This window comes from Ancylobacter amanitiformis (assembly GCF_030814815.1).
In the GTDB taxonomy this organism is placed as follows: domain Bacteria; phylum Pseudomonadota; class Alphaproteobacteria; order Rhizobiales; family Xanthobacteraceae; genus Ancylobacter; species Ancylobacter amanitiformis.
The window spans coordinates 1-57549 of record NZ_JAUSVR010000007.1 but is presented as its reverse complement, the minus strand read 5'-3'; the positions used below and the strand labels follow the sequence as shown (position 1 = coordinate 57549).

The window sequence follows — 57549 nt, the reverse complement described above, 5'->3', positions numbered from 1 at the left end:
GGCCGGGCGAGTTCCTCTCGCTGGTCGGTGCATCCGGCTGCGGCAAGTCCACCCTGCTGCGCATCATTGCGGGGCTGGAGACGCCCGATCGCGGCTCGGTGGCGATCGGCGGGCGGGACGTGACCGAGGCCGATCCGAGTGACCGCAACATCGCCATGGTGTTCCAGAGCTATGCGCTCTACCCGCATATGAGCGTGCGCCAGAACATCGCGACGCCGCTGCGGATGCGCCGCCTGCCGCTGGCGGCGCGACTGCCGGTGATCGGCCGGCTGGTGCCGGGGCTGGGGGCGACCCGGCGGGAGATCGCCAGCGCCGTGGAAGACGCCGCCGAGGCGCTGCAGATCCGCCCGTTGCTGGACCGCAAGCCGGCTCAGCTTTCCGGCGGCCAGCGCCAGCGTGTCGCACTGGCCCGCGCACTGGTGCGCGCGCCCGCCGCCTTCCTGATGGACGAGCCGCTGTCGAATCTCGACGCCAAGCTGCGCGCCCATATGCGCGAGGAACTGGCGGGCCTGCACCGCCGGCTCGGTGCCACCTTCGTCTACGTCACCCACGACCAGATCGAGGCGATGACGATGTCCGACCGGGTGGCGCTGATGGAGGCCGGGCGCATCCTCCAGCTGGGCACGCCGGCCGAACTGTATGAGCGGCCCGCCTCGCTGAGCGTGGCACGCTTCATCGGCACGCCCGCGATGAATCTCCTCCCCGTGGAAATCGATGGCGCCGGCCGCATTTCCGGCCTCGGGCGTGATCTCGGCCTGGAGGCGCCGCAGGGCAAGCGCGGGCCGGCGACGCTCGGGCTGCGGCCGGAGGATCTGCGCTTCGTCGCCAATGGCTCGCCTGCCCGCATCCTGCGCACCGAGCATCATGGCGCCGATCGCTATGTGACGCTCGAAATCCTCGATCGATCCGCGCCCACCCTCACCCTGCGCCAGCGCGCCGACGAGGAGCCGATTCCCGGCGCGGACGGCACGGTGGCGCTGGGCTTCCATGCCGGGCGCGCGCATCTGTTCGGTGCCGACGGCGCGCGGCTCGTGCTGCGCGCGCGGCGGCAGGTGGCGGCATGAGCGTGCTCGACCTCGCTCTCCCCTCCGCCGGCGTGCCCGCCACGCGCCGCCCACGGGCCGAACGGCGGATGATGCGCCGGGGGCTCATGTTCGCCGCACCGGCGGCGCTGCTGCTGCTGGCCACCTATATCGTGCCGCTCCTCGTGCTGGGCGGCTTCAGCCTGACCGACTACAAGCTCGGCGCCGTCTCCACCCGTTTCATCGGGCTGGATAATTTCGTCCAGGCGTTCCACGACCCGGTATTCCGGCGGGCCCTTGCGAACACGGTGCTCTATGCGGTGATCGTCATTCCCTGCGGCGTCGGCCTCGCTCTCGGCGTGGCGCTGCTGGTGCATGGGCGCCGGCGCAGCCGTCCGTTCTGGGAGATCGCGTATTTCCTGCCCGTCACGGCGACGCTGGTCGCCATGGCCACCGTCTGGCAGTTTCTGCTGCACCCCTCGCTCGGGCCGGTGAACGCGGCGATACGGGCGCTGGGCTACGCGCCGGTGTCCTTCCTGGCGACACCCTCGCTGATGATCCCGACCCTGGCGGTGATCGGCATCTGGCAGGTGCTCGGCTTCAACATGGTGCTGTTCCTCGCGGGCCTGACCGGCATCCCGAAGGACCTGCACGAGGCCGCCCGGCTCGACGGCGCGAAGAACCCGATCGACCGCTTCCTGACCGTGACATGGCCGATGCTGGGACCGACGACGATGTTCGTGGTGGTCACCACCTCCATCACCGCCTTCAAGGTGTTCGAAACCGTGGCCGTGCTCACCAAGGGCGGCTCGGGCTCGGAGACGCTGCTCTATGCGCTCTATCTCGAAGGCTTCGAGTACTCGGAAACCGGCTACGCCGCGGCGCTGACCCTGCTGTTCCTCGCGCTCATTCTCATCCTGTCGATCTGGCAGACGCTCCATCTCGACCGCAAGGTGCATTACTGATGGTCGCCGCGCTCCGCCGTCTGCTGCCCCACTTGCTACCGCACTTGCTGCCTCATGCCGCGCTGGCGCTCGGCGCGGGGGTAATGCTGCTGCCCTTCTACTGGATGGTGCTCACCTCGATCCGCCCGCCGGCGGAGATCTTCAACGTCTCGCTGTGGCCGATCCCGGAGAGCTTCGCCGGCCTCGCCAACTATGCCCGCGCCGCCTCTCAGGCGCCGATGGCGCGGTTCATGCTGAACGGCGTCATCGTCTGCGCCGGCATTCTCGTGGTGCAGGTGCTGACCGCCGTGCCGGCCGCCTATGCGCTCGCCAAGCTGAAATTCCCGGGTCGCCGCCTGCTGCTGACGCTGGTGATCGCCGCGCTGTGCGTGCCGATCCAGGCGCTGGCGCTGCCGCTCTTCGTCGGCCTCGCGAAGGCGCAGCTGCTGAACACCTATTTCGCGCAGATGGCGCCGTTCTTCCTCTCCGTCTTCGCAATCTTCCTGTTCCGCCAGTCCTTCCGCTCCTATCCCGACGAGGTGATCGAGGCGGCGCGGCTCGACGGCTTTACCGAGATGGAAATCTGCTGGGGGCTGGTGATGCGCGGCTCGCTGCCCGCGCTCGCGGCCTTCTCGGTATTCTCCATCGTGGCGCACTGGAACGATCTCTACTGGCCGATGATCGTGGTGTCCGACACCGCCCTCGCCCCGCCGCCGCTCGGCATGCTGCTGTTTTCCGATGCCGAATCCGGCGCCGATTACGGAGCGCTGATGGCCGGCGCCGCCATCGTCACCGCGCCGATGGTGCTGTGCTTCCTCATCGCCCGCCGCCACTTCATCGCCGGCATCACCATGACCGGCGTCAAGTAGCGCGCCGGCACGATGCCCGCCCCTCTCACCCCGTCAGCCCCCCTTGCGATAACGGAGACCCCATGTCGCTTTCGCACCGCCTCGCGGCCGGCGCCCTCGCGCTCAGCCTCGCCGCACCGGGCCTCGCCGTGCCGGCCTCGGCCGAGGACATCACCCTCAACGTGCTCTACAACCTGCCGGGCTTCACCCGCTTCCACCAGCCCCTCGCCGAGGAGTTCCAGAAGCGCAACCCGGACATCAAGATCAGCTTCCTTGCCCCGGCGCCGGGCTATAATGACGGCCACCAGCAGGTACTGCGCGCGGCGGTCACCGGCCAGGCGCCGGATGTGTTCTTCTCCGGCTACAACCTGCTCGGCGAATTGGTACATACGCTGAAGCCGCGGGACCAGATCCTCAGCCTCGAGCCGCTGATCGCGGCCGATGGCGGCGCGGCCTTCATGGACGCCAATTTCGCGCCGCAGATGGCGGCGCTGGGCAAGGTGGACGGCGTGCAGTACGGCCTGCCGGTCAACGCCTCGTCGCCGATCATGTTCATCAATGCCGACCTCGTTCGCAAGGCGGGCGGCGACCCCGACCACATGCCGACCACCTTCCCCGAGCTGATCGCGCTCGCCCGGAAGATCCACGCGCAGGATCCCAAGGTCGCCGGCATGGCCTATGACATTGGCGGCTGGCCGGATGACTGGCTGTGGCAGGCACTCGTGTTCGAGCAGGGCGGCGAACTCGTCGACACCGCCACCAGGAAGGTCGCCTTCGACAACGAGATCGGCCTCACGGCGCTGAAATATACCCGCCAGTTCGTCACCGAGGGCGGGCAGCAGGTGCTGGACTGGGACCAGTCGCGCCAGCAGTTCGGCGCCGGCCTCACCGGCTTCATCTTCTCCACCCCGGCGCATGTGCAGACCATCGAAGGACTGGTCGGCACCCGCTTCGAGCTGAAGACCTCGACCTTCCCGCTCGACAACAAGGAAAAGGGCGGCGTGCCCACCGGCGGCAACGCGGCGGTCATTCTCACCCAGGACAAGGCCAAGCAGGAAGCCGCCTGGAAATACCTGAAATGGGTGACGGGCCCCGAGGCGCAGAACATCATCGTGCGCATCACCGGCTACCTGCCCACCAACAAGCGCGCCACCGGCCCGGATTATCTGGCGCCCTACTATGCGGAGCACCCGAACGTCGCCACCGCCGCCCGCCAGGCCGACAAGTCGCGGCCGTGGGCCGGCTATCCCGGCGGCGATTCCGTGCGCATCTGGCGCACCCAGCGCGACATTATCGGCACCGTGATGCGCGGCGAGATCACCCCCGAGGAAGGGCTGAAGCAGATCGTCGACAAGACCAACGCCCTGATGAAGTGATCAGAGCTTCCGATCAAAGAAGAAGCGGAGCGGGGGCCGACGCCCCCGCTTTCCCCTTGCGCAGCCGAGTGCGGAGCCTGCCATGAAAATCATCCAGATCACCGATACCCATCTGGTTCCCCCCGGCGGGCGGCTCCACGGCCTCGATCCCGCGGACCATCTGCGCCGGGCCGTCGCCGATATCGGTTCGCGCCATGCCGATGCCGATCTCCTCGTCATCACCGGCGACCTGTGCAATGACGGCGACCCGGAAGCCTATGCGCTGCTGCGCGCGATCCTCGCGCCCCTCGCCCTGCCGGTGCGGCTGATGCTCGGCAACCATGACCGGCGCCCGGCCTTCCAGGCCGCGTTCCCCGAGGCGCCGCGCGACGCGGCGGGCTATGTGCAGTCCTTCCTCGACACGCCGTTCGGCCGGCTGCTGTTCCTCGACACGCATGAGGCCGGCTTGATCGGCGGGCGCTATGGCGCGGACCGCCTCGCCTTTCTCGACAGGGCGCTGGCCGGGGCGGGCGAGCATCCCGTCACGCTGTTCATCCATCATCCGCCGGTGCCGGACGGGCTCGCGCATTTCCAGCATATCGGCCTGCACGATGCCGGGCCGCTGATGGCGCGGCTCGCCGCGCATCCGGCCGGCGTACGCCACATCGTGTTCGGCCATATCCACGTGCCGTTGGCCGGCACCTCGCCCGAGGGCTTCGCCTATAGTTCGGGGCAGGCCTGCGCGCACCGTTTCATCACCGATATCGACGAGCCCGCGCCATGGTGGACCGGCGGCAATCCCTGCTACCGCATTCTCATGCTGGACGAACTGGGCTTTCGCGCCTATTCGGCCGAGGTCGACCAGCCCCGGCTGGGCCGCGCGCCGGTCTGCGCCGGCCCTTAGGCGCATGCCGGTGGGAAATCGGCGCGGCTCACATGACAGCGCCGATCTGCCACGGCACGAACTCGTTGCGCCCATAGCCGAGCAGCTCGGATTTGGAGCGCCGGCCGGAGGCGATATCGAGCACCATCTGGAAGATCTCGCGGCCCTTCTCCTCGATCGACACGCCGTCCAGCACGTCGCCGCAATTAATGTCCATGTCCTCTTCCATCCGGGCGAACAGGTCGGAATTGGTGGCGAGCTTGATCGAGGGGGTGGGCTTGCAGCCATAGGCCGAGCCGCGCCCGGTGGTGAAGCACAGCACATTGGCCCCGCCCGCCACCTGCCCGGTCGCCGCGACCGGGTCATAGCCGGGCGTGTCCATGTAGACGAAGCCGTGACGGTCGATCCGCTCGGCATAGCGATAGACGCCGCGCAGCGTCGAGGTGCCGCCCTTGGCGACCGCGCCGAGCGACTTTTCCAGAATGGTCGTCAGCCCGCCCGCCTTGTTGCCGGGGGACGGGTTGTTGTTGAGCTCGCCGCCGGAGCGCGCGGCATAGTCGGTCCACCAGTCGATGAGATCGACGATCTTGCGCCCGACCGCCTCGCTCTCGGCGCGGCGGGTGAGCAGATGCTCGGCGCCGAAGATTTCCGGCGTCTCGGAGAGAATGGCGGTGCCGCCATGGCGCACCAGCAGATCCACCGCCGCCCCCAGCGCGGGATTGGCGGTGAGGCCGGAATAGCCGTCCGAGCCGCCACATTGCAGCGCCAGCACCAGTTCGGAGGCCGGCACGGTCTCGCGATGGACAGCATTGGCGGCGGGCAGCATCTCGCGGATCTTCGCGACGCCGGCCTCGATCGACTTGCGGGTGCCACCGGTCTCCTGGATCGTCAGGCTCTGGAAATGCGGCCCCTCGACGATGCCGTATTCCTTCTTCAGCCGCCCGATCTGGAACACCTCGCAGCCCAGCCCCACCAGCAGCACGGCGGCGAAGTTCGGGTGGCTGGCATAGCCCCACTGGGTGCGGGCGAGAATATCGAATTCCTCGCCCTTGGCGCCCATGCCGCAGCCCGTGCCGTGGGTGAAGGCGACCACGCCGTCAATATTGGGATAGGCGTCGAGCATGCCGGATCGCGTCACCGCGTCGGCGATGAACTCCGCCACCGTGGCCGAGCAGTTCACCGAGGACAGGATGCCGATATAGTTGCGGGTGCCGACGCGCCCGTCGGCGCGGCGGAAGCCCTCGAACGTGGCGGGCGCCTCGCCCGGCAGCAGGCCGCTCTCGGGCTTTGCCTCGGAGGCGAAGGCATAGTCACGGGCGAATTCCTGCATCCGCACATTGTGCTCGTGCACCCAGTCGCCGGCCGCGATGTCGACGCCGGCAAAGCCGATGATCTGGCCGAACTTGCGGATCGCCTCGCCCGAGCCGATCGGGGCGGCGGCGATCTTGTGGCCCTTCTGCACATGCCGGAGCGCCACAAGACCCTCGGCCAGCGCGGTCCCGGCGGGGAGGCTGTCAACCGCGATGAGCACGTTGTCGGCCTGGTTGAGGCGCAGCGTGCGCGGCGGGGTGGTCAAGCGAGCCGCACTCATCGGCGCGGTAGTGATCGGCGCGGTGGTCATCGGCGCGGTGGTCATGGATGCGAACCTGATCGGTGCCCGTTCCGGCGCAGCACGGAGCCTCGCCGAAAGCCGGTCCGCCCTGCGGCGGGAAACTGTCTTTTATATGTAAACGACCGGCTGCGGGCGACCGTGTCAACGTGATTTTTCGTGTTCCCCCGAGAGGCGCCGCGGCGTCAGCGCGGCTCGCTCTCGATCCAGCGGCGCTTGGATTCCTCAAGATGCGCGTGCATCCGCACCTGCGCCAGCGGCACGTCATGCGCTTCCAGCGCGGCGAGGATCGCCTCGTGCTCGGCCAGCGCATGGCGCCAGGTGGCCGGCGTGTCGAAATGCGCGCGGAACTTGGACGAGATGGGGCTGTGGCGCTCGTCGAACAATTCCCCGACAAGACGGACGATCACGCTGTTGCCGGTCTGCGCGGCGATGGCGAGGTGGAATTGCCGGTCATGTTCCAGCGGCTTGCGGCCTTCCTCGATATCCGCGCGCATGGCTTCCAGAGTCAGCCGCAGGCCGCGCAGCGTCGCGGTGGTGAAGCGCGCGCCGGCCAGGCCGATCACCGCCGCCTCCACCGTCGCCCGCGCCTCCATCAGTTCGACCGCGCTCTCCCCGGTCGCCGCCTGCGACAGTGCCCGCCGCTCGACCGTGGCGGTGACATAGATGCCCGAGCCCATGCGGATCTCGACCGTTCCGTCGATTTCCAGCGCGATCAGCGCCTCGCGCAGCGAGGGACGCGAGACGCCGAGCTGCTGGGCGAGTTCCCGCTCGGCCGGCAGGCGGCTGCCCAGGACGAAATCGCCGCTCTGGATCAGGCCGCGAATCTGGTCGGCGACCTGCTGGTAGAGCCTGCGCTCCGACGTGCGGTTGATGTTCATCATGCCACTCTGAATTTGGCCTTACCATAAACCGAAGCCGCATTTTGGCCAAGCCGATTTATCATATTGTTATCTAACGATCTTTTCCTGATAGCGAGAAAAACGCGATCGAAATGGAAAAATTGGCTTGACCACTTGGGGCGTCATGGCACCATAAGTCGGCAATGGCCACGGGCCAAAAGATCCGCGCCGGCGGACGTGACGTCGCTTCACGCGACATGGGAGGAAGTCATGCCGAACGGCGCCATTGCGGGCGGCCGGATCGACGCGTCGCAACCGGCGGCGATGGGCGAGACGCTGCTGTCGCTGGAGAATATCAGCAAGGAATTTCCCGGCGTCAAAGCGCTGCAGGGCGTGCATTTCGACCTGCGCCGCGGCGAGGTCCATGCTGTCTGTGGCGAGAACGGCGCCGGCAAGTCGACGCTGATGAAGATCATCAGCGGGGTCTATACCCCGACTTCCGGCCGCATCGTCTACAAGGGCACGGCGCGCAGCTTCGCCTCGCCGCTGGAGGCGGAGGCGCTCGGCATCGCCATCATCCATCAGGAACTCAATCTCATCCCCCACCTCTCGGTGGCGGAGAACATCTATCTGGCGCGCGAGCCGCGCCGCGGTTTCCTGGTCGATCGCAAGGCGCTGAAGGCCAACGCGCAGAAATGCCTCGACCGGCTCGGCGTCGCCATCGACCCCGACCGGCGGGTACGCGAGCTTTCAGTCGCGCAGTGCCAGATGGTGGAGATCGCCAAGGCGCTGTCGCTCAACGCCGAAGTCCTCATCATGGACGAGCCGACCTCCTCGCTCACCGAGCAGGAGACGCGCCTGCTGTTCAAGGTCATCCACGACCTCAAGGCGTCCGGCGTCGGCATCGTCTACATCTCTCACCGCCTCGACGAGATGGCCGAGATCGTCGACCGCGTCACCGTGCTGCGGGACGGGCGCTATGTGGCGACGGACGATTTCGCCGCGACCAATGTCGACGAGATCGTCTCGCGCATGGTCGGCCGCTCGCTGGAGGAGAAGTTCCCCGAGCGCACGTCGCGGCCGACGCGCGACGTCATCCTGGCGGCGCGCGGGCTGACCCGCCGCGGCGTGTTCCACGACATCGACTTCGAGCTTCGTCGCGGGGAGATCCTCGGCTTTGCCGGCCTGATGGGCGCGGGGCGCACGGAAGTGGCGCGTGCCATTTTCGGCGCCGATGCGCTGGACGCCGGCACCGTCACGCTGGAGGGGCGGCAGCTCAACATCCGCTCGCCGCGCGATGCCATCGCCGCCGGCCTCGCCTATCTCTCCGAGGACCGCAAGGCGCAGGGGCTGGCGGTGAAGATGCCGGTCGACGCCAACATGACGCTGGCCAACATGGACGAGGTGTCGAACCGCTTCGGCCTGATCGACTTCGCCAAGCACGCCAAGGCCGCCCGGCACTATATCGACCTGCTCAGCATCAAGACGCCCTCGGCCAGCCAGCCGGTGCGCCTGCTCTCGGGCGGCAACCAGCAGAAGATCATCATCGGCAAATGGCTGTTCCGCCAGTCGCGCGTGCTGATCTTCGACGAGCCGACGCGCGGCATCGATGTCGGCGCCAAGTTCGCCATCTACCAGATCATGGACGAACTGGCCGCCAAGGGCATCGGCGTGATCCTGATCAGTTCGGAACTGCCGGAGGTTCTCGGCATGACCGACCGGATCGCGGTGTTCCACCAGGGCCGCATCGCCGGCGTGCTGGAGACCGCCGCCACGAGCCAGGAAGAAATCATGCACTACGCGTCCGGCTATGGCCGGGCGGGCAGCCGCGCCTGACGGAGCAGAGAATGACCATGACCGTAGCCACTCCGCCCTCGCCCGCCCGCGGCCGCCTGACCGACCGGCAGAAGGACATCGTGCAGAAGTTTGCCGCCCTCGGCAGCCTTCTCGTGCTGATCGTGGTGTTTTCGCTCACCAGCAACGCCTTCTTCACCGTCAATAACGGCATGACGATCGCCCTGCAGGTGACGTCGATCGCGCTGCTCGGCATCGGCGCGACCTGCGTCATCATCACCGGCGGCATCGACCTGTCGGTCGGCTCGGTGCTGGCGCTCTCGGGCGTCGTCGCCGCGCTGGCGGTGAAGGAACTCGGCCTCGCCGTGCCGTTCGCCATGATGCTCGGCATCCTTACCGGCGCGTTCTGCGGCCTTATCAACGGCATTCTCGTCACCCGCATGCGCCTGCCGCCCTTCATCGCCACGCTGGGCATGATGCTCATCGCCCGCGGCGTCGCGCTGCAGATCACCGGCGCGCGGGCCGTGTCGGGGCTGGGCGAATCCTTCGGCGTGCTGGGCAATGGAGCGCTGTTCCGCGTCGTCACGCTCGGCGATGACGGCTTCCCCACCGTGGTGTTCCCCGGCATCCCCTACCCGGTGATCCTGATGGTGGTGATCGCCGTCGCGGTGTCGCTGATGCTCAACCGCTCGGTGCTGGGCCGGCACATCTACGCGGTGGGCTCCAACAGCGAGGCGGCCCGGCTGTCGGGCGTCAATGTCGCGGGCGTCACCCGCTTCACCTATGTGCTCTCGGGCACGCTGGCCGGCCTCACCGGCTGCGTGCTGATGTCCCGCCTCGTCACCGCCCAGCCGAACGAGGGGGTGATGTACGAACTCGACGCCATTGCCTCGGCGGTGATCGGCGGTACCTCGCTGATCGGCGGCGTGGGCACCATGTCCGGCACGTTCATCGGCTCCTTCGTGATCGGGATCCTGCGCAACGGCCTGAACATGAACGGCGTCTCCGCCTTCACCCAGCAGATCATCATCGGTCTGGTGATCCTGCTCACGGTGTGGATCGACCAATTGCGCAACCGGCGGTAACGGCCGCCGTCCGGAACGTTCCGCAAACCAACGGGGGGCCGGGCGCTCCCCGGGCCGGCGACCGCGACAGCGGCGCCAGATAACTGGAGGAAACCATGAAAAAGCTTGCCACCGCCCTCATCGCCTCGGCGGTTCTGTTCAGCAGTGCCGCCGCCTTCTCCGCCGCCCAGGCCGGCGAAATCGCCGTCATCGTCAAGACGGTGAACTCCACCTTCTGGCAGAACGTGCAGAAGGGCGCCGACGCCGCGCTCAAGGAATCCGGCGGCAATACCCTGACCTTCCAGGGCCCGGCCTCGGAATCGGCCATCGCCGACCAGGTCAATATGGTCGAGAACGCCGTCAATCGCGGCGTGGCGGGCATCGTTCTCGCCCCGTCCGACCCGGACGCGCTGGTTCCGGCCGTGAAGAAGGCCTGGGAAGCGCGCATCCCTGTGGTGATCATCGACTCGCTGCTCGCCAAGGGTGCGGAGCAATATTACCAGTCCTACCTCGCCACCGATAACCGCAAGGCCGGCGAACTCGCCGCCAAGGCGCTGATCGACAAGGTCGGCACCGAGGGCAAGATCGCCGTCATGTCCTATGTCGCCGGCGCCGGTTCCGAAATCGGCCGCGTGGGTGGCTTCACCGACTATATCAAGGCGCATTCGAAGCTTGAGATTGTCGGCCCGTTCTATTCGCAGTCGCAGATGGCGACCGCGCTGAACCAGACCACCGACGTGCTCGCCGCCAACGCCGATCTCAAGGGCATTTTCGGCGCCAATGAGCCGACCGCCATCGGCATGGCCCGCGCCATCAAGCAGGCGGGCAAGTCCGGCAAGATCGTCGCCATCGGCTTCGACGGCAATCAGGACCTGCAGGAATTCGTCAAGGACGGCACCCTGTCCGCCATCGTCGTGCAGGGCTCGTTCCAGATGGGCGACCTTGGCGTGAAGACCATCTCCAAGCTGATCAAGAAGGAGAAGGTCGAGAAGTTCGTCGACACCGGCGCCGTCGTCGTGACCAAGGCGAATATCGACCTGCCGGAAGCCAAGAACGTCCTTTACTGAGCCACCTCCTCCGCGAGCCCACGTTCGTTAGTTCCCCGCGACTTGCCGGACGCCGCGCCCCTGCCGCGTCCGGCGCTTCCCGAAACGGATACGCATCATCATGAAGGTCGGCGATCAGCGCATTCATGCCCGCAGCACCGTCGCCGTCACGGCGATGGGCCTTGGCTGCGCGCAAATGGGCAGCCTCTACCGCGTCACCCGCTACGCCGAATCCGCCAGCGCCTTCCAGGCCGCGTGGGATGCGGGCATCCGCTATTACGATACCGCCCCGTTCTACGGCTTCACCCGCTCCGAGCTGCGCCTCGGCACCATGCTGACCGAGCATCCGCGCGCGAGCTACGCCATCTCCACCAAGGTCGGCCGGGTGATGACGCCGGACCCGAGCGTCGGCGCTCTGGAAGACGGCTATGCCGAGCCGCTGCCGTTCCGCCCGGTGTTCGACTACACGCATGACGGCATCCTGCGCTCCTTCGAAGCGAGCCAGAAGCGCCTCGGCATCCTCGCCCCCGACATGCTCTATGTGCACGATATCGGCCGCGTCACCCATGGCGAGCGGCACGCGCATTACTGGAGCCAGCTCACGCAGGGCGGCGGTTTCCGCGCGCTGACGGGCCTGCGCGAACAGGGCGCCATCAAGGCATTCGGGCTCGGCGTCAACGAATGCGAGATCATCGCGGAGGCGATCGAGGTGGCCGACCTCGACATCTGCATGCTGGCCGGCCGCTACACGCTGCTGGAGCAGGCGAGCCTTTCCTTCATGGATGCCTGCGCGGCGCGCGGCATCGGCATCGTCATGGCCGGCGCCTTCAATTCCGGCATTCTCGCCGGCAGCAACAAGTTCAACTATGGCGATGCGCCGGCCGATATCGTCGCCCGCGTCGAGGCGCTGCGCGCGGCCTGCGCGGTGGAGGGCGTGACGCTGCAGGCGGCGGCGCTGCAGTTCCCGCTGGCCCATCCCGCCGCGCTCACCGTCGTCTCGGGCGCGCGCAATGGCGAGCAGATCACCGCGAATATCGGCTGGTTCGAGGAGCCCATCCCGGCCACCTTCTGGACGCGACTGAAGGAGCGCGGCCTCATCGCCGACAGCGCTCCCGTGCCCGTCTGACGGAGCCCGCGATCATGCGCATCGACGCTCACCAGCATTTCTGGCGGATCAGTGAGCGGGCCGGCCAGTGGCCGCCGCCCGATCTCACCGCGATCTATCGCGACTTCGGGCCGGAGGATCTGCAGCCCCTGCTGGCAGCGGGCGGCTTCGAAGGCACGGTGCTGGTGCAGACCATGGAGCGGGAGGCGGACACCGCCTACATGCTCGGCCTCGCGGATCGCCATTCCTTCATCAAGGCGGTGGTGGGCTGGACGGACTTCAAGGCCCCTCATGCCCCCGACTCCATCGCGCGACTGGCCGCCCATCCCCGGCTCAGGGGATTGCGGCCGATGCTGCAGGATATTCCCGCCGACGACTGGATCGCCGATCCGGCACTGACGCCGGCCATTGAGGCGATGATCGAGCACGACCTCGCCTTCGATGCGCTGGTGCTGCCGCGCCACCTGCGCCCATTGCTCGATCTCGCCACGCGCTACCCCGCACTGCGCATCGTCATCGACCACGGCGCCAAGCCGTCCATCACCGAAGGGCGCATTTCACGCTGGCGCGCCGACCTCGCCGCGCTGGCGGCGCAGCCCAATGTCTGGTGCAAGCTCTCGGGCCTCCTCACCGAGGCGGGCGGGCGCGGGCCGGCGGCGGTGCGCCCCTATGCGGAGACGCTGCTCGACCTGTTCGGGGCCGGACGGCTGATCTTCGGCAGCGACTGGCCGGTGCTGCGGCTCGCCGGCGACTATGCCGACTGGGTCGCGCAATGCCGGGACATCGTGCCGGCCGAGCACCACGACGCCGTGTTCGGCGCCAATGCGGTTTCCTTCTACCGGCTGGATGGCGCGCCATCGGCCGCCTCGATCTGAGAGACGATCATGCTGACCATCATCTGCGACACGCCGGGCAAGCTCTCGGCCATCGAACGCGAGAGGCCCACGCGCGGCGAGGGCGAGGTGCTGCTGCGCCTGCGCCGCGTCGGCATCTGCGGCACGGACCTGCATATCTTCACCGGCAACCAGCCCTATCTCTCCTATCCGCGCGTGATGGGCCACGAACTGGCCGCCACGGTGGAGGAGGCGCCGGCCGGCAGCCGGCTCAATCCCGGTGATGTCGTCTCCGTCGTGCCCTATATTTCCTGCGGCCATTGCGTGGCCTGCCGCAAGGGCAAGACCAATTGCTGCCGCAATATCGGCGTGCTCGGCGTGCACCGCGACGGCGGCATGGCGGAGTTCATCTGCCTGCCGGAACCGTTCGTGCTGAAGGCCGAGGGGCTCACGCTCGACCAGGCGGCGATGGTCGAATTCCTCGCCATCGGCGCCCATGCCGTGGCACGCGCCCGCACGCAGCCGGGCGACAAGGTGCTGATCGCCGGCGCCGGCCCGATCGGCGCGGCGGTCGCCATCTTCGCGCGGAGCGCGGGGGCGCAGGTGACGCTGATCGACGGGCGCGCCGACCGGCTGGATTTTGCCCGCGCGCATCTGGGCATCGCCTCCACCGTGCGCCTCGGGCCCGGCGATGCCGATGAACTCGCGGCCGTCACCGGCGGTGATTTCTTCGATGTGGTGTTCGACGCGACCGGTAATCCCAGCGCGATCGAGCGCGGCTTCGGCTTCATAGCCCATGGCGGCACCTATGTGCTGGTGTCGATCGTCGCCGGCGACATCTCGTTTTCCGATCCCGAGTTCCACAAGCGCGAGACCTCGCTGCTCGGCAGCCGCAACGCGACGGTGGCCGATTTCGAACGGGTGATGGCGGCGATTCGCGCCGGCGAGGTGCCCGATGCGCTCATCACCCACCGCATGCGCCTGTCGGACGTGCCGGAGAAGTTCGCCGCCCTCACCGACCCGCATGCGGGCGTGGTGAAGGCCATGATCGACGTGGCGTGAAGGTGGCAACGATGCAGCGCATGGGAATGATGATCGGGCTCGAACCCGGCATGGTCGAGACCTACAAACAGTTGCACGCCGCCGTGTGGCCGGACGTGCTCGCGCTTCTCACCGCCAGCCATATCCGCAACTACACGATCTTCCTGCGCGAACCGGAGAACATCCTGTTCGGCACCTGGGAATATCATGGCGATGATTTCGTGGCCGACATGGCGAGGATTGCCGCCGACCCGGCAAATCAGGAATGGTGGAAGCTGACCATTCCCTGCCAGCGCCCGCTTGCCACCCGCGCGGAGGGCGAATGGTGGGCCACGATGGACGAAGTCTTCCATCTCGACTGAACGATGCTCGACTGAACGATGCCCGACCGAACGATGCCCGACCGAACGATGAACGCATGAAGGAGTTTCGCCATGGCCAAGCTTGAGGGCAGGAAAGTCCTCGTCACCGCCAGCGCACAGGGCATCGGCCGGGCGAGCGTGCTCGGCTTCCTGGCCGCCGGCGCCACGGTCTACGCCACCGACATCAACGCGGCGCTGCTCGCCGAACTCCCGGCCTCCGATCGCCTGACCACCGCGCGGCTCGACGTGCTGGACGGGGCGGCGGTGGCCGATTTCATCGCCGGCATCGGCCCGGTCGACGTGCTGTTCAACTGCGCCGGCGTGGTGCATCCCGGCAGCATTCTCGACATGAAGGACGGCGACCTCGATTTCGCCTTCGACCTCAACGTCAAGTCGATGGTCCGCACCATCCGCGCGGTGCTGCCGGGCATGATCGAGCGGCGCGAGGGCGCCATCATCAACATGTCCTCGGTCGCTTCCTCGGTGAAGGGCGTGCCGAACCGCTTCGCCTACAGCGTCACCAAGGCGGCGGTGATCGGCCTCACCAAGTCGGTGGCCGCCGACTATGTCGGGCACAATATACGCTGCAACGCCATCTGCCCCGGCACGGTGGAGAGCCCCTCGCTGCAGGACCGGCTCAAGGCGCAGGGCGACTACGAGACCACCCGCGCCGCCTTCATCGCCCGCCAGCCGATCGGGCGGATCGGCACGCCGGAAGAGATTGCCGATCTCGCGGTCCATCTCGCCGGCGCCACCTACACCACCGGACAGGCCTTCGCCATCGATGGCGGCTGGTCGCTCTGATCCGCTTTTCCGACAGGGACAACAGCATGAAACTCGTACGCTACGGGGAAAAGGGCCAGGAGAAGCCGGGCCTGATCGACGCGCAGGGCCGCATCCGCGACCTCTCCGCCCATGTCGGCGACATTGCCGGGGCCACGCTCGATCCGGCAGCGCTGGCGGAACTCTCGTCGCTCGACATCACGAGCCTGCCGCTGGTCGCGGAGGGAACCCGCCTCGGCCCCTGCGTCGCCGGAACGGGCAAGTTCGTCTGCATCGGGCTCAACTTCTCCGACCATGCCGCCGAATCCGGCATGGAGGTGCCGCCGGAGCCGGTGGTCTTCATGAAGGCGACCTCGGCCATTGCCGGCCCCAATGACGACGTGCCGATCCCGCGCGGCTCGGACAAGACCGATTGGGAGGTCGAGCTTGCCATCGTCATCGGCAAGACCGCCAAATACGTTTCCGAGGCCGACGCGCTGGATTATGTCGCGGGCTATTGCGTGTGCCACGACGTCTCCGAGCGCGGCTTCCAGCTGGAGCGCTTCGGCCAGTGGACCAAGGGCAAGTCCTGCGACGGCTTCGGCCCGATCGGCCCGTGGCTGGCGACGAGGGACGAGGTGCCCGACCCGCAGAATCTCGCCATGTGGCTCAAGGTCAACGGCGAGACGCTGCAGAACGGCTCGACCCGGACGATGGTGTTCGGCGCCGCCTATCTCGTCTCCTATCTCAGCCAGTTCATGTCGCTGCACCCCGGCGACATCATCTCGACCGGCACGCCCCCCGGCGTCGGTCTCGGCTTCAAGCCGCCGCGCTACCTCAAGGCTGGCGACGTGGTCGAACTCGGCATCGAGACGCTGGGGTCGCAGAAGCAGACCTTCGTTCCCGACCTCTGATCCGCGCTCACCGCACCGGGAGGCATCGCCATGGCGAAAATCACCGACATGCGGGTCATCGACCTGCGCTTTCCCACCTCGCACGCGCTCGACGGCTCGGACGCGATGAATCCCGACCCGGATTACTCGGCCGCCTATGTCATCCTGGAGACCGATGAGCCCACGCTGAAGGGGCACGGGCTCACCTTCACCATCGGGCGCGGCAACGACATCTGCTGCATGGCGATCCTCGCCATGCGCCATCTGGTGGTCGGCACCGATCTCGACGCGGTGCGCGCCGCGCCGGGCAAGTTCTGGCGGCACCTCACCAGCGACAGCCAGCTGCGCTGGATCGGCCCGGAAAAAGGCGCCATGCACCTCGCCACCGGCGCCGTGGTCAATGCGTTCTGGGACCTGCTCGCCAAGCAGGCCGGCAAGCCGGTCTGGCGTCTCGTCGCCGACCTGTCGCCCGAGGAAATCGCCGATATCGTCGACTACCGCTATTTGACCGACGTGCTCGACCGCGACGACGCGCTGGCCATCCTGCGCCAGGCGGAGGCCGGCAAGGCGGAACGCATCGCCATTCTCGAGCGCGAGGGCTATGCCTGCTACACCACCTCGGCCGGCTGGCTCGGCTATGACGACGCGAAACTCCGGCGCCTCTGCCACGAGGCGATCGATGCCGGCTTCAACCATGTGAAGATGAAGGTCGGGCGCGACCTCGAGGACGATATCCGCCGCCTCACCATCGCCCGCGAGGTGATCGGGCCGGACCGCTACCTGATGATCGACGCCAACCAGGTGTGGGAGGTCGGCCAGGCGATCGAGTGGGTGAAGCGGCTTTCCTTCGCCAACCCGTTCTTCATCGAGGAGCCGACCAGCCCCGACGACGTCGCCGGGCACCGCAAGATCCGCGAGGCGGTGGCGCCGGTGAAGGTGGCGACCGGCGAGATGTGCCAGAACCGCATCATGTTCAAGCAGTTCATCGCCGAGGGCGCCATCGACGTGGTGCAGATCGATAGCTGTCGCATGGGCGGGCTCAACGAGGTGCTGGCGGTGCTGCTGGTGGCGGCGAAATACGGCCTGCCGGTATGGCCGCATGCCGGCGGCGTCGGCCTGTGCGAATATGTGCAGCATCTGTCGATGATCGACTATGTCGCGGTGTCCGGCACCCGGGAAGGCCGGGTGATCGAATATGTCGACCATCTGCACGAACACTTCCTCGATCCCTGCGTGATCGAGAACGCCGCCTATATGCCGCCCCATCGGCCGGGCTTCTCGATCGAAATGAAGCCCGAAACGCTGAGGGCCTTCGCGCATGTGCCGGAGGCGCAGCCTTCCGCGGCCTGAGCGCGTCGACGGACCGTGGCACCGGTGAACCGACGGGCGGCGCTTCAGGCGCCGCCCGTCTTCGTTGAGCCCTCAGCCGGCCGGTTGCCGCGCGAGGATGGCGTCGAGCCCAGGCGTGGCCGGCGCGCCGGGACGCCCCATGATCCAGTCGCGGAACGCGCCGATGCGCCGCTCGATCTTCAGGCCGTGATTCTGCGCGATGTCGGCGATACGGTGATCGAGGAACGGATTGCGGAAACGGTCCAGCGTGATGCCGACATAGGCGCGGGCTTCCTCACCCATGCCGTGACTGGCAAATCCCGGCACCACTTCCCCGGCATAGAGGGCATCGAGCCGCGCCCGCACCTCGTCATCGGCGAGGATTTCCCGCACGGTCTCGCCCGCCGGGCGCCCCTCGCGCGCCCAGATATCGGCGAGCACGGTGTGGCCGAGATTGAGGATGTGCAGCTTCAGCCGCTCGAACGGCTCCAGATCGTCCGTCAGCACGACCGAGGGGTGGGAGAAGGGCAGCGTCAAGCCCGGCTGGCGCTCGATCGCCCATAGCGCATAGGGCTCGGCGACGGCGCCGACCGGCTCGATGGGCTCGGAGACGATGCGGTCGACCAGCGTGTTGGCGAAGATGACCGAACTCTCGATCCACGCCGCGAACGCGGCCGGGGCGCCGCTGGCATCCGCAAGCGTGCGCACCGCGCCGGCCAGCACCTCGCCATTCCGGTTGATCAGTTCGCAGGGCAGCACGATCAGCGGCGCGCCGCCGGCGACCCAGCGCTGGTGCAGCAGCGCCGTCAGCTTGCCCGGGAAGGAGACCGGCACGGCACCCGACAGCAGCGCCGGCGTCGCCTCCTCCGGCGCGACGCGATAGCCGGAATCGCCCATGTTGGAAATGACGAGCCCCGCCTCCCGCGCGAACAGCGCCGTGATCGCCGCCCAGTCCGCGCCCGCCGACAGGCCGCGATCGACCGAGCGGACCTGCACCTCGCGTTCGGACGGCGCGCCGTCCACGATGCCGCGAATGCGCACGGGGAAGCCTTCCGGGCGCCCGAAGGCGGTGACCCTTCCCGCGCGGTCCGCCGAACCGGAGGCCTGCACGATGGCGATGGGCCCGATAGGCTGGCCCGCCTCGCGCGCCTCGTGCACGAAGAGGTCGGCATGGGCCTGAAGGAAGCGGCTGGTGCCGAACTGGATGATGCGAAGGCTCACGCGGGACACACCTCATGCGGTGCCCGGCGGGAGGAGAGGCCATCGAGGCGCGCTCCCCGGGGCGCCTGCCCGGCGGGAAGCCGCCGCCTGTCCGATTTCCCAGCACGGGCAAGTTGTTGGAAGAAATCTCCTGAGACAGGTGTCCACGCTGGACGCGGGCTGTCAATCTGTTTTTAATGCAGAAAGAACAGGCATGATCCACCCGGATGATAGGCCGGCGCGGAGCGCGGGAAGCAGCATGAAGGGCAATGCCGTCTTCAAGAGCGGGTATAATCGCTGCCTGCGCCGGCTCGCCCATCTGCCGCCCGGCGCGCGCCTGCCCTCGGAGAATGAACTCGCCCTCGCGCTGGATATCAGCCGCACCACGATCCGCGCGGTGCTGGCGGCGCTGGAGGAGCGCGGCATTGTCGGGCGCGCGGGCGGGCAGCGTCATCTCGTCCGCGTTCCGACCGAGCCCGATCATTTTCCCGATGTGCAGACCCTCTCGGCCGGCGCGGCCTTCGAGCGGCGCTTCCTGGAGTGGATCCTGCAGGGCGATTTCCGCGCCGGCCAGTTGCTCAACGCGGCGGAACTGGCACGCCAGTTCGGCACCTCCACCACCACCATCCGCGAATGCCTCGCCCGCTTCCAGCATTTCGGCCTGCTCGAGCGCCGGCCGAACAGTTCCTGGCTGTTCAACGGCATCACGGTGGAATTCGTGCGGGAGATCTATGATGTGCGCGAAATGTTCGAACTGCGCGCCACCCGCAGCTTCATCGAGCGGCCCGACACGGCGCCGGAATGGCGCGAACTGGCGGTGATCGAACAGGAGCATCGCGCCATCCTCGCCCATCTGGATCGCGACTTCGCGCTGTTTCCCCAGGCCGACGAGCGGCTGCACCGCATCATCCACGAGGCTACCGGCAACCGCTTCATCATCGATTTCTACAATGTCGTGGCGACGCTGTTCCACTACACCTACCGGTGGAACCGCGAGGACGCCCGGCAGCGCAGCGCCACCGCGCTTACGGAGCATCTGGACTATATCGACGCGCTGCGCAGCCGTGACCCGCGCGCCATCGATGCACGCTGCCGCAAGCATCTGCGCACCGCCTGCGCCACGCTGATCGGCTCGATCGAAACCCGCGCCAACACCGCCGCCCCTCATGCCGCAATCCTGACGTGACCAAGGCCGCCGTCACCCGCAGCCTCGTCAGCCACCGGCCTCGTCACCCACCGGCCTCGTCACCGGCAGCCTCGTCACCAAGACCTTCGCCAGCATCGACGAATGCGCGCTCAAGATGTCCCTCACAACCGAGGGTGACCCGCACATCTCGCCGCTCACCCGCCGCGGGGCCGGACACGCGGCACGCCCCGCGTCAGAGGACGCGGCCGGCCCGCCCCGCCGTGGTCGGCGCCGTGGTGACATACTGGATGGCGCGACGGACCAGTTCGGGCAGGCTTGCGGCGCCCAGCTTCACCTTGAGCTGGGAGCAGGTATTGGCCACGGTCTTGTAGCTCACCCCCAGTTCCTCGGCGATCTGCCCGTAATCGCGCCCCTCGGCGAGCAGCGCCAGCGTCTGCAGCTCGCGCTGGGTGATCGCCGCCAGCGGCGTGTCCTTGCGCGCGCTGAGCATGGCGACCTGCGTCGCCAGATCCGGGCTGATATAGGGCTGGCCGCGCCGCACACGCTCGAAGGCCTCCAGCAGGGCGCCCGAGGACGTGTCCTTCAGCACATAGCCATCCGCACCCGCCTCCAGCGCCCGGCTGGCGATGACAGGATCGCCGTGCATGGAAAAAACCAGGATGGGCAGGCGGGCATTGTGCGTGCGCAGGCGGCGCACCAGCTGGATGCCGCCGAGGCCGTTGCCCTGCAGCGCGAGGTCGACGATCACCACATCGGGCCGCTCGCGGCGGAACAGCCGATAGCCCGCCAGCACGGAGCTGGCCTCCAGCACCTTCTCGATTCCCGCATCCTCCAGCAGCCGACGGCAGCCTTGCAGCACGATCGGGTGGTCGTCGATCACGAGAACGCTGGTCATGGCGCGCGGGCCCCTTCTGGGAAAGTCTCGTCCGTTTCGCCGGCAGGAACCGGCACGAAGATGTCCACCCGTGTGCCGCACGGATCGACGGCGCCGATGCGCCAGTGGCCACCGAGAGCACCGATGCGCTCCTCGATGCCGATGAAGCCGAAGCCCGGCGTGCTCCCGGCTTCGACGCCCCTGCCGTCATCGGTGATGACCAGCCGGATCGCCCCCGTGCCGGCCTCCTCTCTCACCTCGACCGAGATATTGAGCGCCTGCCCGTGGCGCAGGGCATTGGTGACCGCTTCCTGGATGCAGCGGTAGATGGTGATGTCGACGCTGTCGCCATAGCGCTCGGCCACGCCCTCCATCGTGAGAGCGAAGCCGCGGTCGGGCGCGTGTCGCTCGAAATCGGCCAGAAGATCGGCCACGACATCCGACAGCGGCACATGGCCGAGCGCCATCGGCCGGATGCGCCGCAGCAGCCGGCGGTTGAGTTCCTGTACCCGATCCAGAATATCGGCCATGGCCGAGGTGCGCTCGGCAAGCTGGCGGGCGCGATCCAGCGGGCCCCGCGCCGCCAGTCGATCGATCGATTCCAGATTGGCCCGGAGACCAAACAGGCAAGGGCCCAGTTCATCGTGCAGTTCGGCGGCGATCTGCCGGCGTTCGTCGTCCTGCACCCGGATCAGCCGCTCGTTCAGCCGCGCATTGTCGTCGCGCGCCGCCTTCAGCGCGCCGCCCAGCGCATTGAAGCGGGCGGCGATCAGCGCCAGTTCGCGCACGGCGGGTATCGGCAGCCGGTGCTCGAAGCGGCCCGTCTCCAGTTCGCGCAGGCCGGCGGAGAGCGTCTGCAGCGGCAGCAGCAGCCGCCCGAGCGCCAGAAAGAGCGCCGCGAGGATGGCGATGTTCACCACGAAAGCCAGCACGGCGAGGTCGGACATGTCCGACCACACCTCGGCGACCTCATCCGCCGCCTCGCCCCGCACCCGCACCGAACCGATGGTCACGCCGTTCTCGATGACCGGAATGATCCGCTCGGGCCGGCTGACGCTGACCAGCGCGCCGAACCAGCCCGGAACCTCGCTGACCGCGTGGGCGCCCTCCTCCGTCGCCGCGGCCGGGATATCCAGCACCGCGCCGTTCTGGTCGACGATGGAAATCCGCACATGACGCAACCCGCTGATGTGCAGCGGCAATTGCCGGAGCGAGGCCGATCCGCCGACGCTGCCGGCAAGGCGGTCGACCGTCTCCTGCACGAAGCGCTCGGCGACGGTGAGCGAGGACAGAATCTCCGCCTCGGTCGCCCGGCGGGCATTCACCACGATGACGGATATGGCCGCGAGCGCCGCCAGGAGGTTGATGGTGATCACCGCCGCCATCACCTGCCGCCGCAGCGGCTGGCGCTGCCAGAAGCCGAACGAGCGCGATGCCCGGACTCCATCGGGGAGAAAGGGGATCATGGGCGCACCGGCACCGGCGCGTCGCCCGGCGCCGCCTCATCACCCGTCTCATCACTGGCCTCATCGCCCGCCCCCTCCGGCCGCCCGTTCTCACGCGAGAGACGGGCGAGCGCGTCCGCGCGGGTGAGCCCCTGCTTGCGCAGGTTGTCATAGTGCTGGCACAGGTCGCTGAAGCCGCTGCGCGAGCCCTTGTCCGCGAGACGGGCGAAATCGGCCACCAGTTCATGCGCCGGCTCGTCGATGCCGCGCTCGCGCAGCATGGTCTCCAGCTGCGCGGCGCGGTTGGCGATCATGCGCGCGCTTTCGCCGAAGCGTTGATCGGCATCCCGCAACACCTCATTCCAGCGGCCGACGGCGGGCGCCGTCGGCGCGACGTCGCGGCCCGCCTCGCGGCTCGCCAGCCAGAGAGCGGGGTCGGTCGGGTCGGTCGGCGACAGCCAGTCCTTGCGGGCGATCATGTCCGCCGCCGGCGCCGCCACCCGCTCACGCGTCTCCGGCTCGCTCTCGCCCGGGCATCCCGCGAGCAGGAAGGCGAGCGCGAACGCCGTGATGGCGCGGGCGACGAATGGTGGAGCGTTTCCCATCAATACTTATAAACTTCTTATTCATGAAAGAGGTTCGTTCATCTTTACGTTGCCAGTTCGCGCCGGGCGAAACCATGCCTGCCGCTTCCGCGCGCCACCCCACACGCGGCCTGCCGAACCAAGACCCTGAAAATAAACCATTTCCTATGCGTCACGGCAAGGCTCACGTGGAGGAATCGGGTCTTATCCCTTTCGGCAGGGAATAGTTCCCGGTCAAATTGTCCAACTTGCCTACAGACACCAAATTCGGTTGAGAGAAAGAATACTCAGGAAGGCGCGTCAATAATTAGAATATCCTAAGAGTTCTCCTCCGCTTTCAGAACATTTCGAACAAACGCGCCATCGTGTCGGTCCGGACGAGAACACAACAATGACGTTCGCGGCGTCCCGGCTTCGGCCGGGAGGGATGCAGGACGACCTGGGATTTGGAAACGCGAGGGAAGACCACATGAGCCGAATTTACTCTTCGGTGTCCGCGCTCACCGTCGCCGCCGCCCTGGCGGCCGCGGTCAGCCTCGGCGCGCCGGCGCCGGCGGCTGCGAATGACAAGCTCGACGAGCTGTCCAAGAGCACCGACAACTGGCCGATGACCGGCAAGAACTACAGCGCCAACAATTTCAGCGAAGCCAACCAGATCACCAAGCAGAACGTCAAGCAGCTGAAGGCCTCCTGGTCGTTCTCGACCGGCGTCCTCAGCGGGCATGAAGGCACGCCCCTGGTGGTCGACGGGGTCATGTACATCCACACCCCGTTCCCGAACACGACCTTCGCGGTCTCCCTCGACGAGCCCGGCAAGATCCTGTGGCAGCACAAGCCCAAGCAGAATCCGACCGCCCGCGCCGTGGCCTGCTGCGACGTCGTCAATCGCGGCCTCGCCTACTGGCCGGGCAATGACAAGGTCGGCCCGCTCATCATCAAGACCCAGCTCGACGGCAACGTGGTGGCACTCAACGCCAAGACCGGCGAGGAATACTGGAAGCTCGAAAACTCCGACATCAAGGTCGGTTCCACGCTCACCATCGCCCCCTATGTGGTGAAGGACAGCGTGCTGATCGGCTCCTCGGGCGCGGAACTGGGCGTGCGCGGCTATGTCACCGCCTACGACATCCCGACCGGCACCCAGAAGTGGCGCGCCTATGCCACCGGCCCGGACAATGAAGTCCGCCTCGCCGACGACTTCAACAGCGCCAACCCGCATTACGGCCAGAAGGGCCTCGGCCAGGCGACGTGGGAAGGCGAGGCGTGGAAGATCGGCGGCGGCACCAACTGGGGCTGGTATGCCTACGACCCCGGCACCAACCTGTTCTATTACGGCTCCGGCAACCCGGCGCCGTGGAACGAGACCATGCGCCCGGGCGACAACAAGTGGACCATGACCATCTGGGGCCGCGACATCGACAGCGGCATGGCCAAGTTCGGCTACCAGAAGACCCCGCATGACGAATGGGACTATGCCGGCGTCAACGTCATGATGCTTTCCGAGCAGCAGGACAAGACGGGCAAGAGCCGCAAGCTGCTCACCCATCCCGACCGCAACGGCATCGTCTACACGCTCGACCGCACCAATGGCGATCTGGTCTCCGCCGACAAGATCGACGACACGGTCAACTGGGTGAAGCAGGTCGACCTCAAGACCGGCCTGCCGCAGCGCGACCCGGAATATGCCACCCGCATGGACCACAAGGGCCGCGACATCTGCCCCTCGGCCATGGGCTACCACAACCAGGGCCACGACAGCTACGACCCCGAGCGCAAGTCCTTCTTCATGGGCATCAACCATATCTGCATGGATTGGGAGCCCTTCATGCTGCCCTACCGGGCGGGCCAGTTCTTCGTCGGCGCGACGCTGAGCATGTATCCCGGCCCCAAGGGCGACCGGCAGAAATATGAGGGCCTGGGCCAGGTGAAGGCCTATGATGCCATCAACAACAAGTACAAGTGGGAAGTGATGGAGCGCTTCGCGGCCTGGGGCGGCACGCTCGCCACCGCTGGCGGCGTGGTGTTCTACGGAACGCTGGACGGCTTCATCAAGGCGCGCGACAGCGATACCGGCGAACTGCTGTGGAAGTTCAAGCTGCCGTCCGGCGTGATCGGCCACCCCATGACCTATACGCATAACGGCACGCAGTATGTCGCCATCTATTACGGCGTCGGCGGCTGGCCGGGCGTGGGCCTGGTGTTCGACCTCAACGACCCGACGGCGGGCCTCGGCTCGGTGGGCGCCTTCAAGCAGCTGCAGCACTACACCCAGATGGGCGGCGGCGTGATGGTGTTCTCGCTCGACGGCAAGGGTCCCTATGACGACCCGAATGTCGGCGAATATTCCACGCAGATCCTCCGCACCGGCGGCTGATCGCACCCCGGCGGCCGCCCGACCCGCTTCACCGGCCGGGCGGCCGCCTCTCTCCGATCCTCGTTCCTGACACCCCCGGCGCCACGGGCGAAGCCCGCTCGCGCGTCAACCGCCCTCGCGGAGGAAATGTCATGCCCAAATGTCAATCCGTCAGCCGGCTCACCATCGCGGCTGGCCTCAGCACGGCCGTCGCCCTCGCCGCCCTCCTGCTGCCCATGGCGGCGCATGCCGCGACGGTGGAGGCAGACAAGCCCGCCGCCAGCAACCCCGGCGAACTGCGCATCTGCTCATCCACCGTCGAGGCGCCGTTTTCCGCCGCCGATTCCTCCGGCTTCGAGGACCGCATCGCCGTCGTGCTGGCGCGGACCATGGGCCGCAAGCCGGTCTTCGTGCGGACCCAGCAGCCCGGCATCTACCTGGTGCGCGATGAACTCGACAAGAATCATTGCGACCTCGTGATGGGCGTGGATGTCAGCGACGAGCGCGTACTGGCCTCCAAGCCCTATTACCGCACCGGCTACGTGCTGGTGACCAAGGCCGACCGCAACATCACCGCCAGCGACTGGCAGGACGGGCAGATCAAGGATCAGGCCCGTTTCGCGGTGCGCTTCTACTCGCCGGCGGAAACCATCCTCAAGCGCATCGGCCGGTTCGAGGACAACGCCGCCTACATGTATTCGCTGGTCAACTTCAAATCGCGCCGCAACCAGTGGGTCCAGGTGCCCGGCGACCGGCTGGTCACGGAAGTCGCGAACGGGGAAGCGGATGTCGCCATCGCCTTCGCGCCGGAAGTCGCGCGCTATGTGAAGGCCTCCTCGACGCCGCTGCGCATGACCCTGATCAGCACCGATATCGACCGGCCGAACGCCGCGCCGATCCCGATGCACTACGATCAGGCGGTCGGAGTGCGCAAGAACGACCCCGCTCTGCGCGCCGAGATCGACGCGGCACTCGAAAAGGCCCGCCCGCAGATCGAGGCGATCCTGACCGAGGAAGGCATCCCGCTGCTGGACCCGAACACCTGACGCGGCGTCCGCCCCGCGATGCGAAAGAATCGATGAAAAAGACAACCCTGATCAAGACCGCCACCGTGCTCGTGACGATCGGCAGCCTCGCCCTCGGCGCCCGCGCCGCGATCATGCTCACCAACACGATCACCGGCCAGCCGCTGGACCTCGCGGAGGCGCCGGAAGAGGGACGCGACACCGAGGCGGTGAAGACGTTCCTGCAGACGGGCGTCAACATCTACAACGAGAAGCCCGTCTGCCTGCCGAAGGCGCATGAGCTGTTCCTCTCCATGTGCTCGGGCTGCCATGGCCATTATGGCGAGGGCAAGATCGGCCCGGGCCTCAACGACGCCTACTGGACCTACCCCAAGAACGAGACCGATCAGGGTCTGTTCGAGACCATATTCGGCGGCGCCAACGGCCAGATGGGCCCGATGTACGGCGCGCTGAACATGAACGAGATGCTGCTCGTCATGTCGTGGATCCGCCACCTCTACAAGGATGACCCGAAGGGCGCCGTGTGGCTGACCAGCGAGCAGCGCAGCACATTCAAGCCGTTCGATGAGCACGCCAACCCTATCGAACCATCCGACGCGCTGCCCGCGCAGTGCGGCGGCACGGCGGACTGAACCGCCGGCACACAGAACTGATGGAAACGACGAGGAGAACGACCATGAGAGCGACCAAAGGGACGACCAAAGGGACTACAACGCGCACGAACACCCGACTTGTCGACCAGGGCCTTAAGTTCAGCTGCCTCATCGCCGGCACCGCGGCGTTCGGGCTCGCCATGGTGGTGGGCGCGGCCGCCTATGACGGCACCAACTGCAAGGCGCCGGGCAATTGCTGGGAGCCCAAGCCCGGCTATCCCGCGCAGGTCGCCGGCTCGAAATACGATCCCAAGCATGACCCGCGCGAGCTGAACAAGCAGCAGGAATCGATCAAGGGCATGGAGGCGCGCAACGCCCAGCGCGTTGACTATTTCCAGAAGACCGGAAAGTTCGTCTACGACGTCAGCAAGATTCCGAGCGCGAACTAGAGCCTTTTCAGCGAGACCCGGTTCGCCGAGTGCGCTCCCTGAGCGCGCCCCCCCGAGCGCGAACCGGTACTCGTCTCGCTCGAAGACGCGCCAGGCGCCAACCATCCTTCCCTGCGCCCGGAAATGCCGCGAGGCGTTTCCGGGCGCAGTTCACCGAGATTGCTTCCAGCCGAGCGGCAGCGGCTTTCGAGAACCCACCTGCGGACGGACGCGCCTTTCTCCTGTCCGTCCACGATCCTCCGGGCCTTGTCCGGGCGTGGGCAACTGGCGCGGTCGGCGTTTCGCGAGATTTCGCGGGCGCCGACCGCGCCATCTTTTCGGGGACGCCGAGCGCCGTTGCGTGCGCCCCATGGCTGAGGAACCAGCGTCATGCGTCTCGTTCGCGAGCCGGATTCCATCCTGTCGGACTGGCGCGCCCGCGCGCTGCGCGTCGAGAGCGAAATCGGCAAGGTCGTGCTGGGGCAGGAGCGCGTCATCCGGCTGCTGACCATTGCCACCTTCGCGCGCGGCCATGTGCTGCTGGAGGGCGATGTCGGTGTCGGCAAGACGACGCTGCTGCGCGCCCTGGCCCGCGCCATTGGCGGCGCCTTCGAGCGGATCGAGGGCACGATCGACCTGATGCCGGCCGACCTGATCTATCACGCCCATCTCGGCGAGGACGGCAAGCCGCGCATCGATCCCGGCCCGCTGCTGAAGCAGGGGGAGGATCTGTCCGTCTTCTTCTTCAACGAGATCAATCGCGCGCGGCCGCAGGTCCATTCGCTGCTGCTGCGGCTGATGGCCGAGCGCTCGCTGTCCGCCTTCAACCGCGAATACCGCTTCCCCCATGTGCAGGTCTTCGCCGACCGCAACCGCGTGGAGCGCGAAGAAACCTTCGAGCTGCCGGCCGCCGCGCGCGACCGCTTCCTGATGGAACTGCAGGTCGCCATGCCGACGGACGATACCGCACGGCGCAGCCTGGTATTCGATCCGCGCTTCCATAATGTCGATACGCTGCTCGGCGAGGTGCAGACCGGGATTCTGGAACCGGAGGCGCTGGAGACGGTGGCGCGCGTCATCCAGATCGGCGTCACCACCAGTCCGGCGCTGGAAGCCTATGTGATGGCGCTGTGGCAGGCGGTGCGCGAGCCGCACGCGCACGGCATCGATGTCGACAATGTCGACATGGCGCGCCTCGTCCAGGGCGGCGCCAGCCCGCGCGGCATGAGCTACCTCATGCGCGCGGCCCGCGTGCGCGCGTGGATCGAGAACCGCGACATGGTCGTGCCGGAGGATGTGCGCGCCGTGTTCCCGGAAGTGATGGCGCATCGCATCTTCATCGATCCGGTCTATGAGATGCGCCGCGACCGGCTGGTTGGCGACCTCATCGCCGGCGTCTTCGCGCGGGTTCCCGCGCCATGAGCGAAGCGCCCGGCACGCATCGCCCGCAAGCACCCGTTCACACGCCCCTTCACGCCCCCCTGGCCTATCGCCTGCGCTGGCGCCCGGAGGGGGTGTTTCCCGGCGCCCATCCCGGACATGGCGAGGGCATGGAGGGCGAATTTCGCCGCCTCGTGCCGCTGCTGCGCCAGCCCGACCCGCGCCGGCTCGACCTGCGGGCCTCGCTGCGCGATCCGTTCGGCGACCTGCATGTGCGGCAGTTCGCGCCGCGCCGTGCGGTGGCGGTGGCGGCGCTGGTGGATGTGTCGGGATCGATGCGCTTCGGCGAGGCGGTGCGCGGGCGCGTTGCCGATCTCTGCGGCCTGCTCGCCCTCTCGGCGGTGCGCTCGGGCGACAGTTTCGCGCTGTTCTCGTGCGACGCGCATCTGCGCGAGGAGGCCAGCCTGCCGCTGGCCCGCCGCCGCGGGCTGGAGGAAGAGGTGCGCCAGCGGCTGATGGCCGTGCGGCCGCAGGGGCGCGGCACGGCCGGGCTGATGGAAGCCACCGAGCGCCTGCCGGCGCGGCGCTCGCTGGTTTTCCTCGTCTCCGATTTCCTGATGCCGCTGGATGAACTCGATCGGCTGCTCGATGCGCTATGGCGGCACGACGTCATCCCGGTGCGGGTCGCCGACAGCGCGCTGGAAGACGCCCTGCCGCGCTGGGGGCTGATCGAGATCGCCGATCTGGAAAGCGGCGCCTCCCGCCTCGTCTTCATGCGGCCGGGCCTGCGCGAGCGCTGGCAGATGCGGGCGCGCGAGCACCGCGCCGCGCTGGCGCACAGCTTCGCCCGGCGCGGCCTGCGCGATTTCGAGCTGCATGACCGCCTCGACCACGAGGCGCTCGCCCGCCGGCTGCTGGAGGGTTGAGTGAGAGCGCCCCCTCGTCTCCCCGCCGGCCTGCTGCTCCTGCTCGCGCCGCTGTTTGCGGGTGCCGCCGCTCAGGCGCAGGTCCGCGCGGTCGATCTCTATGCGCCGCGCCCGTTCGGCTACACGATCGGCGACACGATCGAGCTCAGCGCCGAGATCGCGCTCGACGCGCCGTTCCGGCTCGATCCCGCCTCGCTGCCGCGCCCGCGCGCGCTGAGCTACTGGCTGGACCTGAGGGATGTGCGGCTGGACGACCGGGGCGTGGCGGACGGCGTGCAGCGCTACACGCTTCACCTCGCCTACCAGACCTTCTACGCGCCGCTGGAGCCCAAGCGGCTCGACCTGCCCGCCCTGCCACTGACCGCCGCCGATGGCGGGCGCCGGATCGAGCTGTCGGTGCCGTCCTGGTCGTTCCTCATGTCGCCGCTGCGCGAGATCGTCGCCTCGGCCGGCGGCACGACGATGGCGCTGCGCCCCGACATGGCGCCGCCCCGGATCGCCACCGCCGGCACGCTGCGCCATCTGGGGGTCGCGCTCATAGGCGCGCTGCTCGCCCTGCTGCTGCTGGCGTGGCACCTGGGATGGGGGCCGCTCGGCCGGCGGCGCACGCGTCCCTTCGCCCGCGCGGCGCGGGCGGTCACGGCCGAGCTTGCCCCCTCCACCTCGTCCCCGCCAGCCTATGGCCGCGCGCTCGTTGCCCTGCACCGCGCCTTCGACGCGACGGCGGGCGCCGGGGTGTTCGCCGAGGACCTGCCGGGCTTCTTCGCCGCCCATCCCGCCTTTGCGCCCGTGGAGGGCGAGGTGCGCCGGCTGTTCGCCGCCTCGCGCCGGCTGTTCTTCGGCGAAGACCCGGCGGCGGCGGCGCGCGAACTGGCGCCAGAGGACGTCCTCGCCCTCGCCCGACGCCTGCGCGCGGTGGAACGGGGCAGCGCATGAACGCGGCGGCGGGAATGGCGGCAAGCCTGACGCGCGACTGGGGCGTGGACCAGCCGCTGCTGCTGCTGCTGCTCGCCCTCGCGCTTCTGCCCTGGGCGGCAACGCCCTTCGTGCGACGCGGTATCGCCTCGATCCGTTTGGTGCCGGACGACGTGCTGTCGCGGCTGCTCGGCCTCGGCCTGCGGCTCGCCGGCAGCATTGCCATCGCGGCGATCGCGCTTGGGCTGGCCGGGCTTCACCAGCGCGAGCAGGCCATCACCCGGCAGGGCACGGGGGCCCATCTCGTCCTGCTGCTCGACCGTTCCTCCAGCATGGATAACAGCTTCGCCGACCGGGCGCCGAGCGGCGACCAGGAGGCGAAATCAGTGGTTGCCAAGCGGCTTCTGGTCGATTTCATCGGGCGGCGCCCGCGCGATCGCATCGGCGTCGCGGCCTTCTCGACCTCGCCCATGCCGATCCTGCCGCTGACGGACCACCATGACGTGGTGCGTGCCGCCATCAATGCCATCGACCGGCCGGGCCTCGCCTTTACCGATGTCGGGCGCGGCCTCGCGCTGGCGCTCGACTCGTTCGCGGACGACGCCAATGAGAGTTCGCGCGCCATCCTGCTGGTGTCCGACGGGGCGGCACTGATCGACCGGCGCGTGCAGGAGGCGCTGCGCGACGCCGTCATCCGTACGCCGGTGCATCTCTACTGGCTGTTCCTGCGCTCGCGGGGATCGAAGGGCATTTTCGACACGCCCCCGCCCGGCGAGGACACGCCGCAGGCCAATCCCGAACGCCATCTGCATCTGTTCCTTCAAAGCCTCGGAGTGCCCTATCAGGCGTTCGAAGCGACCAGCCCGCAGGCGGTGGAGCGCGCCATCGCCGAGATCGACCGGCAGGAGACGCGCCCCATCGCCTATGTCGAGCGGGTGCCGCGCCGCGATTTCGCCCACACGGCCTTTGCCGTGGCGGCTGTCGCCATCGCCGTGCTGCTGGCCGCCAAGCTCGGCGAGCGGGCGCTGACGCGGGTCACGCCGCACGGGCAGGCGGGTGGCGGGCAGGCAAATGGCGGGCAGGCCGGTGCCGGGCGCACGGGCGCCACGCCGGTGCGGAGGGCGGCATGAGAACGGAACGGCTCCTTCTCCTCGCGCTCCTGCTGCTGCTTGTCGCCAGTCTCGGAGCGGCCGGCTGGTTCGGGCTGCGCCTCGTGCAGGACCGGCTCGCCAATGCCGACATCGCGGCGCTGGCGAGCGGGCGCGACATTCCGGTCGATGCCGACGCGCGGCCCGCGCTGCTGCTCGCGCGGCTCAGCTTCCTCGCTACCCGCGACCGTTTCGAGGAGGCCCAGCCGCTCGTCAACCGCATCATGGCGACCGGGGACACGCCCATCGTGGCAACCGCCCTCTACGACCTCGCCAATGCGCGGCTGCGGGCGGCGCTCTCGCATCTGGAAATCAACGAGATCGATCCCGCCGTGCCGCTGGTCCGCCTCGCCAAGGAAGGCTATCGCCGCGCGCTGGGACTCGATCCCGGCCTGTGGGACGCGAAATACAATCTCGACATCGCCATGCGGCTGGTGCGCGATTTCCCGCAGATCGAGACCTCGGGCGAGGACCTGCCTCCCGAGGCGGCCAAGCGGCTATGGACCGACCTGCCCGGCGTGCCGCAGGGCCTGCCGTGATGCGCGCGCCTCCCGGCACCTTGCGCGACTGGCGGTTCTGGCTGCTCGGCACGGCCTTGCTCGCGCTCGTCGCCGCACTGTTCCTGCCCCGCCTCACCCTGACGCGCGAGGCGCGCGACCTGCTCGTGGTGATCGATGTCACCGGCAGCATGAATGTGCGCGACTATGAGGTCGACGGCGCGCCCACCGCGCGTCTGGCGGTGGCCAAGCGGGCGGCGCGCGATCTCCTCGCCGCGCTTCCCTGCCAATCGCGCCTGGGTCTGGGCATCTTCACCGAGCGGCGCAGCTTCCTGCTCTTCGAGCCGGCCGAGGTCTGCGAGAATTATGCGGCGATCGACGGTGCTCTGGAGGGGCTCGACTGGCGCATGGCGTGGGAGGGCGACAGCCATGTCGCGCGCGGGGTCCACGCGGCGCTGGCCATCGCCGCCAGCCTTCCCGCCGACCTGGTATTCCTGACCGACGGGCAGGAGGCCCCGCCGCTTGCCGGGGGCGCGCTGCCCGCCTTCGAGGGCGAGCCGGGCAAGGTGGCCGGGGTCATCGTGGGGGTCGGCTCGCCCAACCCCTCCCCGATTCCGAAATTCGACGCGGATGGCCGCGAGACCGGCTTCTATGCCGAGCAGGACGTGCCGCAGGAAGACCGCTCCGGCCCCCCGCCCGCCGATGCGCCGTCGCGGGCCGGCTGGAACCCGCGCAATGCGCCGTGGGGCGGCGAGGCGGCAACCGGCACCGAGCATCTGAGCACCCTGCGCGAAGGCCACCTGGGCAACCTCGCGGCGCAGACCGGGCTCGGCTTCGCGGTACTGCGCGATGCCGGCGCGCTGGTGGCCGTGGTGGACACGAACACACGGGTTCGCCCGGTGGCGTTGCGCGTCGATATCGCCGCGATCCCGGCGGCGCTGGCGCTCCTCTGCCTCACCCTCCTGTTCACGGCGGGCGCGCTGGTCGGCCGCCGGCCCGAGCGACTTCCCGCCTGATGCCAAGGAAACCGACATGCTGCATCGACTTGCCCGCACCGTCTCTCTCGCCGTCTCCCTCGGCCTTGTCGCAGCCGGGCTCGCGCCCCTTGCCGCGCATGGCCCGACGCCGCAGCGGGCCGAGGAGACGATAATGATCGCGGCATCCCCGGATCAGGTATGGAAGCTGGTGGGCGATTTCGGTTCCATCGGCGAGTGGAACCCGCTGGTGAAAAAGGTGACGCTCACCGGCGGCAGCACGGCCGGCGCCGAGCGCGTGCTCACGCTGGCCAAGGGAGAGATCACCGAGGGGCTCGACGAGGTGGATGCACCGGCGCGCAGGGTCTCCTACCGCCTGCTGAAGGAGAATACTGAAGCGATCCCGGTCAGCTTCTACACCGCCACCATCGAGGTAACGCCGGCCGGCACGGGCAGCGCCGTGCGCTGGGATGCCCGCTTCTACCGCGCCGATACCACGAACGAGCCGCCCGAGGAACTGAACGACGACGCCGCCATCGCCGCCATGACGGACTTCATCCGGCAGGGGCTGGAGGGGCTGAAGGCGAAGGCAACCGTGAAATGAGCCGGCGGGCGCGGCGCCCCGCCGGATGGCCGCGGGCGGCAATCCTCGCGCTCATCGTCACCCTGCCGGTGCCGGCCGCGCCGGGGCAGGCCGGGCCGCAAGTCGTGCCGCAAGTCGTGCCGCAAGCCGGGCCGATAGTCGCCGTGGTCTCGCAGCAGGCGGGCGTCGTTACGCTGATCGACGCCGATGCGGCGGTGGTCGTCGCGGAAATCGCCGTGCCGCGCGTGCCCGCCGGCATCGCGGCGTCAGCGGATGGGCGCACGCTCTATGTGACGCATCCCGACCCCGGCCTCGTCTCGCGCATCGACGTGGCCGGGCGACGGCTGGAGGCGAGCTTCCGCGTCGGGCGCGAACCCTTCGCCATTGCCGTCATCGAGGAGGGCCGTGCGCTCCTCGTCACCGACTGGGCGGGGAACGCGCTCATCCGCGTGGACGCGGCCACGGGGCGCGAGACCGGCCGGGCGGCAACCGGCCGTTCCCCGGCCGGCCTCGTGGTGGACGCGGCAGCCGGGCGCGCCTATGTCGCCGACCGTGAAAGCCAGCAGGTCAGCGTCATCGACATCGCCGCGATGACCCGGACCGCGACGATCGCGACCGGCCGCGCCCCCTTCGCGCTGGCACTGTCGCCGGGCGGCGAGCGGCTCTATGTCGCCAATGTGCAGAGCGGCGACCTCTCGGTGATCGACACGGCGACGCACGTGGAAACCGCCCGCGTCAAGGTGGGGCTGATGCCCTATGGCGTGGCGGCGACGCCCGACCGTCGCGCCATTCTCGTCGCCAACCAGCAGGGCGGCACCGTGGCGATCATTGACGCAGCCTCCGACCGCGTGATCGCGCGGACCCGCCTCGGCGACTATCCCGAAGGCATCGTGGCGCTGGATTCCCGGCGAGCGGCGATGGCCAGCTGGGCGGGCGACGCGGTGGTCATCCTCGATATCGCCGGCGCGCGCGGAACGGACCATATTGCCGTGGGCGCGGGGCCGCGCAGCCTCGTTGTGCTGCCCGCGCCGGAAGACGACGGGCCGGCCGCCGAGGGTGTGCGGCCCTGAGAGACAAGCCGGGAAAACCGGGGGGAGAGCATGAGGATACTGGGCATCATCGCGCTGGCCGCCGCATCGCTGGCCCTGCTGGGAGCGGCGCCGGCCGCGCAGGCGGGCGAGGACGCGGTGGCGCGCGGCGGCTATCTCGTCAACGCCGTGATGATCTGCGGCCGTTGCCACACCATTCCGGGACCTTCCGCCAAGCCCTTTGCCGGCGGGCGGATGATCGAGACGCCGGCCTACACGGTTCAGGGCTCCAACATCACGCCCGACAAGGCAACCGGCATCGGCGCCTGGAGCGATGAGGCGATCGGGCGCGCCATCACCCATGGCCTGCGGCCCGATGGCACCCGCATGTCGGCCTCCATGCCCTATGGCTTCTATGCCGGGCTCACGCCTGCGGATCTCGCGGCAATCATCGCCTATCTGCGCGCGCTGCCGCCGGTGAGCCATGCCGTCGCCGCGCCTCGCTATGCCGTGCCGCCGGCACCCGCCGCCGCCATGCCCCAGGCAAGTGGAACTCAAGCGAGCGGGTCCGCGGACGATGCGCGGATCGAGCCGGGCCGCTATCTCGGCACGCTGGCGCGCTGCCTCAGCTGCCATTCCACACCCGGCGCCGATGGCGAGCCCGATCTCACCACCGGGCTGGGGCGCGGCGGGGCACGCTTCGAGGGGCCATGGGGTGTGGTCGTCGCGCCCGACATCACGCCGCGCGCGCTGGCCGGCTGGAGTGACGACGCGATCCGCCGCGCGCTGGTGGAGGGAATCACGCCGGACGGTCGCAAGCTGGCGGCGCCCATGCAGGCCAAGGCCTATGCGCAGCTGGTGCCGGGCGATGTCGACGCCCTCATCGCCTGGCTGCGCAGCCTGCCCGCCGAAAACTGAGCCGGGCCGCCCTGCTGCCCGGCGCCTTCGCCGGTGCGTGACGCCTCAGTGCGGGGAGCCTGGCGCGAGGCTGCCCTTGTCATGCGTCGCGAAGCGATCGACCATGGCGGTGCTGGCCTCGTTGAGGCCGACCACCTCGACATGCGCGCCGGCCTTGCGAAATTTCAGCACGGCCTTGTCCAGGGCACCGACGGACGTGATGTCCCAGAAATGCGCGTCGGTCAGGTCAATCACCACCTCACGGACCGGCCGGTCGAAATCGAAGCCGCGCAGGAGTACGTCCGACGAGGCGAAGAAGATCTGGCCATTGACGACATAGGTCACGCGGCCGCTGGCCTCATCGACATGCTCGCTGACGGCGACCAGCTGCGAGACCTTGCCCGCGAAGAACACGCCCGACAGCAGCACGCCCACCAGCACGCCGATGGCGAGGTCATGCGTCGTCACCACGGTGATCACGGTCGCCAGCATCACGACGGTGGACGAGCGCGGATTGGTGCGCATGTCGAGGATCGAGCGCCAGGAGAAGGTGCCGATCGACACCATGATCATGACCGCGACCAGCGCCGCCATCGGGATGATGCGCACGAGGTCGTCCAGCACAAGGATGAGGAAGAGCAGGAAGCCGCCGGCGACGAAGGTGGACAGCCGCCCGCGCCCACCGGACGTCACGTTGATGACCGACTGGCCGATCATCGCGCAGCCGCCCATGCCGCCGATCAGCGCCGAGGCGATGTTGCTGGTGCCCTGGCCCAGGCATTCCTGGCTCTTGTCGCTCGTCGTGTCGGTCATATCGTCGACGATCTGCGCGGTGAGCAGCGATTCCAGCAGGCCGACCGCGGCCAGCGTCAGCGAATAGGGCAGGATGATCTGCAGGGTTTCCAGGTTGAGAGGCACGTCCGGCAGGGTGAAGACCGGCAGACCCGAGGGCAGATCGCCGAGATCGCCCACCGTGCGCAGGTCCATGCCGCTCCACCACGCGAACAGCGTGAGCGCGGCGATGGCGACCAGTGGCGAGGGAATCGTCTTGGTCACGCGCGGGAACAGGTAGATGACGGCCAGCCCCGCCGCGATCATTGGGTAGGTCTCGACAGGCACGCCGATGAGTTCGGGCAGCTGCGCCATGAAGATGAGAATGGCGAGCGCGTTGACGAAGCCGGTGATGACCGAGCGCGAGACGAAGCGCATCACCCGACCGAGCCGCAGGAATCCGGCGAGGATCTGGATGAGGCCCATCAGGATGGTGGCGGCGAACAGATATTGCAGCCCGTGGTCGCGCACGAGGGAGACCATGACCACGGCGGTGGCCGCCGTGGCGGCCGAGATCATGCCCGGCCGGCCGCCGACAATGGCGGAGACGCAGGCAATGGCGAAGGAGGCGAACAGCCCCACTTTGGGATCGACGCCGGCGATCACCGAGAAGCCGATGGCCTCGGGGATCAGCGCGAGGGCGACGACAATTCCGGCGAGCACGTCGGCACGGATAGTGCTGGTCCAGTCGCGGAAATAGCGGGAGGTCGAAAGGGACATGGATGTCATGAGAGGATTCTTCGCAAAGAGCGGGCGTCCGCGAACGAGGCGGCGGCGCCGGTGCTGACTATGCGTGATCCGGCGGATTGGCGGCCGGAAGAGCCACCCGGGATTTCACCGGGTCCTGACGAATATCCCGGACCTAAAACAAATTCACCGCCGGCGCAACGCCGCTCTCCCATGGCCCTGTCACGGCGAGCCGCCGGGGCCGGCCTCAGCGAAGAATCGGCGGCAGGTTGCGGGCCATGAAATCGACAAAGGCCGCCAGCCGGACCGGAAAGCCGCGCGCGCCGGGCCAGACCGCGGAAACGGCCCGCTGATTGGCCGTCTGGTCGGCCAACAGATGGCGCAGCGCTCCGCTGGCAATATGCTCGTCGGCCCAGAAGCTGGGCAGGCAGCCGATGCCGAAGCCGTTCAGCGTCGCCGACAGCAACACCGCATAATGATCGGCCACCAGCCGATTGGCGAGGCCGGCATTGACATGCGCATGCTCCGGGCCGAGCGGCCAGTTGTCGATCCGGTGGCTCGACACATTGCGATTGCGAAGACAATCATGGCTGAGGAGATCGCCGATCGTCTCCGGCGTGCCACGCTGTTCGAGATAGCCGGGAGAAGCGACAAGCCGGAGGCTGAACGTGCCGAGCCGGCGGGTCAGCAGGCGCGAATCCTGCAGCGGGCCAATCCGCAAGACAACGTCGAACCCCTCCTCCACAAGATCGACGAGGCGGTTCGTGTAACTGACTTCAAGTTCTATCTGGGGAAATTTCGCCATGAACTGCAGAAAGACGCACGTCCATCCCTCGCTGGCCACCGGGGCGCTGACGCGCAACTTTCCGCTGGGCTGTTCCTGGGCCGTTGAAAGATCTGATTCCGCCACCGCGAGTTCGGCCAGGATGTTCTGGCAGTGAGCCAGGAAGACCGCGCCTTCCGGCGTCAGCCCGATGCTGCGGTTATTGCGATGAAACAGCCGCACGCCAAGCCGCTCTTCCAGCCTGACGATGGCCTTGCCTATGGCCGAGGCCGAGACGCCCAGCACGCGCCCCGCCGCCGAATAGCTGCCCGAATCGTTCACCTGAACGAAGACCGAGATACCGTCGAACTTGTTCATGCGGAATTTTTGTCCGTATCATCCGGAAGGATGCCCCGTTTCGCAGGGAGCGCGAATTAATGTATCTTTTCCATTATGCCTTTAAGCCAAGAATTTAAACTGATAAATTCATAATATCAGACCCCAGGGAACCTCCAAGGCTTATTCAGAAGACGTCGTTCCTGGAATTTTGAAATGAATCAGATTCGGGTTGCTGGCAAAGCACACGACCTCGATTGTCCAATCGTCCCGGCGCCTGCGGACTTGTTCAATTCGCAGCCGGCCCCCGGCGCGACATTTGGCGTGAAACTGGCCGTGGGTGTTGCCTGTCGGGCCGTGCCGCGCAGCGTGCCGGAATGATCGTGCCTGCGAAGGACGGGAAAGCCGCGCGGCCGGCCTTGATGGCGGGCGCGGGGCGGCGGCGCGGGATCGGCTTTCTGGCCGGCGCGGTGGCGGGCGCGGGCGTGCTGTTCCTCGCCGATTTCTGGCTCCCCCTGCCCGGGCCGATCGCGGCGCTGTATCTGTGCGTGGTGTTCCTGGTCGCGCTCTCCGGTCGCCACGCCCTCGTGCTCCCCGCCGGTGTCGCCTGCATGGCGCTGGCGATCCTCGCCTTTCTCCTGTCGCCGGTGACAGAAGCCAGCCCCGATGCGGTCGCGCAACTCGTCCTGGGTGTGCTGGTCATCGCCGGGGCGACCGGCTTCGCCTTCCACCTGGGCCGCCAGCAGGAGCCGATGCTGGAACAGGCCCGCATCCTGGAACTGGCCCACGACACGGTCATCGTGTGCGACGCCGAGGATCGCATCGCCTATTGGAGCGAAGGAGCCGAAAAGCTCTATGGCTGGCCTCGCCAACAGGCGCTGGGCGCCGCGTGCGACCAGCTGCTGCGCACCGAATATTCATCCATGGAAGCCTCCGACGCGCGCGCCGAGACCGGCATGTGGGCCGGCGAGATCACGCGGCATCGGCAGGATGGCAGCCGCATCGTGCTGGCCAGCCGCCGGCTGGTTCGCCGAAACCGCCTCGGGCGCCGGATCGGCACCATCGAGACCAGTTCCGACCTGACGGCGGAGCGCAACGCGGACGAGAAGCGGCGCATTTCGGAAGAGCGCTACGAAGCGATCTTCAATGCGTCGCCGGTATCGATCTGGGAGTCCGACTGGTCCCGCGTGCTCGCTCACTTCCAGGCGCATGGCGTGACGCCGCACTCGCTTCGGGCCACCCGGGACCAGTTGTCGATCGTCCGCAACCTGGGCTCCACGCGTATCGCCAACAAGGCGACGGTGGAGCTTTTCGGCACCGGTAGCCCCACCTCCATGACGGGCAAGACCTTCGTTTCCTTCTACATGCCGTCGACCGAGCCCGCGCTGGCCGAGATTTTCGCCACCTTCCTCGAAGGCGGCCAGATGCGCGAGGTGGAAACGCAGTTCCGCACCACGGCCGGCAACATTATCGACGTGCTGTGGCGCGCCACGCTGCTGCCGGGCGAGACGCCATGGGCACGCGTGCTCATCACCGCGGTCGACGTCACCGATCGCAACAAGGCGCGCGCTGAACTCGAAAAGGCGTCCACCGACCTCGCCCATGCCGCGCGCATTTCGACGCTCGGCCAGCTTTCCGCCTCCATCGCCCATGAGGTCAGCCAGCCGCTGGCGGCCATCAAGACCTATGCGGATTCGGCGAAGCGGTGGCTCAGCGGCCCCCGCCCCGACATGGGTGAGGTCGCTCTCTGCCTGGACGGCGTCATTTCCAACACCACCCGCGCGGCCGAGACGCTGGCACGCGTCAGGTCGATGGCGCGCAACGAGGCGCCGGTGCCGGAATCCTTCGATCTGGCCGGATTGATCGCGGAATCGGTCCGGCTGATCCAGCGCGAGGCCAATGCGCATGGCGCCTATATACGCGAGCTGATCGAGCCGGGCCTGCCCATGGCCTTCGCCAACCGCGTGCAGATCCAGCAGGTCACGGTCAACCTGATGCTCAATGCCGTTCAGGCGATGGACAAGGTCGAGGGCCGTGCCCGGGAAGTCGTCGTTTCCTGCCGAACCGATCAGGCGCAGATGATGGTGGTGGACGTTCGCGACAATGGCAGCGGCATCGCGCTGGACAATCCCAACGGCATATTCCAGCCGTTCCACACCACCAAGGCCAGCGGCCTGGGCATGGGGCTGGCCATATGCCGCTCCATCGTCGAAGCGCATGGCGGATCGATCCGGGCCGAGAACAATATCGGCCACGGCGCCACGGTCTCCTTCACCGTTCCCTCGCAGGTGCGCGCCGCCGATATCGCGCAACGTCTCCCGCCGGGCGACCTGACGGCCGCGGACCCGCGCCGGGCGACGCAGGACGCCGTCAACCTCGCCGACCTGCAATCTGCCGATCCATTCGGGTCGAGGCAGGTCCGCCACTAGAGCATTTTCGCGCGAAGCGGATGCCGGTTCGCGCGAAAATGCTCTAGTGGCGGATTGCCGCGGCCCGGCACGAGGCGACGTGACAGCCGACAGGGAAAACGGTTTTCATGCTGAGAATGACCAATGCCGCGGGAATATCGGGGCGCTCGCAGTTTTTCCGGACCCGCGACGGCGTCACGCTGCACTATCTCGCGGCGGGCGAGGGCCGGCCGGTGATCCTCATCCCCGGCTGGTCGCAGACCGCGCTCGAGTGGACGTTCCAGATCGCTCATCTCGCCGCCACGCATCACGTGCTCGCGGTGGACATGCGCGGCCACGGGCTCAGCGACAAGCCTCGGCATGGCTACCGCATCGCCCGGCTGGCGGCCGATCTGGACGAGTTGATCCGAGGCCACGGCCTGCGGGACGTGACCCTTGTGGGGCACTCCATGGGCGCCTCGGTGATCTGGTGCTATCTGGAGCTTTATGGCGAGGCGAATATCGATCGCCTGGTCTTCGTCGATCAGGCCGCCGCCATCGTCGCCTCGCCGGGCTGGACCGAGGCCGAGCGGCTGGATGCCGGGTCGATCCTGTCAGCCTCGGAGGCCACGGATCTGGTCGAGCGGCTGGCGCAGGATGACGGCCCGCTCACCGCCGCCTTCGTCACCGGCATGTTCAGCGAGACCTATCCCTCCGCGGAGATGGCGTGGATTCTGGAACAGAATGCCCTGTTCCCCCGCCCTCTCGCCGCCCGGCTGCTACACGATCACGCCTTCAAGGACTGGCGCGACGTCATCGCCCGCATCACGCGCCCCTGCCTGTGCGTGGGCGCGCGCCGCAGCATCGTCCCCTGGCAGGCCATGGTGGCGACCGGCCGATCCATCCGGGATGCGCGCACCGTCATCTTCGAGGTCGAGGAGGGAGGGTCACATTTCATGTTCATCGAGAACCCGGCCCGCTTCAACGCCCTTGTCAGCGCCTTTCTCGTCGACGCGCAGGAGGGATACCGGGAGGGGCACGAAGCGGTGGAGCTTTCGGCCCCATCCCCTCATCCGGCGCCGACTCCTTAGCCGCGCCGGTGCTCCCCAAGGGATCGCGGCAGGGATCGCGGCGCCGGAACGGGCCGATGCCGCGATCTCCGCGCCGCACGCCCGAGACAGCCCCGGACCTATTGCGAGCCGACGCGCCTCATGAGAAGCGCACCATAGGCGCTGGGCTTCAAAGCGTGATCGCCGAAATATATGGCGCCATATTTCGTGACATGCCGACGATCGGTGCTCAGCATCTTGCCGTTATTGTCGGTAATGGGCACCATGCCATCTCTCGAAACAGCGCCCAGCAGGGATATGAAATTCGGCGAAGGTACGATCTCTTCGTCGAGCTTCTGGTTTCGAAGCGAAAATTCTGGAATTTTATTGTATTGATTTGCTCGGTCGTTCGACGACAGTTGAATTATCCAATTCAGATTATATCCAAAATGCTTCGTACCTACGAAGAATATTTCCTTTCCGCGTTCATCAGCCCAGGTGATGTCCCTTTGAACGCAGTGCTGCCGAATGCTGTCGGGGGTGTCGTAACCGCTGGCAAAGACGATGATGTCGGCCGCGTCGAACAGTGATTTATCCGCTGAATCAGAACGGTTCTCGATGCAGGCCTGAGCCGTGTCGGAGTAAGCGATTTCGATGTTGCTCACATCAAATGTCTCGGTGGTCATGTTGATGAAATCGCGCCCGAAACTGTCGCCGACAACAAAAATCCGCCGCCGTCCATCGCTGTCGAAATGGCTTTTCTTATACTCGAATACACGGCTGTTATAGATACGTTTGTCGATGTCAGCGATATTCTCGTTCCTGTCAAACACTCTCCAATACATGCCATAGGTCTTGTTGAGATAGAGCCCCGCCCCCAGCAAGCAGATCGAGCTGACGACCGACACGGCAATGAAGCTCCGACGGCCGATCATCTCGCGATTTCGGAAAGGGGCCTCGACAAATCGCCAGGTGAGATAGGACAGGATGAAATTGGCGACGATCAGCATGGCATAGGTCTGCGGGCCGACCTGATCGACGGCATGAATGCGAGCCAGCGCGAAAAGCGGCTGATGCCAGAGATAGAGGCTGTAGCTAATCAGCCCGATGCCCACCAGGACGCGGCTGGACAGCAGCCGATAGGCCAGCGTGCCCTCGACGGCAAAGGCGATGACCAGAACAGCGCCGCCAACCGGAATGAGCAGCCACAGGCCGGGCGAGAGAAACGAATCGTCAAAGCCCACGACCGACCCGGCAATCATCGCGAGGCCGGCAAGGCTGGCCACCTCCTGCCGCACGCCCTTCGGAGAGGGGGCCGCGCGATAGGCCAGCCAGTACGCCAGAATGGCGCCGGCCAGCAATTCCCAGCCACGGGTCGGCAGAATGTAGAAAGCGATGGCGGGAAAATGCGCAACGCCCCAGACGGCTACCATCAGGCTGAAAATGAACAGAACGACCATTGCCGGAAGCACATAGGCTCGCGCGTATTTCCACATCAGAAACAGCGCGACGGGAACAATCATATAATATTGCTCCTCGACACCCAGGCTCCATGTATGGATCAACGGCTTGAACATGCTTTCGAGCGACCAGTAATCGGCCGTCATCGCCAACAGCATGTTGTTTGAGAACAACAAGGTGGCGACTATGGATTGACCAAAGTTCTTGAATTCATCCGGCATCATCCAGAGGTAGGCGAAAGGCAGCGTCGCCGCGATCACGAGAAAGAGCGCTGGCAGAATGCGCCTCAGGCGGCGATCGTAAAATCGCAGAACGGAGAATCGCCCGGCGTCCAGATCGCCCATGATGATCGTCGTTATCAAATACCCACTGATAACGAAGAATATATCGACGCCAACAAATCCACCGTGAAATAAGCTGAATCCAGCATGTCCGAATATAACCGGCAAAACGGCAATGGCTCTAAGGCCATCAACTTCAATTCTGTATTTCATAAAACAAGAGGCTCCGTAGCACGTAAACTCAAATTCTGCGTATGATCATCGGTTCGGTCGCAATATGACGGCCCGGACGATACTAGGGATTCCAGCGCATTCTGATTCCGTCAGGTGGCAGGCGTGATGGGGCCGCGAGGGCCGAACCCGAGCCTCGGCGAGGGAAGCATCCGGCTCGCCGTCAAAGGCTACGACACCCGCACCGTCCGAGCCAAGGCCGCAGGCGCGCATATGTGGGCCGCATATCGTCCAAGGCGACGGAGAGAGCCCCACGCCGCGCCCGCCCGCCCGCCCGCTGGCACCGCGGCGCTGCCGGCTTAAAGGGGTTCCTCGTTCGGAGGGCTATTCCGTAGCCGGTTCGGCGTCTCGCCCAGTGTCGTGTCCGGAATATGTCGCGCCGAGCGCTGCACGCCGGCGGAGCCCGACATCGATGCCAAGTTCGGTGACAAATGCGTCGCGCGCGATAGCTGCTCCGGCCAGACCGGACGCTGGCCAGGCCGGACGCCGGCCCGCCGGAAAAGTCCCTCCGCTCTCTGGTCAACCATGGCGTCCGCAAAGCCGTTCTTGAACACGACGGCGCCGCGAATGGCATCGCTGCCGCACCCACCCGGGGATGACCCGGGCCGGCGCCCGGGCCATTGTGACGGAGAGCGCGGTTCCCGATCGACGATTGGCGCGACTGGATATCGAGGATCACCGGCCTGCTCATCCTGCGTCGATCCTCAAGCACGGCGCCGGTATAATGGAACCACACACGATCAGCGGAGATAGCATCGCCACAACATTGCAGGGGGCGCGCGTGATCCGTGTCTTTCCCTCGCGATGCCAAATTGCTAACGTCCCGCTCCGGCTCGTCTGTCCCGGGGGGGAGAAGACTATGGCGCGTCTGGTTGCTCTCTTGCTCGCTCTGGCGTGCATGCCCTTTTCATCCGGGCTGTACGGTGCCGTGGCCGCCGATCTGCGGTTCACGGCCGGGGAATATTCGGGGTTCACGCGCCCCTTCCTTGAACGCGTCGCGCGCGATTACGAGGCGCTTCATCCCGACACGCATATCCAGATCGAGGTCATCCCGTGGGACAGCTATCTGCAGAAGCTGACGACCGATATCAGTAGCGGCGACCAGCCCGATATTGCGATCGTCCCCACCATGTGGGTCTCGGATCTGGCCGCCGATGGCCTGCTGGAACCGCTCGATGCGCTGGCGACGCCGGACTTCAAGGCGAAGTTCATTCCCGCCTTTCTTGTGCCGGCCCGCGTGAACGGAACGTTGCTCGGCCTGCCGGCCGCGGCCTCGGCCCGCGCCATGGTGGTCAATACCGACCTGCTGCAAAAGGCGGGGGTGCAGGCACCGAAAACGTGGGACGACCTCTTCACCGCGGCAAAGGCCGTCGCGGCCCTGCCCAACACGTATGGCTTCGGGCTTCCGGGCAAGGAAGTCGAAGTCGACACCTATTTCTATTACGCGCTGTGGAGCTTTGGCGGGGAAATCCTCAAGGACGGCAAAAGCGGTCTCGCATCCCCCGAAGCCATCCGCGCCGCGACCTTCTACATGTCGCTGATCAACGCGAAGGCCACCGAACCCTCGCCCACCGCCCATAGCCGCGAGGACGTGTTCAAGCTGTTCAAGGAGGGGCGCATCGGCATCGTCTTCGCCTACCCGATGCTGGTCCCGCAGTTGAAGGCGGAAGCGCCCGATCTGCGCTACGCCGTCCTGCCATTTCCGGTCCAGACCCAGCCGGTCACGCTGGGCGTGACCGACGTCCTCACGCTGTCCAGTTCGTCGAAGAACCAGAAGGCGGCGTGGGACTTCATGCAGTTCCTGTACGGCGCCAGGTACCGTGCCGAATTCGACCATGCGGAGGGACTTCTCCCGGTCACGGTGGAAGGCGCGGCGGACAGCTATTACAGGGACAATCCGGATATCGCCGCCTTTGCCGCAGGGCTCGGCTATGCCCGCTTCGCGCCGACCATCAAGGGCTGGTCGGAACTGTCGGAAATTACCCTCCGCTCGCTGCAGGCCATGTATATCGGCCAGAAGACACCCACGGAGGCGATGACGGATGCGGCGCGGCAAATCGACGACGTCCTTGCCCGCCGTTGACGAGCGGCATCTGCGCAACCGCCAGATGCTTTTTCTGCTGATCGCCCCGAGTGTCGCGGCCGCCTTCTTTATCACCCTCGTGCCGGTCCTGCTGCTTGTGCGGATGTCGCTTTCCAGCGTGTCGCGCTTCGGCCGGATCGGGGACAATGTCGGGCTGCGCAATTTCGCGCGCCTGATGGCGGATCCGCTCCTGCCGGACATCGCCCTGCGGACCGCGCTCTGGACCGGCTCGGTGGTGGGCGGCACCCTGCTCATCGCCCTGCCGACCGCGCTGGTGCTGAACCGGCGCTTCTTCGGCCGCCGTCTCGCGCAGTTTCTCGTGCTGGCGCCATGGGCCATTTCCGTCACCTCGATGGCGGTGGTCTGGCGACGCGCGCTCAGCGACGAAGCCGGGCTGTTGAACAGGCTCGCCATGGCGAGCGGCCTGATCGAGCGCCCGGTCATATGGCTCGGTTCGATCCCGGCGAGTTTCGCCTTCGAGATCCTGATCGCCATCCTTGTCTCCGTGCCGTTCAGCACGGTCATCCTGCTCGCGGGCCTCTCCTCGATCCCGTCGGAAATCTCCGACGCGGCGCGGCTCGATGGCGCGAATGCCGGCGCGCGGCTGGGTCATGTCACCCTGCCCCTGCTAAGGCCGTTCATCTGCGTCGTGCTGATCTTCAACATCGCCTATGTGATGAACTCATTCCCGATCATCTGGATCCTCACCCAGGGGGGGCCGGCGAACGGTACCGACATTCTCGTGACCTATCTGTACAAGCTGGCCTTCACCCTCGGCAGGCTGGATGAGGCGGCGGCGCTGTCCATCCTCATGCTCGGCGCGCTGGGGGTGCTGACGGTGCTCATGCTGCGCATGCTGGAGCGGCCCGCTCATGGTTAAGCGAAGCCTGCTGAGCTGGGGCGCCCTTCTTCCCTTGCTCGCGCTCAACCTGTTCCCCTTCGCCGTCGTGCTCGACACGATCCATCGCCGTGGAAGTGGCGGCGACGTCGCCACCTTCTGGATCGGCATGTGGCACCGGACGGAAATCGGGGCGGCGCTCATCAACAGCCTCGGCATCGCCGTCTCGACGGCCCTCGTATCGACCCTCGTCGCGCTGCCCGCCGCCTATGCGCTGTCCCGCTGGCGGTTCCGGGGACGGCGCGCGGCATCCCAAGCCCTTCTCGGCTCGCAGATACTGGCGCCCATCATGCTCGTGCTGGGGCTTTCCCAGATGGTCGCATGGGCCGGACTGACGGATACGAGGCTGGCGCTGATCGGGCTCTATTCGACGTTCCAGATCCCCTTCGCGATCTGGATGCTCCGGGGCTACATCGATGCCATCCCGGTGGAACTCGAAGAGGCCGCACGCATCGACGGCGCCTCGCGGCTCCAGATACTCGGCCTCATCGTGCTGCCGCTGTCGCTACCCGCCATCGCGGTAACGGCGACGTTCGCCTTCATCACCGCGTTCAACGAGTTCGTGCTGGCGCTGACAATCCTGCGCAGCCCGTCCAACTTCACGCTGCCCATCCGGGTCAACGCATTGACGGCGGGGCGCTATGCGGTGGACTGGCCGGATGTCATGGCTGCCGTGATGGTCGCGAGCCTTCCGGTGATGATCACATTCGTCTGGCTGCAGCGCTACATGCTGCGCGGCCTCCGCCTGAGCCTTGGATCGACATAGACTATTGGCAAACCCAATTATATCGCGCGCGTCCTATTGAGGTGATAGAGTCGCGCCACTCCTCCGAAATGAACTGACCGCTTCATTGGACCGTCGTGATTGAACAGGATGCACCTCCGGGCGGGCAGGTACGCTTCGGACCCTTCACCTATTTCCCGGCCCAGCAACTGCTCGCGGAGGACGGCACGGCCGTCAATCTGGGCAGCCGGGCACGCGCCATCCTGTTCGTCCTGCTTGAACATCACGGCGAGGTCGTCACCAAGGCACAGCTCATTCAGCGGGTCTGGCCGGAGACCTTTGTCGAGGAAGCCAATCTCCGGGTTCATATCGCGGCGCTGCGGCGCGCGCTTGGGGATGGCCAGGATGGACGCCGCTACATCGTCAACATTTCCGGGCGCGGCTATTCGTTCGTCTTCCCGGTAGAACGCGAGGACGCGCCGCCGTCGCGGGAGAAGCCGCCGGGGCCGAGCCCCGTCCCCTCGAACCTCCCGCCGGCGCTTCCCCGCCTCATTGGCCGTGCCGCGACCGTCCAGTACGTCGCCTCGCTGCTGAGGGAACAGCGTTTCGTTTCGCTGGTCGGTCCGGGCGGCATCGGAAAGTCCACCGTGGCGATTGCCGTCGCGCATGAGTCGGCGCGCGGCTTCAGCGATGGTATCTGCTTCGTCGATCTGTCGGCATTGAGCGACCCGCAGCTCGTGCCCGCCGCGGTCGCCGCCGCGCTGGGCGTGGGGCTGCTCACGGAAGCGCCGATGCAGAGCCTCATCGCCGCGACCCGATCGCGGCGGCGCCTGCTGCTGCTGGACAGCTGCGAGCACGTCATCGATGCGGTCTCCACCCTCGCCGAGGAATTGTTCGCCAAGGGCGGCGAGGGCCTGCATATCCTCGCCACGACGCGAGAGCCCCTGCGCGTTCGCGGCGAGCGTATCCATCGCCTGTCCTCGCTCGACGCACCGCCCGCCAGCGAGCGCCTGACAAGCGCCGAGGCGCTCGAATATCCGGCGGTCCAGCTCTTCGTGGAACGTGCCGCGGCCACTTTCAACGGGTTCAGGTTGATCGATTCCGAGGCGCCGGTCGTCGCCGATCTCTGCCGCCGGCTGGACGGCATCGCGCTTGCCATCGAGATCGCCGCGGGCCGCGTCGAGAGCCTGGGCGTCGCGGGCCTCGCCAGCCGCCTGGATGACCGCTTCCGCCTTCAGCTGCAAGGGCGTCGAACCGCGCTGCGACGGCACCAGACGCTGAGCACATTGCTCGACTGGAGCTACATGCTGCTGCCACCCTTCGAGCAGCTTGTGCTGAGGCAACTCGCCATACTGGCCGGCAACTTCACGGTCGACGATGCCATGGCCATCGTCGCCGATGATGGGGCGACCGACGAGAAGGTGGTCAACGCCCTCGCCAACCTGGTCGAGAAGTCGCTGATCGCGGCCGACGTGCATGGCTCTCAGGCGCGCTATCGGCTGCTCGACATGACCCGCGCCTATGCCGCGCTGAAGCTCGCGGAAAGCGGCAAACTCGAACTGCTGCGTCGCCGGCATGCCGAGATATTCCGCGATACCCTCGATCGGGCAGCTCTGGCATGGGCGGTCCAGCCGGCCCCCGAATGGACGCGCGACCATCGCCATCTCATCGACAATGCCCGCGCGGCGTTGGAATGGGCCTTTTCACCGGGGGGAGATGCCGAGATCGGCGTCGCGCTGACGCTGGGCACCGTTCCGCTCTGGTTCCAGCTGCAGCTCATCGCCGAGGCCCATGGACAGGTGCGGATGGCGCTGGCGCGCATCGGCAGTTCGCATTGTGACGCGGTCCAGATGCGCCTGCAGGCCGCCCTCGCCTGGTCACTCATGCAGATCCGGGGGCAGGTCGAGGAGACGCGCGTGGCGTGGCAGCGCACGCTCGATCTCGCGGAGAGCCTCGACGATACCGACTATCAGCTGCGGGCGCTGTGGGGTCTCTGGTCCTATCGGCTCAACCGCAGTCAATTCCACGAGGCGCTTGCTCTCGCGCATCACTTTGCCGACGTCGCGGCGCGGCACAGCGACCTCAACGACAGCCATATCGGCCATCGCATGATCGGCTACATCCTGCATCTGCTCGGCCGGCAGACGGAGGCACGCCAGCACATCGAGCGCATGGTCAATGGATATGTCGTGCCGGTCACCGGCGATCAGATCATCCGCTTCGTGTTCGAGCAGAAGGTGCTGGCGCGCTGCTTCCTGGCACGTATTCTCTGGCTGCAGGGCTCGTTTGACGCGGCCATGGCCGAGGTCGACGACATCGTCGCCGTGGCGGAGGCGGCCGATGATCGGCTCTCGCTCTGCCAGGTGCTGGTGCAGGCGGCCTGCCCGGTGGCACTCTTTGCCGACGACATGCCGCGGGCGCGGCGCTTCATCACCCGGCTGGTCGACGAATCCGCGCGCGATGGCATCGAGTTCTGGCAGGTCTGGGGGCAGTGTTTCGCGGGTGTCATGGCCGTCCGCGAGGGAAGCCTGCCCACGGGTATCAAGCATCTGGGCGATGCTCTGGGGCGGCTGCGAAGCATCGCCTACGGCGTCTACTACAGCGTTTTCCTGGCGGAATATGCCCAGGCGCTCGCGAAGGCGAATGAGCTGGAGCGCGCCAATACCTGTCTTACGGAAGCCCTGACACGCTCCGAGGAGAACGAGGAACGCTGGTTCGTCCCCGAGCTCCGGCGGCTGTCCGGCGAGTTCGCCCTCCTCGCAAATGGCCCCGACGCCGCGGACGAAGCCGAACGGCACTTGACGCAGGCTCTGGAGATGGCCCGGGAGCAGCAGGCACTGTTCTGGGAAATCAAGGCGGCGATCAGCCTTGCCCGCCTCTGGCAGACCCAGGGGCGCGCCGCCGAAGCCGAAGCCCTGCTTTCGCCATTGATCCATCGCTGCGTGAGCGACGGCGATCAGCCTGTGGTGAGGGAAGCCAGGGAAGTGTTGGGCGCAATGGCGCGCGGACTTTCCGCCTGAACAGCGCCGCCCGGGTACAGGGCAACCGCGTTCCATCTGCGCGCAGCGGCAATTTGCAAATTTTTACACGCGCCGCCGGCAGGTCCCTCTACATTCCCTAAAGTCAGATCAGTGTACGAGGAGTTCACTGGCATGAAACCTTCACATTGGCGATTCATGGCCCAGTCCGAACGTCCCAGCCTGTCGGTCCTGGACGAGACGGCCGCGCTGATCGGCGGGGAGACCGCCTGCGGTCAGACTGTCGACATGCGGGTGCCCCTGCTGGGGACCGATAGCGAACTGCATCACCAGATTGCCGACGCGCTCACCGCCATCATGTTGCAGGCTGAAGCCATGCGCCGCAATTCCATCCATTCCCGGGTGAATGAGGCTGCCATCACGTCCTCCTGCCACCACATCGTCGAATGCGCCAAGCGGGCCTGGCAGCTGATTGGCGAGCCGCCCGGTTCCGCCGACACCCGCCGTTGAGGCAACCATCGCCCGCCCCTGCCCGCAAGCCGACGCGGCGTGGCTTTCCTGATGCCGCAACGGTTACGTCTGCTGGAGAGGCGCAGTGCGAGGCCAGCCGCGCGATCCGGCGGGCCTATGTCGGCTCGGCCCGAACCCTGCCTGAGCGAACGCCGGAGCGCGCGCGATAAGCGCGACCGGACCCGCAGCCGCCATTCGCCGTGCCCGCCTTTATGGGCACCGTCGGCGAGAGCGGGCCTTCACACCCCATGGTTCACGCCGGCACATTGCGCAGTTCCTCGAACGCGTCCTCGACCAGGCTGACGTGACGCAGCATGGCCGCGTGGGCCGCTGACGCATTGCCGGCGAGCACGGCGCCGACGACGACGGCGTGCTCGGCATGCGAGCGCGCGAGCCGCCCCACCGCTCGGAACTGGGCCTGACGGAACGGCGCCAGCCGCCGGCGCAAACCGATGGCCATCTCGGAAATCACCGGGTTGTGGCAGCCGGTATAGAACAGCGTGTGGAAGGAGGTGTTTGCCGCCGTATAGGCAGCCACGTCGTTTTGCGCGACGAGGTCGCCCATCGCGTCCTGAAGCACCTCCAGCCGGCGGCGCTCGATCGGCGTCATGCTGAGCGCTGACAGCCGGGCGCAGGTCGCCTCAAGTTCGCCCATGGCGACGAAAAGGACTTCGAGCTGGTCGGAGGTGACGAGCGCCACGATGGCCCCGCGCCGGGGGCGAAGATCGATCAGGCCGGTGGCCGCCAACTGCCGGAGGGCTTCGCGCACGGGCGTGCGGGACGTGCCGTAGCGTGCAGCGAGCATGTGCTCGTCGAGACGGCTGCCAGGCTCGAATGTGCCGTCCAGAATGGCGTCGGCGATTTCGCTCGCCAGCTTTTCGGCTCGCGTTTGCCCATCGTCGGACATGGCAATCTTACCTATGGCGCTGCTTCACTTGGAAGAATCCTGCCTATCCTTCGCACGGATCGATAAATGCATACAGACTAGAATTTGTGCGCCTCTGAAAACAATTTAAGCACGCAATTTAGCAAAATTGCATGCAGGATTTCCCCGGAGAATACACGAGATGCCTCGAACCCTCTGCGGGAGCCGGCCGAATGAACCGTCGTGAATTTCTGAAATCCGCCACCGTCCTGTCTTCGGCCGCCGCCACCGGCGTTACCGCGCCTGCGGTCTGGTCCTCGGCCAGCGCCCAGTCGGCGCGGCAGGAAACCCTGCTCCTGGTCAGCGAGAGCGGGCCGAACAATCTCGATATCCACGGTGTCGGCACCAACCGCCCCGGCTATGAGGTGGCGTGGAACTGCTACGACCGGCTGATGAGCTATGGCAGCAAGACGCTGCCCGACGGCTCGGCCAGCTATGACCGCGACAAGCTGGTGCCGGAACTGGCCGAGGAGTGGAGCCTCAGTGAGGGCTCCGTCACTTTCAAGCTGCGCAAGGACGCCAAGTTCCATGACGGTACCGCCGTCACGGCACAGGACGTCAAATGGTCGTTCGACCGTGCCGTCACGGTCGGCGGCTTCCCGACCTTCCAGATGAAGGCCGGCTCGCTTGAGAAGCCGGAGCAGTTCGTCGCCGTCGACGACCACACGTTCCGCGTCGACTTTATCCGCCCCGACCGGCTGACCATGCCGGACCTCGCGGTGATCGTGCCCTCGATCTTCAATTCCAAGCTGGTGAAGTCCAAGGCCACCGAGGCCGACCCATGGGGCTTGGAGTACACCAAGCAGAACACCGCCGGCGGCGGCGCCTACAAGGTGAGCAAGTGGCAGTCCGGCACGGAAGTCGTGTTCGAGCGCAACGATGCCTGGACCTGCGGCCCGATGCCCGCGCTCAAGCGCGTCGTGTGGCGCATGGTGCCGTCGGCCGGCAATCGCCGGGCGCTGATCGAGCGCGGCGACGCCGACATCTCGTTCGACCTGCCGGCCAAGGATTTCGTCGAGCTCGACAAGGCCGGCAAGGTGAAGGTGGTCTCGAACCCGATCAGCAACGGCATTCAATATATCGGCATGAACGTCAACAAGCCGCCGTTCAACAAGCTCGAAGTACGCCAGGCCGTCGCCTACGCCATTCCGTACCAGAAGATCATGGATGCGGTGATGTTCGGCCTCGGCAAGCCGCTGTTCGGCGCCGGTTCGAACAAGGTGAGCGATCCGGTCTGGCCGCAGCCGCATGGCTATGCCACGGATATCGCCAAAGCCAAGGAACTGATGGCCAAGGCCGGCTATCCCGACGGCTTTGAGACCACGTTGTCCTTCGATCTCGGCTCGGCCGCCGTCAACGAGCCGCTCTGCACGCTGCTGCAGGAGAGCCTGGCGCAGATCGGCATCAAGGCCAGCCTGAACAAGATTCCGGGAGCGAACTGGCGCGGCGAGCTGATCAAGAAAGAGCTGCCGCTGATCGCCAACTTCTTCTCGGGCTGGCTCGATTATCCCGAATATTTCTTCTTCTGGTGCTATCACGGCCAGAACGCGCTGTTCAACACCATGGGTTACAAGAACCCGGAGATGGACAAGCTGATCGATGGCGCCCGCTCGGCAGCGGCGACAAACGATTGGGCGGTCTACAAGGATGATGTGAACGGCTTCATCGACATTGCCTTCACTGACGTGCCGCGCGTGCCGCTGTACCAGCCCTATCTCAGCGTCGCGATGCAGAAGCAGATCACCGGCTACCAATACTGGTTCCACCGCCAGCTGGACTACCGCACGCTCAAGAAGGGGTAGCCGAGCAGGGATGGCGTCTACCACAGGCCGTCATCCCGGCCGCAGGCGCAGCCGGAGAGCCGGGATCGCTCTCCAATGTTTTCGCGATCCCGGATCGACCCTGCGGGCCGTCCGGGATGACGGACACTGGATTTCAAGGGAGCTCGTCGTGCTGAACCAGATTGCCAAGCGATTGATGACGGCGATACCGAGCATCATCGGTGTCATCATCGTCACTTTTCTGCTGACCCGGGTTCTGCCGGGCGACACCGCCGCCTATTTCGCCGGCCCGGCGGCCAGCGAGCAGGCGATTTCCGAGATCCGCACCAAGCTGGGGCTGGACCGCTCCTTGCCGGTGCAGTTCGTCGCCTATGTCCAGGATCTCGCCGCCGGCAATCTCGGAACGTCGCTCACCACGGGCCAGCCGGTCATCGAGGATATCCGCGCCCGGCTGCCGGCCTCGGCCGAACTCACCCTTCTCGGCCTGCTGTTCTCGATCCTGGTCGCCGTGCCGCTCGGCATTCTGGCGGCGGTGAAGCAGGGCTCGTGGATCGACCATCTGTGCCGGATCGTGGCAACCGCCGGCGTGTCGCTGCCGGTGTTCTTCACCGGGCTGCTGCTGGTCTATGTGTTCTATTACATCCTCGGCTGGGCGCCGGCGCCGCTGGGGCGGCTTGACTTCTTTTACACCTCGCCGACCACCATCACCGGCTTCTATCTCATCGACAGCCTGCTGACCGGCGACATCGAGGTATTCCGCGCCGCCTGGTCGCAGATATGGCTGCCGGCGGTGACGCTCGCCATCTTCTCGCTGGCGCCGATCGCCCGCATGACCCGCGCCTCGATGCTCGCCGTGCTGGCCTCCGACTTCGTGCGCACCGCGCGCGCCAGCGGGTTGAAGCCATCCAAGGTCGTGATGGGCTACGCCTTCCGCAACGCGCTGCTGCCGATCATCACCACGCTCGGCATGGTGTTCTCCTTCCTGCTGGGGGCCAACGTGCTGGTGGAGAAGGTGTTCGCCTGGCCCGGCATCGGCTCCTACGCCATCGAGGCGCTGATCACCTCGGACTATGCGCCGGTGCAGGGCTTCGTGCTGGCGATGGCCATTCTCTACGTGCTGCTGAACCTCGCGATCGACATCCTCTACGGGCTAGTCGACCCGCGCGTCCGTCTCGAAGCGTGAGGGCCCGATCATGAGCATCGCATCCGTGACCGCGCCGCCGTCCAAGGACGGCATCCTCTCCCACGCCCGCCACATCGTGGCGGAGAACCCGGTCACCGGGGTGTCGTTCGGCCTGTTCGCGCTGTTCCTGCTGGCGGCGATCATCGGGCCCTATATCGTGCCCTATGACCCGCTCGCCAGCGACACCGCTGCCGCGCTGCAGGCCCCTAGCGCGGCGCACTGGTTCGGCACCGACCAGCTCGGGCGCGACATCTTCTCGCGCGTGGTGGTGGCGACCCGGCTCGACATGATCATCGCCATCGCCTCGGTGGCGCTGGTGTTCCTGGCTGGCGGATTTGCCGGCATCGCCTCGGGCTATTTCGGCGGCTGGACCGACCGCATCGTCGGGCGCATCTCCGACACCATCATGGCGTTCCCGCTCTTCGTGCTGGCGATGGGCATCGTCGCGGCATTGGGCAACACCGTGACCAACATCATCATCGCCACCGCCATCATCAACTTCCCGCTCTATGTCCGCGTCGCCCGCGCCGAGGCCAATGTGCGCCGCGAGGCCGGCTTCGTGCAGGCGGCTCGGCTGTCGGGAAACTCCGAGATGCGCATCCTGCTCGGCCATATCGCGCCGAACATCTTGCCGCTGATGATGGTGCAGGTCTCGCTCACCATGGGCTACGCCATCCTCAACGCGGCCGGCCTGTCCTTCATCGGCCTCGGCGTGCGCCCGCCCACCCCGGAATGGGGCATCATGGTCGCGGAGGGCGCATCCTTCATCATCTCCGGCGAATGGTGGATCGCGTTCTTTCCCGGCGTGACGCTGATGCTCGCGGTGTTCTGCTTCAACCTGCTCGGCGATGGTTTGCGCGACCTCGTCGATCCGCAGCGGCGCACGTGAGGAGATGGCCATGAACGTCCACCTGCCCGCCAATCACATCCAGCCGCCGCTGCTCGCAGTCCAGGATCTCACCGTCGAATTCGCCACCCGACGCGGCGCGGTGCGCGCGGTGGAGAAGGTGAACCTGACGCTGGCCAAGGGCGAGACGCTCGGCATTGTCGGCGAGTCCGGCTCGGGAAAATCCGTGACGTCCTACACGGTGATGCGCATTCTCGACCGCGCCGGCCGCATCGCGGAGGGCACCATCACCTTTGGCGGCGTCGATGTCGCCAACGCGCCCGAATCCACCGTCCGCGGGCTACGCGGGCGCGAAATGTCGATGATCTTCCAGAACCCGCGCGCCGCGCTGAACCCGATCCGCAAGGTCGGCAAGCAGATCGAGGATGTGCTGATCGAACACGTCCAGGCGCAGCCGAGCGACGCCAAAGAGAAGGCCATCGAGGTGCTCAAGGCCGTGCGTATCGCCCGGGCCGAGGAGCGCTACCACGCCTACCCGTTCGAGCTTTCCGGCGGCATGTGCCAGCGCATCGTCATCGCGCTCGCGCTGGCGTGCCGGCCGCAATTGCTGATCGCCGACGAGCCGACCACCGGGCTCGACGTCACCACGCAGAAGGCGGTGATGGACCTGGTCGTCGAACTCGCCCGCGAGCGCAACATGGCGACCATCCTCATCACCCATGATCTCGGGCTGGCGGCGGCCTATTGCGACCGGGTGATGGTGATGGAAAAGGGCCGCGTGGTGGAGACCGCGACCGCCGAGGCGATCTTCCGCGCGCCGCAGCATGCCTATACCCGCAAGCTGATGCGGGCGACGCCGCGCGGCGGCATCACCTTGCGCGACCTGCTGCCCGAAGAGGTTGCCGCCGATATGCCACCGATGGGCGCGGCAGTGCCGCTCGCCGGCGGCCCGCCATTGCTGGTGGTGGAGAACCTCATCAAGGAATATCCGCGCCCGTCGGCCGGCTCCAGCCTCGCAAGAATGTTCGGCGCCAAGGTCGCGGCGCCCGAGCCGTTCCACGCGGTCGACGGCATCAGCTTCTCGCTGGCGAGGGGCGAGAGCCTCGGGCTGGTCGGCGAATCCGGCTGCGGCAAGTCCACCACGTCGATGATGCTGATGCGCCTGCTGGACCCGACCTCCGGTCGCATCCTCTTCAACGGCAAGGATCTGTCCGCCATTCCGGCCAAGACCTTCGCCCGCTCGCCCTGGCGTTCGCGCATCCAGATGGTGTTTCAGGACCCGACCGACAGCCTCAATCCGCGCTACACCGCGGCACGCTCGATCGCCGACCCGCTGCTGCAGATGGGCGCAACCTCGAGCAGCACCGCACTGCGGGCGCGGGTGGAAGAACTGGCGCGCCTCGTCGGGCTGCCGTCGCAGTTTCTCGACCGCTTCCCGCATCAATTGTCGGGCGGCCAGAAAGCCCGTGTCGGCATCGCCCGCGCGATTGCCCTCGACCCCGAACTCGTCGTGCTCGACGAGCCGACCGCCGCGCTCGACGTGTCGGTGCAGGCGGTGGTGCTCAACCTGCTGCACGACCTCAAGCAGCGGCTCGGCATGAGCTATATCTTCGTCAGCCACGATCTGGAAGTGGTGCGCATGCTGTGCGACCGGGTCATCGTGATGCGCGCGGGGAGCATCGTCGAGGAAGGCGCGACCGAAGCTGTGATGGCATCGCCCAAGGCCGACTACACCCGCGAGCTACTGTCCTCGATCCCCCATCCGCCGCACTAGGAGACATACCCATAAACGGGCTTCCCCGCGGGCCGGGGTTCTGATTCATTGATCTCAGCCCTGGAGGTTGAGATGGCTCGCTTTGACCTGA

General features: G+C 67.0%; 50 protein-coding genes and 1 other annotated feature (1 of these 51 only partly in view). Of the genes, 40 read left to right on the top strand and 10 right to left on the bottom strand.

The genetic code is table 11. From position 1 onward, the window contains the following. The 5 genes from QOZ99_RS12215 to QOZ99_RS12195 form a co-directional block, all read left to right on the top strand. Positions 1-1064: the 3' portion of an ABC transporter ATP-binding protein gene (locus tag QOZ99_RS12215; protein WP_306890254.1), read on the top strand. The gene continues 85 nt to the left of window position 1, outside the view; only the last 1064 of its 1149 coding nucleotides appear in the window; the start codon falls outside the window, past its left edge; the stop codon is at positions 1062-1064. Beyond that, a complete protein-coding gene (locus QOZ99_RS12210; RefSeq protein ID WP_306890253.1) occupies positions 1061-1987 on the top strand; it encodes a carbohydrate ABC transporter permease in 927 nt (308 codons plus the stop codon). The genes QOZ99_RS12215 and QOZ99_RS12210 overlap by 4 nt, the downstream gene beginning before the upstream one ends. Continuing rightward, positions 1987-2835 (top strand): carbohydrate ABC transporter permease, encoded by an 849-nt coding sequence (locus QOZ99_RS12205; protein ID WP_306890252.1) that lies wholly within the window; start codon positions 1987-1989, stop codon positions 2833-2835. The genes QOZ99_RS12210 and QOZ99_RS12205 overlap by 1 nt, the downstream gene beginning before the upstream one ends. A 62-nt stretch (positions 2836-2897) precedes the next feature. Continuing rightward, on the top strand, positions 2898-4190 hold the full coding sequence (locus QOZ99_RS12200; RefSeq protein ID WP_306890251.1) for an ABC transporter substrate-binding protein: 1293 nt from the start codon (positions 2898-2900) through the stop codon (positions 4188-4190). A gap of 82 nt (positions 4191-4272) precedes the next feature. Further along, entirely contained in the window at positions 4273-5073 is an 801-nt protein-coding gene (locus tag QOZ99_RS12195; protein ID WP_306890250.1) for a phosphodiesterase, read from the top strand. A gap of 28 nt (positions 5074-5101) precedes the next feature. Here the strand turns inward: QOZ99_RS12195 and QOZ99_RS12190 are convergent, their stop codons facing one another. Further along, positions 5102-6643: a UxaA family hydrolase gene (locus tag QOZ99_RS12190; RefSeq protein ID WP_306890401.1), complete on the bottom strand. Its 1542-nt coding sequence runs from the start codon at positions 6641-6643 to the stop codon at positions 5102-5104. A 203-nt stretch (positions 6644-6846) separates the two neighbouring features. Continuing rightward, entirely contained in the window at positions 6847-7542 is a 696-nt protein-coding gene (locus QOZ99_RS12185) for a FadR/GntR family transcriptional regulator (protein ID WP_306890400.1), read from the bottom strand. 285 nt (positions 7543-7827) lie between these two features. Between QOZ99_RS12185 and QOZ99_RS12180 the strand changes: the two genes are divergently transcribed. The 10 genes from QOZ99_RS12180 to QOZ99_RS12135 all read left to right on the top strand — a co-directional run bounded on the left by QOZ99_RS12180 (position 7828) and on the right by QOZ99_RS12135 (position 17753). Continuing rightward, positions 7828-9339: a sugar ABC transporter ATP-binding protein gene (locus QOZ99_RS12180; RefSeq protein ID WP_306890399.1), complete on the top strand. Its 1512-nt coding sequence runs from the start codon at positions 7828-7830 to the stop codon at positions 9337-9339. 11 nt (positions 9340-9350) lie between these two features. Continuing rightward, positions 9351-10382 (top strand): ABC transporter permease, encoded by a 1032-nt coding sequence (locus QOZ99_RS12175; protein ID WP_306890249.1) that lies wholly within the window; start codon positions 9351-9353, stop codon positions 10380-10382. Positions 10383-10477: 95 nt separating this feature from the next. Continuing rightward, positions 10478-11428, top strand: a complete 951-nt coding sequence (locus QOZ99_RS12170) for an ABC transporter substrate-binding protein (RefSeq protein ID WP_306890248.1) — start codon at positions 10478-10480, stop codon at positions 11426-11428. A gap of 100 nt (positions 11429-11528) precedes the next feature. Continuing rightward, positions 11529-12533, top strand: coding sequence for an aldo/keto reductase (locus QOZ99_RS12165; protein ID WP_306890247.1), 1005 nt, complete (start codon positions 11529-11531; stop codon positions 12531-12533). 14 nt (positions 12534-12547) lie between these two features. After that, on the top strand, positions 12548-13387 hold the full coding sequence (locus tag QOZ99_RS12160) for an amidohydrolase family protein (protein ID WP_306890246.1): 840 nt from the start codon (positions 12548-12550) through the stop codon (positions 13385-13387). 9 nt (positions 13388-13396) lie between these two features. Continuing rightward, the gene (locus QOZ99_RS12155; protein WP_306890245.1) at positions 13397-14407 is read left to right on the top strand and encodes a zinc-binding alcohol dehydrogenase family protein; all 1011 of its coding nucleotides are present in this window, start codon (positions 13397-13399) and stop codon (positions 14405-14407) included. An 11-nt stretch (positions 14408-14418) separates the two neighbouring features. Continuing rightward, the gene (locus QOZ99_RS12150) at positions 14419-14748 is read left to right on the top strand and encodes an L-rhamnose mutarotase (RefSeq protein ID WP_306890244.1); all 330 of its coding nucleotides are present in this window, start codon (positions 14419-14421) and stop codon (positions 14746-14748) included. Positions 14749-14820: 72 nt separating this feature from the next. Next, positions 14821-15552: an SDR family oxidoreductase gene (locus QOZ99_RS12145; RefSeq protein WP_306890243.1), complete on the top strand. Its 732-nt coding sequence runs from the start codon at positions 14821-14823 to the stop codon at positions 15550-15552. A gap of 26 nt (positions 15553-15578) precedes the next feature. Beyond that, the gene (locus QOZ99_RS12140) at positions 15579-16424 is read left to right on the top strand and encodes a fumarylacetoacetate hydrolase family protein (RefSeq protein WP_306890242.1); all 846 of its coding nucleotides are present in this window, start codon (positions 15579-15581) and stop codon (positions 16422-16424) included. 30 nt (positions 16425-16454) lie between these two features. Further along, positions 16455-17753 (top strand): L-fuconate dehydratase, encoded by a 1299-nt coding sequence (locus QOZ99_RS12135; protein ID WP_306890241.1) that lies wholly within the window; start codon positions 16455-16457, stop codon positions 17751-17753. A gap of 72 nt (positions 17754-17825) precedes the next feature. Here the strand turns inward: QOZ99_RS12135 and QOZ99_RS12130 are convergent, their stop codons facing one another. Further along, entirely contained in the window at positions 17826-18953 is a 1128-nt protein-coding gene (locus QOZ99_RS12130) for a mannitol dehydrogenase family protein (protein WP_306890240.1), read from the bottom strand. A 238-nt stretch (positions 18954-19191) separates the two neighbouring features. Between QOZ99_RS12130 and QOZ99_RS12125 the strand changes: the two genes are divergently transcribed. After that, positions 19192-20118, top strand: coding sequence for a GntR family transcriptional regulator (locus QOZ99_RS12125; RefSeq protein ID WP_306890239.1), 927 nt, complete (start codon positions 19192-19194; stop codon positions 20116-20118). 193 nt (positions 20119-20311) lie between these two features. Here the strand turns inward: QOZ99_RS12125 and QOZ99_RS12120 are convergent, their stop codons facing one another. The 3 genes from QOZ99_RS12120 to QOZ99_RS12110 are packed head-to-tail and all read right to left on the bottom strand — an operon-like array spanning position 20312 to position 23003. Further along, on the bottom strand, positions 20312-20974 hold the full coding sequence (locus QOZ99_RS12120; protein WP_183187766.1) for a response regulator transcription factor: 663 nt from the start codon (positions 20972-20974) through the stop codon (positions 20312-20314). Continuing rightward, positions 20971-22419, bottom strand: a complete 1449-nt coding sequence (locus tag QOZ99_RS12115; RefSeq protein WP_306890238.1) for a histidine kinase — start codon at positions 22417-22419, stop codon at positions 20971-20973. The genes QOZ99_RS12120 and QOZ99_RS12115 overlap by 4 nt, the downstream gene beginning before the upstream one ends. Next, positions 22416-23003: a hypothetical protein gene (locus tag QOZ99_RS12110; protein ID WP_306890237.1), complete on the bottom strand. Its 588-nt coding sequence runs from the start codon at positions 23001-23003 to the stop codon at positions 22416-22418. The genes QOZ99_RS12115 and QOZ99_RS12110 overlap by 4 nt, the downstream gene beginning before the upstream one ends. 448 nt (positions 23004-23451) lie before the next feature. Here QOZ99_RS12110 and QOZ99_RS12105 point away from each other — a divergent pair, with 448 nt between their 5' ends. The 13 genes from QOZ99_RS12105 to QOZ99_RS12045 all read left to right on the top strand — a co-directional run bounded on the left by QOZ99_RS12105 (position 23452) and on the right by QOZ99_RS12045 (position 35750). Next, entirely contained in the window at positions 23452-25356 is a 1905-nt protein-coding gene (locus tag QOZ99_RS12105; RefSeq protein WP_183187763.1) for a methanol/ethanol family PQQ-dependent dehydrogenase, read from the top strand. Positions 25357-25487: 131 nt separating this feature from the next. Then, a complete protein-coding gene (gene moxJ, locus QOZ99_RS12100) occupies positions 25488-26381 on the top strand; it encodes a methanol oxidation system protein MoxJ (protein ID WP_306890236.1) in 894 nt (297 codons plus the stop codon). Positions 26382-26413: 32 nt separating this feature from the next. Next, complete coding sequence (moxG, locus tag QOZ99_RS12095) at positions 26414-26992, top strand: cytochrome c(L), periplasmic (protein ID WP_306890235.1); 579 nt, start codon at positions 26414-26416, stop codon at positions 26990-26992. A 44-nt stretch (positions 26993-27036) separates the two neighbouring features. Beyond that, positions 27037-27402: a methanol dehydrogenase [cytochrome c] subunit gene (locus QOZ99_RS12090; protein ID WP_306890234.1), complete on the top strand. Its 366-nt coding sequence runs from the start codon at positions 27037-27039 to the stop codon at positions 27400-27402. A 369-nt stretch (positions 27403-27771) separates the two neighbouring features. After that, entirely contained in the window at positions 27772-28803 is a 1032-nt protein-coding gene (locus QOZ99_RS12085; RefSeq protein ID WP_306890233.1) for an AAA family ATPase, read from the top strand. Then, positions 28800-29687, top strand: coding sequence for a DUF58 domain-containing protein (locus QOZ99_RS12080; RefSeq protein WP_306890232.1), 888 nt, complete (start codon positions 28800-28802; stop codon positions 29685-29687). The genes QOZ99_RS12085 and QOZ99_RS12080 overlap by 4 nt, the downstream gene beginning before the upstream one ends. After that, positions 29688-30623, top strand: coding sequence for a nonribosomal peptide synthetase MxaA (locus QOZ99_RS12075; RefSeq protein ID WP_306890231.1), 936 nt, complete (start codon positions 29688-29690; stop codon positions 30621-30623). Further along, positions 30620-31732: a vWA domain-containing protein gene (locus tag QOZ99_RS12070; RefSeq protein ID WP_306890230.1), complete on the top strand. Its 1113-nt coding sequence runs from the start codon at positions 30620-30622 to the stop codon at positions 31730-31732. Before QOZ99_RS12075 ends, QOZ99_RS12070 begins: the two co-directional genes overlap by 4 nt. Continuing rightward, positions 31729-32289 (top strand): hypothetical protein, encoded by a 561-nt coding sequence (locus QOZ99_RS12065; protein WP_306890229.1) that lies wholly within the window; start codon positions 31729-31731, stop codon positions 32287-32289. Before QOZ99_RS12070 ends, QOZ99_RS12065 begins: the two co-directional genes overlap by 4 nt. Further along, positions 32289-33263, top strand: coding sequence for a vWA domain-containing protein (locus QOZ99_RS12060; RefSeq protein ID WP_306890228.1), 975 nt, complete (start codon positions 32289-32291; stop codon positions 33261-33263). The genes QOZ99_RS12065 and QOZ99_RS12060 overlap by 1 nt, the downstream gene beginning before the upstream one ends. A 16-nt stretch (positions 33264-33279) precedes the next feature. After that, positions 33280-33825: an SRPBCC family protein gene (locus QOZ99_RS12055; RefSeq protein WP_306890227.1), complete on the top strand. Its 546-nt coding sequence runs from the start codon at positions 33280-33282 to the stop codon at positions 33823-33825. Continuing rightward, positions 33822-34874: a YncE family protein gene (locus QOZ99_RS12050; protein ID WP_306890226.1), complete on the top strand. Its 1053-nt coding sequence runs from the start codon at positions 33822-33824 to the stop codon at positions 34872-34874. Before QOZ99_RS12055 ends, QOZ99_RS12050 begins: the two co-directional genes overlap by 4 nt. 30 nt (positions 34875-34904) lie before the next feature. After that, positions 34905-35750: a c-type cytochrome gene (locus QOZ99_RS12045; protein ID WP_306890225.1), complete on the top strand. Its 846-nt coding sequence runs from the start codon at positions 34905-34907 to the stop codon at positions 35748-35750. A gap of 45 nt (positions 35751-35795) precedes the next feature. Here QOZ99_RS12045 and QOZ99_RS12040 read toward each other — a convergent pair whose 3' ends face one another. Both QOZ99_RS12040 and QOZ99_RS12035 read right to left on the bottom strand, forming a co-directional pair. Continuing rightward, entirely contained in the window at positions 35796-37280 is a 1485-nt protein-coding gene (locus QOZ99_RS12040; RefSeq protein ID WP_370876847.1) for a SulP family inorganic anion transporter, read from the bottom strand. 72 nt (positions 37281-37352) lie between these two features. Continuing rightward, positions 37353-37408: a sequence feature (sul1 is cis-regulatory element that is thought to sense ions involved in sulfur or methionine metabolism; They are found in Alphaproteobacteria), on the bottom strand. An 86-nt stretch (positions 37409-37494) separates the two neighbouring features. After that, the gene (locus QOZ99_RS12035; protein ID WP_306890223.1) at positions 37495-38388 is read right to left on the bottom strand and encodes a LysR family transcriptional regulator; all 894 of its coding nucleotides are present in this window, start codon (positions 38386-38388) and stop codon (positions 37495-37497) included. A 341-nt stretch (positions 38389-38729) separates the two neighbouring features. Between QOZ99_RS12035 and QOZ99_RS12030 the strand changes: the two genes are divergently transcribed. Both QOZ99_RS12030 and QOZ99_RS12025 read left to right on the top strand, forming a co-directional pair. After that, positions 38730-40775, top strand: a complete 2046-nt coding sequence (locus QOZ99_RS12030; RefSeq protein WP_306890222.1) for a PAS domain-containing sensor histidine kinase — start codon at positions 38730-38732, stop codon at positions 40773-40775. 107 nt (positions 40776-40882) lie between these two features. Further along, positions 40883-41824: an alpha/beta fold hydrolase gene (locus QOZ99_RS12025; RefSeq protein WP_306890221.1), complete on the top strand. Its 942-nt coding sequence runs from the start codon at positions 40883-40885 to the stop codon at positions 41822-41824. Positions 41825-41922: 98 nt separating this feature from the next. Here QOZ99_RS12025 and QOZ99_RS12020 read toward each other — a convergent pair whose 3' ends face one another. Beyond that, positions 41923-43737, bottom strand: a complete 1815-nt coding sequence (locus QOZ99_RS12020) for an acyltransferase family protein (RefSeq protein ID WP_306890220.1) — start codon at positions 43735-43737, stop codon at positions 41923-41925. Positions 43738-44407: 670 nt separating this feature from the next. Here QOZ99_RS12020 and QOZ99_RS12015 point away from each other — a divergent pair. From QOZ99_RS12015 to QOZ99_RS11995, 5 genes are all read left to right on the top strand, one after another. Next, on the top strand, positions 44408-45838 hold the full coding sequence (locus tag QOZ99_RS12015; protein ID WP_306890219.1) for an ABC transporter substrate-binding protein: 1431 nt from the start codon (positions 44408-44410) through the stop codon (positions 45836-45838). A gap of 25 nt (positions 45839-45863) precedes the next feature. Continuing rightward, complete coding sequence (locus tag QOZ99_RS12010) at positions 45864-46718, top strand: carbohydrate ABC transporter permease (RefSeq protein ID WP_306890218.1); 855 nt, start codon at positions 45864-45866, stop codon at positions 46716-46718. Between the two features lie 34 nt (positions 46719-46752). Next, positions 46753-47502 carry a carbohydrate ABC transporter permease gene (locus QOZ99_RS12005; RefSeq protein ID WP_306890217.1) on the top strand — a complete coding sequence of 250 codons (750 nt, stop codon included), beginning with the start codon at positions 46753-46755 and terminating at the stop codon, positions 47500-47502. A 95-nt stretch (positions 47503-47597) separates the two neighbouring features. After that, complete coding sequence (locus QOZ99_RS12000) at positions 47598-50480, top strand: ATP-binding protein (protein ID WP_306890216.1); 2883 nt, start codon at positions 47598-47600, stop codon at positions 50478-50480. Positions 50481-50636: 156 nt separating this feature from the next. Beyond that, a complete protein-coding gene (locus QOZ99_RS11995; RefSeq protein ID WP_306890215.1) occupies positions 50637-50948 on the top strand; it encodes a hypothetical protein in 312 nt (103 codons plus the stop codon). Positions 50949-51201: 253 nt separating this feature from the next. On the opposite strand, the gene QOZ99_RS11990 is transcribed toward QOZ99_RS11995, so the two are convergent. Continuing rightward, positions 51202-51855, bottom strand: coding sequence for a GntR family transcriptional regulator (locus QOZ99_RS11990; RefSeq protein WP_306890214.1), 654 nt, complete (start codon positions 51853-51855; stop codon positions 51202-51204). 191 nt (positions 51856-52046) lie between these two features. Here QOZ99_RS11990 and QOZ99_RS11985 point away from each other — a divergent pair, with 191 nt between their 5' ends. The 4 genes from QOZ99_RS11985 (at position 52047) to QOZ99_RS11970 (ending at position 57458) form a co-directional block, all read left to right on the top strand. Further along, positions 52047-53675: an ABC transporter substrate-binding protein gene (locus QOZ99_RS11985; RefSeq protein ID WP_306890213.1), complete on the top strand. Its 1629-nt coding sequence runs from the start codon at positions 52047-52049 to the stop codon at positions 53673-53675. 148 nt (positions 53676-53823) lie between these two features. Then, positions 53824-54837, top strand: coding sequence for an ABC transporter permease (locus QOZ99_RS11980; RefSeq protein WP_306890212.1), 1014 nt, complete (start codon positions 53824-53826; stop codon positions 54835-54837). 10 nt (positions 54838-54847) lie between these two features. Next, positions 54848-55726, top strand: coding sequence for an ABC transporter permease (locus tag QOZ99_RS11975; protein ID WP_306890210.1), 879 nt, complete (start codon positions 54848-54850; stop codon positions 55724-55726). 10 nt (positions 55727-55736) lie between these two features. Next, on the top strand, positions 55737-57458 hold the full coding sequence (locus tag QOZ99_RS11970) for a dipeptide ABC transporter ATP-binding protein (RefSeq protein ID WP_306890208.1): 1722 nt from the start codon (positions 55737-55739) through the stop codon (positions 57456-57458). Positions 57459-57549 lie beyond the last annotated feature (91 nt).

Excerpts from the sequence above, each read along its gene's own strand:
- QOZ99_RS12210 (WP_306890253.1), top strand. The coding sequence starts at position 1,061 with ATGAGCGTGCTCGACCTCGCTCTCCCCTCCGCCGGCGTGCCCGCCACG.
- QOZ99_RS12205 (WP_306890252.1), top strand. The coding sequence starts at position 1,987 with ATGGTCGCCGCGCTCCGCCGTCTGCTGCCCCACTTGCTACCGCACTTG.
- QOZ99_RS12200 (WP_306890251.1), top strand. The coding sequence starts at position 2,898 with ATGTCGCTTTCGCACCGCCTCGCGGCCGGCGCCCTCGCGCTCAGCCTC.
- QOZ99_RS12195 (WP_306890250.1), top strand. The coding sequence starts at position 4,273 with ATGAAAATCATCCAGATCACCGATACCCATCTGGTTCCCCCCGGCGGG.
- QOZ99_RS12190 (WP_306890401.1), bottom strand. The coding sequence starts at position 6,643 with ATGAGTGCGGCTCGCTTGACCACCCCGCCGCGCACGCTGCGCCTCAAC.
- QOZ99_RS12185 (WP_306890400.1), bottom strand. The coding sequence starts at position 7,542 with ATGAACATCAACCGCACGTCGGAGCGCAGGCTCTACCAGCAGGTCGCC.
- QOZ99_RS12180 (WP_306890399.1), top strand. The coding sequence starts at position 7,828 with ATGGGCGAGACGCTGCTGTCGCTGGAGAATATCAGCAAGGAATTTCCC.
- QOZ99_RS12175 (WP_306890249.1), top strand. The coding sequence starts at position 9,351 with ATGACCATGACCGTAGCCACTCCGCCCTCGCCCGCCCGCGGCCGCCTG.
- QOZ99_RS12170 (WP_306890248.1), top strand. The coding sequence starts at position 10,478 with ATGAAAAAGCTTGCCACCGCCCTCATCGCCTCGGCGGTTCTGTTCAGC.
- QOZ99_RS12165 (WP_306890247.1), top strand. The coding sequence starts at position 11,529 with ATGAAGGTCGGCGATCAGCGCATTCATGCCCGCAGCACCGTCGCCGTC.
- QOZ99_RS12160 (WP_306890246.1), top strand. The coding sequence starts at position 12,548 with ATGCGCATCGACGCTCACCAGCATTTCTGGCGGATCAGTGAGCGGGCC.
- QOZ99_RS12155 (WP_306890245.1), top strand. The coding sequence starts at position 13,397 with ATGCTGACCATCATCTGCGACACGCCGGGCAAGCTCTCGGCCATCGAA.
- QOZ99_RS12150 (WP_306890244.1), top strand. The coding sequence starts at position 14,419 with ATGCAGCGCATGGGAATGATGATCGGGCTCGAACCCGGCATGGTCGAG.
- QOZ99_RS12145 (WP_306890243.1), top strand. The coding sequence starts at position 14,821 with ATGGCCAAGCTTGAGGGCAGGAAAGTCCTCGTCACCGCCAGCGCACAG.
- QOZ99_RS12140 (WP_306890242.1), top strand. The coding sequence starts at position 15,579 with ATGAAACTCGTACGCTACGGGGAAAAGGGCCAGGAGAAGCCGGGCCTG.
- QOZ99_RS12135 (WP_306890241.1), top strand. The coding sequence starts at position 16,455 with ATGGCGAAAATCACCGACATGCGGGTCATCGACCTGCGCTTTCCCACC.
- QOZ99_RS12125 (WP_306890239.1), top strand. The coding sequence starts at position 19,192 with ATGAAGGGCAATGCCGTCTTCAAGAGCGGGTATAATCGCTGCCTGCGC.
- QOZ99_RS12120 (WP_183187766.1), bottom strand. The coding sequence starts at position 20,974 with ATGACCAGCGTTCTCGTGATCGACGACCACCCGATCGTGCTGCAAGGC.
- QOZ99_RS12115 (WP_306890238.1), bottom strand. The coding sequence starts at position 22,419 with ATGATCCCCTTTCTCCCCGATGGAGTCCGGGCATCGCGCTCGTTCGGC.
- QOZ99_RS12110 (WP_306890237.1), bottom strand. The coding sequence starts at position 23,003 with ATGGGAAACGCTCCACCATTCGTCGCCCGCGCCATCACGGCGTTCGCG.
- QOZ99_RS12105 (WP_183187763.1), top strand. The coding sequence starts at position 23,452 with ATGAGCCGAATTTACTCTTCGGTGTCCGCGCTCACCGTCGCCGCCGCC.
- moxJ (WP_306890236.1), top strand. The coding sequence starts at position 25,488 with ATGCCCAAATGTCAATCCGTCAGCCGGCTCACCATCGCGGCTGGCCTC.
- moxG (WP_306890235.1), top strand. The coding sequence starts at position 26,414 with ATGAAAAAGACAACCCTGATCAAGACCGCCACCGTGCTCGTGACGATC.
- QOZ99_RS12090 (WP_306890234.1), top strand. The coding sequence starts at position 27,037 with ATGAGAGCGACCAAAGGGACGACCAAAGGGACTACAACGCGCACGAAC.
- QOZ99_RS12085 (WP_306890233.1), top strand. The coding sequence starts at position 27,772 with ATGCGTCTCGTTCGCGAGCCGGATTCCATCCTGTCGGACTGGCGCGCC.
- QOZ99_RS12080 (WP_306890232.1), top strand. The coding sequence starts at position 28,800 with ATGAGCGAAGCGCCCGGCACGCATCGCCCGCAAGCACCCGTTCACACG.
- QOZ99_RS12070 (WP_306890230.1), top strand. The coding sequence starts at position 30,620 with ATGAACGCGGCGGCGGGAATGGCGGCAAGCCTGACGCGCGACTGGGGC.
- QOZ99_RS12065 (WP_306890229.1), top strand. The coding sequence starts at position 31,729 with ATGAGAACGGAACGGCTCCTTCTCCTCGCGCTCCTGCTGCTGCTTGTC.
- QOZ99_RS12060 (WP_306890228.1), top strand. The coding sequence starts at position 32,289 with ATGCGCGCGCCTCCCGGCACCTTGCGCGACTGGCGGTTCTGGCTGCTC.
- QOZ99_RS12055 (WP_306890227.1), top strand. The coding sequence starts at position 33,280 with ATGCTGCATCGACTTGCCCGCACCGTCTCTCTCGCCGTCTCCCTCGGC.
- QOZ99_RS12050 (WP_306890226.1), top strand. The coding sequence starts at position 33,822 with ATGAGCCGGCGGGCGCGGCGCCCCGCCGGATGGCCGCGGGCGGCAATC.
- QOZ99_RS12045 (WP_306890225.1), top strand. The coding sequence starts at position 34,905 with ATGAGGATACTGGGCATCATCGCGCTGGCCGCCGCATCGCTGGCCCTG.
- QOZ99_RS12040 (WP_370876847.1), bottom strand. The coding sequence starts at position 37,280 with ATGTCCCTTTCGACCTCCCGCTATTTCCGCGACTGGACCAGCACTATC.
- QOZ99_RS12035 (WP_306890223.1), bottom strand. The coding sequence starts at position 38,388 with ATGAACAAGTTCGACGGTATCTCGGTCTTCGTTCAGGTGAACGATTCG.
- QOZ99_RS12025 (WP_306890221.1), top strand. The coding sequence starts at position 40,883 with ATGCTGAGAATGACCAATGCCGCGGGAATATCGGGGCGCTCGCAGTTT.
- QOZ99_RS12020 (WP_306890220.1), bottom strand. The coding sequence starts at position 43,737 with ATGAAATACAGAATTGAAGTTGATGGCCTTAGAGCCATTGCCGTTTTG.
- QOZ99_RS12010 (WP_306890218.1), top strand. The coding sequence starts at position 45,864 with ATGCTTTTTCTGCTGATCGCCCCGAGTGTCGCGGCCGCCTTCTTTATC.
- QOZ99_RS11995 (WP_306890215.1), top strand. The coding sequence starts at position 50,637 with ATGGCCCAGTCCGAACGTCCCAGCCTGTCGGTCCTGGACGAGACGGCC.
- QOZ99_RS11990 (WP_306890214.1), bottom strand. The coding sequence starts at position 51,855 with ATGTCCGACGATGGGCAAACGCGAGCCGAAAAGCTGGCGAGCGAAATC.
- QOZ99_RS11985 (WP_306890213.1), top strand. The coding sequence starts at position 52,047 with ATGAACCGTCGTGAATTTCTGAAATCCGCCACCGTCCTGTCTTCGGCC.
- QOZ99_RS11975 (WP_306890210.1), top strand. The coding sequence starts at position 54,848 with ATGAGCATCGCATCCGTGACCGCGCCGCCGTCCAAGGACGGCATCCTC.
- QOZ99_RS11970 (WP_306890208.1), top strand. The coding sequence starts at position 55,737 with ATGAACGTCCACCTGCCCGCCAATCACATCCAGCCGCCGCTGCTCGCA.